General features: G+C 39.3%; 48 protein-coding genes (1 of these 48 running past the window's edge). 32 read left to right on the top strand and 16 right to left on the bottom strand.

The annotated features are described in order from the left end of the window. A protein-coding gene (locus ACFIJW_RS03665; protein ID WP_375633327.1) for a 5-(carboxyamino)imidazole ribonucleotide synthase crosses the window boundary here: on the bottom strand, window positions 1-1,118 show its 5' portion. The gene continues 58 nt to the left of window position 1, outside the view; 1,118 of the gene's 1,176 nt are visible here — the first part of the coding sequence; the start codon lies at window positions 1,116-1,118; its stop codon lies beyond the left edge, outside the window. 1 nt (window position 1,119) lies between these two features. Next, a complete protein-coding gene (gene purE / locus ACFIJW_RS03660) occupies window positions 1,120-1,617 on the bottom strand; it encodes a 5-(carboxyamino)imidazole ribonucleotide mutase (RefSeq protein ID WP_375610656.1) in 498 nt (165 codons plus the stop codon). A 799-nt stretch (window positions 1,618-2,416) separates the two neighbouring features. Between purE and ACFIJW_RS03655 the strand changes: the two genes are divergently transcribed. Further along, a complete protein-coding gene (locus ACFIJW_RS03655; RefSeq protein ID WP_273790835.1) occupies window positions 2,417-2,569 on the top strand; it encodes a DUF5993 family protein in 153 nt (50 codons plus the stop codon). Between the two features lie 10 nt (window positions 2,570-2,579). Further along, window positions 2,580-3,161, top strand: a complete 582-nt coding sequence (locus ACFIJW_RS03650; protein ID WP_375613594.1) for a disulfide bond formation protein B — start codon at window positions 2,580-2,582, stop codon at window positions 3,159-3,161. Window positions 3,162-3,915: 754 nt separating this feature from the next. Here ACFIJW_RS03650 and ACFIJW_RS03645 read toward each other — a convergent pair. Then, window positions 3,916-4,158, bottom strand: a complete 243-nt coding sequence (locus ACFIJW_RS03645; protein WP_375633326.1) for a hypothetical protein — start codon at window positions 4,156-4,158, stop codon at window positions 3,916-3,918. Between the two features lie 916 nt (window positions 4,159-5,074). After that, window positions 5,075-5,440, bottom strand: a complete 366-nt coding sequence (locus ACFIJW_RS03640; RefSeq protein WP_375633325.1) for a helix-turn-helix domain-containing protein — start codon at window positions 5,438-5,440, stop codon at window positions 5,075-5,077. A 1,587-nt stretch (window positions 5,441-7,027) separates the two neighbouring features. Between ACFIJW_RS03640 and infA the strand changes: the two genes are divergently transcribed. The 4 genes from infA to ACFIJW_RS03620 all read left to right on the top strand — a co-directional run bounded on the left by infA (window position 7,028) and on the right by ACFIJW_RS03620 (window position 10,060). Further along, window positions 7,028-7,246 carry a translation initiation factor IF-1 gene (gene infA / locus ACFIJW_RS03635; RefSeq protein WP_004857577.1) on the top strand — a complete coding sequence of 73 codons (219 nt, stop codon included), beginning with the start codon at window positions 7,028-7,030 and terminating at the stop codon, window positions 7,244-7,246. 245 nt (window positions 7,247-7,491) lie between these two features. After that, complete coding sequence (locus tag ACFIJW_RS03630) at window positions 7,492-8,205, top strand: Maf family nucleotide pyrophosphatase (protein WP_375633324.1); 714 nt, start codon at window positions 7,492-7,494, stop codon at window positions 8,203-8,205. Between the two features lie 21 nt (window positions 8,206-8,226). Then, window positions 8,227-8,511: a DNA gyrase inhibitor YacG gene (yacG, locus tag ACFIJW_RS03625; protein WP_375611670.1), complete on the top strand. Its 285-nt coding sequence runs from the start codon at window positions 8,227-8,229 to the stop codon at window positions 8,509-8,511. Window positions 8,512-8,851: 340 nt separating this feature from the next. Then, the gene (locus tag ACFIJW_RS03620; RefSeq protein ID WP_375633377.1) at window positions 8,852-10,060 is read left to right on the top strand and encodes an MFS transporter; all 1,209 of its coding nucleotides are present in this window, start codon (window positions 8,852-8,854) and stop codon (window positions 10,058-10,060) included. A 90-nt stretch (window positions 10,061-10,150) separates the two neighbouring features. Here the strand turns inward: ACFIJW_RS03620 and ACFIJW_RS03615 are convergent, their stop codons facing one another. From ACFIJW_RS03615 to ACFIJW_RS03605, 3 genes are all read right to left on the bottom strand, one after another. Beyond that, window positions 10,151-10,330 (bottom strand): hypothetical protein, encoded by a 180-nt coding sequence (locus tag ACFIJW_RS03615; protein WP_375633323.1) that lies wholly within the window; start codon window positions 10,328-10,330, stop codon window positions 10,151-10,153. Window positions 10,331-10,486: 156 nt separating this feature from the next. Further along, a complete protein-coding gene (locus ACFIJW_RS03610; protein WP_375629121.1) occupies window positions 10,487-10,858 on the bottom strand; it encodes a helix-turn-helix domain-containing protein in 372 nt (123 codons plus the stop codon). 491 nt (window positions 10,859-11,349) lie between these two features. Next, the gene (locus ACFIJW_RS03605) at window positions 11,350-11,721 is read right to left on the bottom strand and encodes a helix-turn-helix domain-containing protein (RefSeq protein ID WP_375633376.1); all 372 of its coding nucleotides are present in this window, start codon (window positions 11,719-11,721) and stop codon (window positions 11,350-11,352) included. 1,384 nt (window positions 11,722-13,105) lie between these two features. On the opposite strand from ACFIJW_RS03605, the gene ACFIJW_RS03600 reads away from it, so the two are divergent. Then, entirely contained in the window at window positions 13,106-13,267 is a 162-nt protein-coding gene (locus tag ACFIJW_RS03600; RefSeq protein ID WP_375633322.1) for a hypothetical protein, read from the top strand. 209 nt (window positions 13,268-13,476) lie between these two features. Here ACFIJW_RS03600 and ACFIJW_RS03595 read toward each other — a convergent pair whose 3' ends face one another. After that, entirely contained in the window at window positions 13,477-14,508 is a 1,032-nt protein-coding gene (locus tag ACFIJW_RS03595) for a DUF3472 domain-containing protein (RefSeq protein WP_375633321.1), read from the bottom strand. Window positions 14,509-14,966: 458 nt separating this feature from the next. On the opposite strand from ACFIJW_RS03595, the gene clpB reads away from it, so the two are divergent. Next, window positions 14,967-17,546 carry an ATP-dependent chaperone ClpB gene (gene clpB, locus ACFIJW_RS03590; RefSeq protein WP_375633320.1) on the top strand — a complete coding sequence of 860 codons (2,580 nt, stop codon included), beginning with the start codon at window positions 14,967-14,969 and terminating at the stop codon, window positions 17,544-17,546. A gap of 843 nt (window positions 17,547-18,389) precedes the next feature. After that, window positions 18,390-19,517, top strand: a complete 1,128-nt coding sequence (locus ACFIJW_RS03585) for a hypothetical protein (protein ID WP_375633319.1) — start codon at window positions 18,390-18,392, stop codon at window positions 19,515-19,517. A 360-nt stretch (window positions 19,518-19,877) separates the two neighbouring features. Here the strand turns inward: ACFIJW_RS03585 and ACFIJW_RS03580 are convergent, their stop codons facing one another. After that, complete coding sequence (locus tag ACFIJW_RS03580) at window positions 19,878-20,249, bottom strand: helix-turn-helix domain-containing protein (RefSeq protein ID WP_375633318.1); 372 nt, start codon at window positions 20,247-20,249, stop codon at window positions 19,878-19,880. Between the two features lie 1,198 nt (window positions 20,250-21,447). On the opposite strand from ACFIJW_RS03580, the gene ACFIJW_RS03575 reads away from it, so the two are divergent. Next, complete coding sequence (locus tag ACFIJW_RS03575) at window positions 21,448-22,683, top strand: MFS transporter (protein ID WP_375633317.1); 1,236 nt, start codon at window positions 21,448-21,450, stop codon at window positions 22,681-22,683. A 657-nt stretch (window positions 22,684-23,340) separates the two neighbouring features. Further along, complete coding sequence (locus ACFIJW_RS03570) at window positions 23,341-23,736, top strand: hypothetical protein (protein ID WP_375633316.1); 396 nt, start codon at window positions 23,341-23,343, stop codon at window positions 23,734-23,736. A 1,226-nt stretch (window positions 23,737-24,962) separates the two neighbouring features. Here the strand turns inward: ACFIJW_RS03570 and ACFIJW_RS03565 are convergent. Beyond that, entirely contained in the window at window positions 24,963-25,331 is a 369-nt protein-coding gene (locus ACFIJW_RS03565) for a helix-turn-helix domain-containing protein (protein ID WP_375633315.1), read from the bottom strand. 791 nt (window positions 25,332-26,122) lie between these two features. On the opposite strand from ACFIJW_RS03565, the gene ACFIJW_RS03560 reads away from it, so the two are divergent. The 15 genes from ACFIJW_RS03560 (at window position 26,123) to ACFIJW_RS03490 (ending at window position 42,277) form a co-directional block, all read left to right on the top strand. After that, on the top strand, window positions 26,123-26,467 hold the full coding sequence (locus ACFIJW_RS03560) for a hypothetical protein (protein WP_375633375.1): 345 nt from the start codon (window positions 26,123-26,125) through the stop codon (window positions 26,465-26,467). A 652-nt stretch (window positions 26,468-27,119) separates the two neighbouring features. Continuing rightward, a complete protein-coding gene (locus ACFIJW_RS03555; RefSeq protein ID WP_375631846.1) occupies window positions 27,120-28,481 on the top strand; it encodes a PBSX family phage terminase large subunit in 1,362 nt (453 codons plus the stop codon). Beyond that, window positions 28,481-30,313, top strand: a complete 1,833-nt coding sequence (locus tag ACFIJW_RS03550; protein ID WP_375633314.1) for a portal protein — start codon at window positions 28,481-28,483, stop codon at window positions 30,311-30,313. The genes ACFIJW_RS03555 and ACFIJW_RS03550 overlap by 1 nt, the downstream gene beginning before the upstream one ends. A gap of 281 nt (window positions 30,314-30,594) precedes the next feature. Beyond that, window positions 30,595-31,368, top strand: a complete 774-nt coding sequence (locus ACFIJW_RS03545; RefSeq protein WP_375633313.1) for a hypothetical protein — start codon at window positions 30,595-30,597, stop codon at window positions 31,366-31,368. Between the two features lie 241 nt (window positions 31,369-31,609). Beyond that, complete coding sequence (locus tag ACFIJW_RS03540; RefSeq protein WP_375633312.1) at window positions 31,610-32,728, top strand: N4-gp56 family major capsid protein; 1,119 nt, start codon at window positions 31,610-31,612, stop codon at window positions 32,726-32,728. 83 nt (window positions 32,729-32,811) lie between these two features. After that, the gene (locus tag ACFIJW_RS03535) at window positions 32,812-33,507 is read left to right on the top strand and encodes a hypothetical protein (protein ID WP_375633311.1); all 696 of its coding nucleotides are present in this window, start codon (window positions 32,812-32,814) and stop codon (window positions 33,505-33,507) included. Between the two features lie 32 nt (window positions 33,508-33,539). Continuing rightward, window positions 33,540-33,671 (top strand): hypothetical protein, encoded by a 132-nt coding sequence (locus tag ACFIJW_RS03530; protein WP_375633310.1) that lies wholly within the window; start codon window positions 33,540-33,542, stop codon window positions 33,669-33,671. Window positions 33,672-33,802: 131 nt separating this feature from the next. Continuing rightward, on the top strand, window positions 33,803-35,266 hold the full coding sequence (locus ACFIJW_RS03525) for a hypothetical protein (protein WP_375633309.1): 1,464 nt from the start codon (window positions 33,803-33,805) through the stop codon (window positions 35,264-35,266). Between the two features lie 314 nt (window positions 35,267-35,580). After that, on the top strand, window positions 35,581-36,063 hold the full coding sequence (locus ACFIJW_RS03520; RefSeq protein WP_375633308.1) for a hypothetical protein: 483 nt from the start codon (window positions 35,581-35,583) through the stop codon (window positions 36,061-36,063). Next, window positions 36,060-37,199 carry a tail fiber domain-containing protein gene (locus tag ACFIJW_RS03515; protein ID WP_375633307.1) on the top strand — a complete coding sequence of 380 codons (1,140 nt, stop codon included), beginning with the start codon at window positions 36,060-36,062 and terminating at the stop codon, window positions 37,197-37,199. Before ACFIJW_RS03520 ends, ACFIJW_RS03515 begins: the two co-directional genes overlap by 4 nt. Beyond that, window positions 37,196-38,200 (top strand): phage tail protein, encoded by a 1,005-nt coding sequence (locus ACFIJW_RS03510; RefSeq protein ID WP_375633306.1) that lies wholly within the window; start codon window positions 37,196-37,198, stop codon window positions 38,198-38,200. Before ACFIJW_RS03515 ends, ACFIJW_RS03510 begins: the two co-directional genes overlap by 4 nt. A 1,371-nt stretch (window positions 38,201-39,571) precedes the next feature. Continuing rightward, window positions 39,572-39,859: a hypothetical protein gene (locus ACFIJW_RS03505; RefSeq protein ID WP_375633305.1), complete on the top strand. Its 288-nt coding sequence runs from the start codon at window positions 39,572-39,574 to the stop codon at window positions 39,857-39,859. Between the two features lie 138 nt (window positions 39,860-39,997). Further along, the gene (locus tag ACFIJW_RS03500; RefSeq protein ID WP_375633304.1) at window positions 39,998-40,363 is read left to right on the top strand and encodes a hypothetical protein; all 366 of its coding nucleotides are present in this window, start codon (window positions 39,998-40,000) and stop codon (window positions 40,361-40,363) included. Window positions 40,364-41,062: 699 nt separating this feature from the next. Beyond that, the gene (locus ACFIJW_RS03495) at window positions 41,063-41,389 is read left to right on the top strand and encodes a hypothetical protein (protein ID WP_375633303.1); all 327 of its coding nucleotides are present in this window, start codon (window positions 41,063-41,065) and stop codon (window positions 41,387-41,389) included. Window positions 41,390-41,479: 90 nt separating this feature from the next. Then, window positions 41,480-42,277: a hypothetical protein gene (locus ACFIJW_RS03490; protein WP_375633302.1), complete on the top strand. Its 798-nt coding sequence runs from the start codon at window positions 41,480-41,482 to the stop codon at window positions 42,275-42,277. A 242-nt stretch (window positions 42,278-42,519) separates the two neighbouring features. Here the strand turns inward: ACFIJW_RS03490 and ACFIJW_RS03485 are convergent, their stop codons facing one another. Next, window positions 42,520-42,690: a hypothetical protein gene (locus tag ACFIJW_RS03485; protein WP_375633301.1), complete on the bottom strand. Its 171-nt coding sequence runs from the start codon at window positions 42,688-42,690 to the stop codon at window positions 42,520-42,522. A gap of 1,700 nt (window positions 42,691-44,390) precedes the next feature. Here ACFIJW_RS03485 and ACFIJW_RS03480 point away from each other — a divergent pair. The 3 genes from ACFIJW_RS03480 to ACFIJW_RS03470 all read left to right on the top strand — a co-directional run bounded on the left by ACFIJW_RS03480 (window position 44,391) and on the right by ACFIJW_RS03470 (window position 47,275). Then, entirely contained in the window at window positions 44,391-44,834 is a 444-nt protein-coding gene (locus tag ACFIJW_RS03480) for a hypothetical protein (protein ID WP_375633300.1), read from the top strand. 225 nt (window positions 44,835-45,059) lie between these two features. Further along, the gene (locus ACFIJW_RS03475) at window positions 45,060-45,245 is read left to right on the top strand and encodes a hypothetical protein (RefSeq protein ID WP_375633299.1); all 186 of its coding nucleotides are present in this window, start codon (window positions 45,060-45,062) and stop codon (window positions 45,243-45,245) included. Between the two features lie 1,256 nt (window positions 45,246-46,501). Then, window positions 46,502-47,275, top strand: a complete 774-nt coding sequence (locus tag ACFIJW_RS03470) for a DUF4167 domain-containing protein (RefSeq protein WP_375633298.1) — start codon at window positions 46,502-46,504, stop codon at window positions 47,273-47,275. 915 nt (window positions 47,276-48,190) lie between these two features. On the opposite strand, the gene ACFIJW_RS03465 is transcribed toward ACFIJW_RS03470, so the two are convergent. From ACFIJW_RS03465 to ACFIJW_RS03450, 4 genes are all read right to left on the bottom strand, one after another. Beyond that, window positions 48,191-48,640, bottom strand: a complete 450-nt coding sequence (locus ACFIJW_RS03465; protein WP_375633297.1) for a hypothetical protein — start codon at window positions 48,638-48,640, stop codon at window positions 48,191-48,193. Between the two features lie 44 nt (window positions 48,641-48,684). Beyond that, complete coding sequence (locus tag ACFIJW_RS03460) at window positions 48,685-49,050, bottom strand: hypothetical protein (RefSeq protein ID WP_375633374.1); 366 nt, start codon at window positions 49,048-49,050, stop codon at window positions 48,685-48,687. A gap of 973 nt (window positions 49,051-50,023) precedes the next feature. Next, window positions 50,024-51,037 (bottom strand): HWE histidine kinase domain-containing protein, encoded by a 1,014-nt coding sequence (locus ACFIJW_RS03455; RefSeq protein ID WP_375633296.1) that lies wholly within the window; start codon window positions 51,035-51,037, stop codon window positions 50,024-50,026. Between the two features lie 22 nt (window positions 51,038-51,059). Further along, on the bottom strand, window positions 51,060-51,854 hold the full coding sequence (locus ACFIJW_RS03450; RefSeq protein WP_375633295.1) for a response regulator: 795 nt from the start codon (window positions 51,852-51,854) through the stop codon (window positions 51,060-51,062). Window positions 51,855-52,022: 168 nt separating this feature from the next. On the opposite strand from ACFIJW_RS03450, the gene ACFIJW_RS03445 reads away from it, so the two are divergent. The 3 genes from ACFIJW_RS03445 (at window position 52,023) to ACFIJW_RS03435 (ending at window position 54,434) form a co-directional block, all read left to right on the top strand. Beyond that, complete coding sequence (locus ACFIJW_RS03445; protein WP_375610684.1) at window positions 52,023-52,226, top strand: NepR family anti-sigma factor; 204 nt, start codon at window positions 52,023-52,025, stop codon at window positions 52,224-52,226. A 7-nt stretch (window positions 52,227-52,233) separates the two neighbouring features. Continuing rightward, window positions 52,234-52,788: an RNA polymerase sigma factor gene (locus ACFIJW_RS03440; protein ID WP_375633294.1), complete on the top strand. Its 555-nt coding sequence runs from the start codon at window positions 52,234-52,236 to the stop codon at window positions 52,786-52,788. Window positions 52,789-53,012: 224 nt separating this feature from the next. After that, window positions 53,013-54,434: a sensor histidine kinase gene (locus ACFIJW_RS03435; RefSeq protein ID WP_375633293.1), complete on the top strand. Its 1,422-nt coding sequence runs from the start codon at window positions 53,013-53,015 to the stop codon at window positions 54,432-54,434. An 851-nt stretch (window positions 54,435-55,285) separates the two neighbouring features. On the opposite strand, the gene ACFIJW_RS03430 is transcribed toward ACFIJW_RS03435, so the two are convergent. After that, complete coding sequence (locus ACFIJW_RS03430) at window positions 55,286-57,274, bottom strand: M23 family metallopeptidase (RefSeq protein ID WP_375633292.1); 1,989 nt, start codon at window positions 57,272-57,274, stop codon at window positions 55,286-55,288. Between the last annotated feature and the right edge of the window lie 397 nt (window positions 57,275-57,671).

Raw genomic sequence — 57,671 nt, 5'->3', positions numbered from 1 at the left:
TGAGCAGTGCTTTTGCCATATAAATGGATCGAGGTGCGCTCTTGCTTCAGAAAATATTTTAACGTGCTAAAATTGTTACCAATAAGATTGGTCATTTGGCAATCGCTGTGGCGATAGGGACTGCCTAAGGGAAGTCCGCAAATAGCACGGATATGCTGTTCAAATTGTGAAGTTATGCATGCCTTTTGTGTCCAATGACCAGAATTATGGACACGCGGTGCTAATTCATTCACTAAAAGATGACCATTCGTTAAGACAAAAAGTTCAATACAAAGAACACCAACATAATCGAGGGCATCCATGACTGTTACACTGATTTCTTGAGCTGCTTTTTGCACGTCAAGTGGAATATGTGATGGAACAAAGGATTTATGAAGAATTCCGTTTTTATGTTGGTTTTCAGGGCAATCATAAAAAATATGTTCTCCTTGTTTTGTGCGGGCCGAGAGAACCGAAATTTCCGATAAAAAAGGAACTATTTCTTCCAAAATACAAGGCTGTTCTTGAAAAGTCCTTAAGGCTTCGTCAAGGGTTTGTTCATCTGGGTGATCAAGCTTGATCTGGTTTTTTCCGTCATAACCAAAACGACGCGTCTTTAAAAGACCACGTCCGCCTAAGGTATCAAGAGCGGAAAGAAGAGAAGAAGAATTGTCAACAGCGTGCCATAACGCGGTGCCAATCCCTTGATCACGCAAAAATTGCTTCTCAAAAAGTCGATCTTGCGTGATCTCTAATGCTTTGGAAGAAGGATAAACAGGCTTACTCTTTTCTACATATTGAACCGTTTGAAGCGAAAGATTTTCAAATTCATAGCTGACAACATCACACTGAGAAATAAAATGATCTAAAGCTGATATATCGTCATAGGAGGAAACAATATGGTTGTTTGCTGTTTGAGCGGCTGGGCAATCGGCTTCAGGGCAAAAAATAACGGTTCGAAATCCTAATTCTGCAGCCGCTATGGCGAGCATCCGTGCTAATTGTCCGCCCCCGATTAAACCAATGACGCTGCCTGGAGGTAACATGGTGAAGGGAGTGGTGTTGGACGAGGTGGTGTTGGAGGGGGTGGCGTTGGAGGGGGTGGCGTTGGCTGAGGAGGTGTTGAAAAACGGTGCCATTTTAAACCTCCGTTACAGGCGTTTGGGCGACATTGGCTGTTTGTTGTTGACGCCAATCTTCTAATCGTTGGGCGAGATCATGGTCATAAACGGCCATAACGGCTGCGGCTAAAAGTGCTGCATTAATTGCGCCTGCTTTGCCAATTGCTAATGTGCCGACGGGTATCCCTGCTGGCATTTGCACGATTGAAAGCAAAGAATCTTGACCAGAAAGAGAGTGAGAATGCACTGGAACGCCAAAAACAGGAAGAGGAGTAAGGGCTGCTAACATACCTGGAAGATGCGCTGCACCCCCCGCACCGGCAATTAAAACTTTAAACCCTGCTTCTTTTGCTTCTTTTGCAAATTGATAAAGGCGTTCAGGAGTTCGGTGTGCTGAGACAATATGCGAACTATGAGAAATACCAAGATTCGTCAAAATATCTGCACTATGGCACATCGTTTGCCAATCCGATTGGCTCCCCATTAAAATCGCCACATCACATGATTTTTTCATCATTCTCTATCCTTTTCAAAGGTTCAATGCGATTCTTTATCATTATTTTTTTAAAGTTTTATATTCTTTTTGCAAAGCCAATTGATGACAGAGAAACAGTTATTTTTCAAATAAGGTGGAAAGCTAAAAATTTAAAGGGGATCTCGAGAGATGAAAAACTAAAGTATTGAAGGCATGAAGCACTTTTTGTGAGGGGGAGGGTAATGTCACGGGGTGGCGTGGGACCCATGAGGCTGTTGAGCTTGCGGCATTGTCTTTTATTTAAGATAAGAGGGAAAAGTGCATTGGGGAAAAGCCATTGATTATAAGTTTTTTTTAAAATGTCTTATTTTTTATTTGCTAAAATAAACAAGATCACCATATGATATAAAATCTGTTGCAATTTGAAACATTGCTTATGAGAAAAAGAGATTTTTATGGCGAAAATGCGTTGCAAAGTGAGGATATTCTTTTGAGAAAAAAAGAGATGTATATCTCTCGATTTCAAAGCCTATTTATTTTGTTGTTCACGTAATTCTTTTGTGAGTGGGGGGATATAATCTTTATAATTGTCGATATATCTTTAACAATGGCTGATATAAGGGGAAGCGAATAATCAACGCTTTTGTGCTTTTAACGCTTTTGTTGAGATGTGCTTCTGAGCGATTATATCGTTTTTCACTTAAATATAATGGCAATATCAATCGCGAGTGACGAATTGTGAATAATAAATCCATGGTCTCTTTTTTGCCCAATTTTGTAATATGGTGAACGCTGAAATAAATAAGAGTTAAACAACGGATGTAAAGGAGATTTAAAAGCTATGTTTCTTCCATTTTTAATCGCTTTAGGTACTGCAGTAACGACTATGTGTGGCAAAAAAAATATAAGTTATGCTTTGTGGGCAATTTTATTTGTTGTCATTCTTCTCACTTTCAATCATCACGCAACTTCCACTTTAAATTTATCTTTTTGAGAGAATAGCCATGGAACATGTTGAACAAAAAAATCCTCACTTCGTCATCTTTATGAATACGCTAGGACTCTTTGGGTTATCTATTGTCTTGGTGGTGGCTTTTTATTATCAATTGGTAAAGTTTGAGTTACCTTGTCCCCTTTGTTTGCTGCAGCGCGTTGGATTGATGCTGGCAGGTTGTGGGTTCTTACTCAATATTCACCATAAGGTGAAAAATACCCATTATGGTATGGTTATTCTTGGTTGTATGGTAACCAGTGCTGTGGCAGCACGGCAAGTGTTTTTGCATATCACACCCGATGATTTAGGATATGGTTCAACGTTCTTTGGATTGCATTTTTATACTTGGGCTTTCATTATTTCTGTCCTTTGTATCTTTGCTGTCTCATTTGTCATGATTTTAGGCGAATTGGCACACAAGTTCAAAGAATTTTCTCCTTTTCCAGTCTTGAGTAAAGCAGCAAGTTTTTTATTTGTGTTTTTGATTGCGGCAAATTTGATTTCTACCATACTGGAATGTGGTGGTGGGCAATGTGCCGATGATCCTGTAAGGTATGAATTGTTATCAAATTGGTTCCCTTCACAGTCTTGAAATTTTTTAATAATCCCTCATCATAATTTTTATTGTTAAAGAAGCGGAAATATTTAAGAATCCGCTTCTTTTTTATTTATTGGGAAGACATTTCAGCAAGATTGTTCGATAATCTGATCTTTTATACCAACGCTGGCTTTTATGAGCGCTGGCGATTGATATTTTTTTTAGCGAAGACTTGTACTGTGAACCTTTTATGCTGTCTTTTGAGAGAGATGAAGGGATTGATTGGCTTGGAGGCGTTTGTAGAGAAGCCCCGAACTTTTGAGCCGCGTGGGTTAAAAAGCCTCGTTTTTTTAAAGGTGCATTAACGATAAAAATTTTTTGTTCTTGATTTTTCTTAACATTGTGTTAAATAAGTTTTTGTATTCATTTTGGTGCTTCTAAAGCTTTTTATTGCTTCTAGAGGGATTAATTTAAAATTTTGAAAGTTATGTGAATAATTTTCTGCAGAGGTTTGTTTATTAGAGGCAAACCTTTTTTTTTATCTAAGTTTTAGATGTTTTCTTTCAGTGTGAAGCCTTTTTTTAGAAAAAGGTAAGCGTCTTGATGATGACTCTCTTCTTTATTAATATATTGATTTATAATAATAAATAACCATTTTTTACCGTGAAGCGCGTTGCTGAATATAATAAAATTTCTCATCACCAGTTCTCTCATATTAAATCAATTAAAATTACTTGGCTTATACATCATAAGTGGTGGGTCGTGCATGTGGATCAAAACTGTACAAGAAAGGCATGCCTTTAATGAATTATCTCTTGAACCGAAGGCTGTCTGCAACATTGGGAGCTGGCAGAGTTTTTGTGATGATGCCGGCCTTGTTCTTCCATAAGCGTAAACGTGTTTTTCCATAAGCGTAAAGATAGGGGAGGGCTGAATGGATTTTATACACTTCATGGGGGCTTACCATTTCTTTACGGGCGGCGTTTTGCAAAATGGGTGTGATGAGCGTTGAGAGATCTTTCTTTAAAACAAGCGCGTGAATATGCAACACAAGTCTATTCCTTTTGGTGCGTTTTGTATTACGAAAAAAATTGATTTATAAGAAGGAGTTATCGTTGTGGATGTTGAACGAGAAAAACGAAAAGCTTCTCTCATTTCAAACTTTCTTATAGTCAATTAATTAAATGTGCTCTTCTACGTTACAAAAAAGCACTGGGTGTAAATAAAAATTCTTTTAAAAGTCGTAAAATGCTTCTTATGCACCCTTTTGATCGTTAGAATTTTTCGAAAAATTTTATGCTGCTCAATACAATAATAAGGCGGTTTATATCTATGATTTAAGTGAAAATAGGGGGATTTAGATGAAAAGGGAGGCGAGATTTTGATGACAGTTGTTGAAAACGTTATTGTATAATGCATTTTTTACAGATTTTCTGCTTTCTGTAAATATGCAAAAGCGGAAAAACGGAAATGTGTAAAAAAGGAAGCTGGGACTTTATGCGTGGTGTATGATTTTATCATGGCATGGAATGTGGAGAGAAGATTGGGGTGTGGGGATGAAGAGTTTTATGAAGGGGGGAAGCTTGGATGAAGAGGCGGGTGTGTTGACGAGAGAGGAGAGAGGGTGTGGGGAAAGTTGTTTTTGAAGTGGGATTGACCGGTGCTTTGCGTGTTCTTACTTTAGGGTGGTGAAGGGGCAAGAATATTTTAAAATAGGACGTATCTGTCGCGTTTGATGCAACATTATCCTTTGTGGTGTCGTGATCTGAAATCAGCAGGGGAATTGGCTAGAGTAAGAAGCTGTATTGTTGACAAACCTATGTTTACAAAGTGATGCGGGGGGAATTTGAAAGTTTCGTTTGGCTGCTTTCTGTAAATGTGGAGAAGCATCAAAACGTTGATCCGTAAAATAAAAACGTATGTCCGTAAAATGATGCGGAGAATTTATGCTTTGTGTGCACTTTTGCTTAATCAGAAATCAACCATAAGATTGCTTTTTGTTTTTTCGGCTGGAGCTCTCTAAAATTTTTCAAAAGGGAATGTTCTTTTTCGCTGTATGTTTCTTGATCATAGTGTGCGGCATGTGTTGAAAGATTTTCTTTTGTGGCAATATCTGCATAAAAAAAGCTTATGGGAACTTCCAGTTTTTGGGCGATTTTGAGTAAACACCCTGCGCTTACACGATTGAAGCCTTTTTCATATTTTTGGATTTGTTGAAAACTGACACCTAAATAGCTTCCTAATTCTTTTTGGGAAAGCCCCATGGCAATTCTTCTTTGACGAATTCTTTTGCCTATCAGAATATCGATAAAATTTGGATTTTTGGTTTGCACTTCAAGCCCCCCTCCGGTTGCGAGCGCCCTCGCATTGGTATTCCGGGAGTCAAAATACTGAGCTCTAGTCAGCTTTTTTGCTTTTAGTGCTTAAAGCACCTGGACATGGCAAAAACTCCCGGAATTCCGGGACACCCACAAGAGTGGGCTCATTTTACGCTAGAGCTTAGGGTTTTTGAATCCCTCTTGATCGCTGCGTAGACGATCAAAATATCTTTTAAGTGATAAAGTAATTTCAGGAGATTGGCAAATGAAAATAGTTTTTATTTATAAACTTTATTTTTTAATGAGAGGCTTTCCGCCTCTCAAACTCTCCGGAACGCTCACCAAAATCATGAGATCAGACCCGCTTTTAATGAGGGGACTAACAATCCTAGGTTCTTAAGGTCAAGGAGACCATTACATGGCGCCTAACGGCGTCCTTGACCCCCAGAACTTAACGGCTTGTTTTGTCCCTCTCACGCGGCTCCGAAATCATGATTAGAAGGGAAGCTTAAAAACGTATATTCGTGAAAAAGGAGTAGAGGATTTGTGCATTGTGTATGCTTTTGGCATGGCATGGAATGTGGTGAGATAAATGGGGGAAAGAGTTTTTGTGAATGGAGTGGTAAGCTGGGATGAAGCCTGCGGGAGATTGAAGGGAGAAGAGAGTGTTGTGGGGGTGGAATAGGAATGAACAGACTAGAGGGGGTAAGAGGCGGTGGTGCGAAGGGATGCGTGAAGGATGGTGTGAGGAGATAGCGCTTTGCTTTTATGGTACTTGATGAAGTGGTGTCATTTGAGGGGGGGCTGAAGTCCGTGGATGTGGGGTGATCTGAAGTGCTTGGGGGAGATTGGCTAGGCAAGAAGCTGGGGTAATACTATTGTTTATAGAGTGGTGCGGTGTGGAAGTTTCATGTGGCTTTATTCTGTAAATACGTAAAAGCGTGAAAACGGAAATGTGTAAAAAAGGAAAAGGCTTTATGTCGTTAGAGGCGTTGTGGTTAATGATACGCAATGTATAGGGATCGTGTTTTCGAAGGTAGGAAGAACAACATAAATGGAAAGAGTGGCTTAGAGGAAGCGTGTGAAGAGAGAGAAAATGGGGAAGGCTGTATGGGAAATGCGTAGAGTATGAAGTGTGGGGCAGTGAAGCATGTTGTGAATGGTGTGTGAAGAATGGAGAAGGTTTTTGAGAAAAGGAAGGGCTTCTGGCGTGGGGGGAGTGGTGTTTATCTGAAGGGCGCATGTTTAAGGTGTGGAAGGTGAGGAAAAGTTGGAGAGAGGATGATTGTTCGTAAGTTGTGGAGGGATTAGTCAGAGGTGTTGGGAAAATGCTTTAGGGGAAAAAATTAGCGTAATTTCTTGTCACACTGAAACCAAAATCATCATAAAAATTGAAGGAAATTAGCGGGTAAAATTGGTGAAAAAAAAGTTTTGATTCTTAAGGTGTGGGATGACGTTTTTTGAGAGCATGGAAGAGTAAACTTGAAAAACCTTTCCCTTTTTGTGGAATTTTTATTCACAAACTTAAGAAAATAGGATATGAACGCTGGAAATAACGCGCAGCTTAACAAAATATGTGCACTGTAAAGGAAATGTTTGTTTATGTCAAAAGAAGAAGTTTTAGAATTTTCTGGTATCGTTACTGAACTCTTACCTAACGCGATGTTTCGTGTGAAACTGGAAAATGATCATGAAATTATTGCTCATACCGCTGGTAGAATGCGGAAAAATCGTATACGGGTGTTGGCCGGTGATAAAATCATGGTGGAAATGACACCTTATGATTTGACAAAAGGGCGTATTACATATCGCTATAAGTAGCCTCGTGGGTGGCTTGCACTTTTTTCTAAAAGCTATCATATTATTTCTATTATTTTTTAACAGTTTTTTAGTTTGCTTTTCATGAGTGAAAAAAGGGGAGTGTTTGAAGAGCCTTGAAAAACTGTAAAATCGATGCGGAAAAAGGATAAGGAGATCAATAGCGCTTAAAAGGGAGGCTAAAGGGGCGCGCTTAAAAAGGGGGTGCTTAAGGGGGCGAGAGGGAAGTCGATTGTGAAGGGGTGGAAATGAGAAATATAAGAGAGTGGGGGGAAAAACGTTTGGCAGATACTCTTACAGAAGAAATTTATTTGGTGCTTGCCTCCGCTTCACCAAGGCGTTTAGCGCTCTTGGCACAAATAGGGATTGATCCCCAGCAGGTTTATGCAAGCGATATTGATGAAACGCCAAAATTAAAAGAACATCCTGCAAACCTTGCCAAACGTTTGGCAAAAGAAAAAGCGCTGAAAGCCCAAGAAATTTTGCGCTGGTACAGTCAGAATGGTCAAGACGAGTTGCAGAATGGTCAAGAAAAATTACCTGGACAGAAAATGATTATCTTGGCGGCTGATACCGTGGTGGCTGTTGGGCGGACCATTTTCCCCAAACCAGAAAGCGAGGATGAGGCTTATGAATGTTTACGATACCTTTCTGGGCGTTCGCATAAGGTCTATGGTGCCATTTGTGCGCTCAATGAACGTGGAAAAATAACCGTAAAATTGGTTGAAAGTCGTGTTCGCTTTAGACGCTTAACTTCTGCCATGATGAAGGCTTACCTTGCTTCAGGAGAATGGCAAGGGAAAGCGGGTGGCTACGCTATCCAAGGAAAAGCAGGGGCTTTTGTTGTCCATATCACGGGTTCTTATTCTAATGTTGTGGGATTGCCTTTGGCTGAAACAGCCGATCTCTTGACCGCTTATCACTATCCACTTTTCACTTATTGGGCTGAACAAACGCATTAGAAAAACTTTAAGGTAAGATCAATGCAAGGTGAAAAGCAACAAAAAGAGAAAAGCAAAAATGAAAAAAAAGCAACAGAAGAAAAGTTAATGAAGAAGCCAATGACAAAGGTGTGCCAAGAACAAAAAGAGCTAAATTTGCAAAAAGAGACCCGTCCTCCGCATCCTTGTCCTATTTGTGGTCAGATGTCACAAAAATCTTCTTATCCTTTTTGTTCCACACGGTGCCGAGCTATTGATCTTAATCGTTGGCTTTCAGGCTCTTATATTTTACCACCCCCACCACAAGTAAGTGATGAAGAAGAATAAAGAGTTCTCTTGAGAAAAGAACGCTAAAGCGTTTTTTGTGTGGGAACTGAAGGGGAGGCGCGCGGGATTATCGTAAATGTATTTAAGAGCTGGATTAACGGCTTGCTTATTATCGTCATTCGCAAAGACGCAGATTAAGTTCAATCAACGATGGAAGTTTTAATACATATCTAAGACTTATCTCCAGAGGTTTTGTTTACCATGGATAATTATAAATTGCTTTGTTGCATGAAGGTCGATGGTGCTTTGTTGCGTGAAAGTTGTTGATGCCTTTAGGGTGTGAGGAAAAATTGATCATCTAATCAGTATTGCTAACGAAAAAAGAGGGGTGCGTGTTTTGGTGCAAAGAGATGGGGTAATAAAAAATCGCTTGTTGGTGCTTTTGCTGGGTAATGGCGTGGTGTCATTTGGCGGTTGGATTGATTATATCGTGATTTTGACCGTATCTGTGTTCACGTGGAAAGCTGATCAATATGATGTCGCTTTTATTGGAGCGGCAACATTATTACCTGGTATCGTTCTGTCTAAGCCAATTGGAATGTTGGTAAGTCACCGTTCTATGATCCATTGGTTGCGGGCGTCACTGCTGTTACGGGCACTCTGTACTGTCGGTTTATTGATGGCGACGAGTCTGCAAGGATTTATTATACTGGCAGTTATTCGAGCGACATTCAACAGTCTAGCCATGCCTGCAATTTCCGTTCTTAGTGCAAATTCGGTGCCTGAAAACGGACGGACTCGTTACTATTCTGTGCTTAACATGATTAATAGCGCAGCAAAGATGATCGGACCTGCTTTGGGGAGTGCTCTGTCTGTACTTTTATCAGATACCTATACTTTATTGTTTTCTGGATTTTTGACATTGCTAGGCTTTATCGTGTTTTGTTGTCTTGGTGCACAACCTGTCTCGTCGCTCATGATAAAAACAGCGAATACCATAAAATCAAAGCAGAGGCTTTATGGGACAACTTGGTATGCCTATGTGGCGGTGATGTTTGTGTATTTTGCCATGATCTTTATGGTGAATAATCAGTTGCCGGTTATTCTTAGTGCAATGAAAATGAATAAACAGGCTCTTGGGATGCTGGTATCGGCTTCGGCAATCGGTAATTTTCTCTATGGATTTTGGAGTGTGAAACAATCAAAGCATAAACCCCTTACAGGCAAAATATCAGAGTTGTTAATGCCGGCAATGTCAACAATGATTGGTTTTGTCATGATCTCAGTGTGCTTTTTTTACTTTGATTTACTCCGTATTGAGACTTTGTTGCTCTGTTTTTTCCTTATTGGAATGGTTAGCGCTTACTTTTCCATATCTTCTAATGTTTATCTGGTAAGCAATTTCAATGAACAGATTGGGGTGGCTTCCGGATGGGTGCAGTCTATACAAAATTTAGCTATGTTGGTGGCGCCGTTTGTTGGAGCGTTTGTTTTAGGTCACACTTCGGCTGGAAAATTGTTCCTTCTTTCTGGATTGAGTGGATTATTCTGTTTATTGGCTATCAGGATATTGCTGAACCGTTCTTTGTTAATTGTTCGATCTCAATGATTGGCTCATCAATAAAACAAATGTTTTAAATCATTTTTTTGAGATTTAGAGGACGTGGAGATAATCCAACATAGAGCAGCTTTTTCAACGTTATAGATTCAATTTTTGATTTTTACTTAAACGCTCATATGTTTTTTTCGGGGCTTTGCCTTCTTGACACTGTTCCACCGTTTCGTAAATGCAATTGGGGGCATGGTTTTGAGCGACAATGTCATTTTTGTTTAACTCCGCTTTGCTACGAATAGTCAAACTTAAAAACTCAGCTGCCAATCCTTAATCAGCTTGACTTGAAGCAATAATGAAAACAGAAAACGAGGAGCTATAGTGTGAATTATCTTATATGCCGTAAAATATCATTCTTGGAGGTATGGTGATATCAGGTATGAGAAACTTTAGGCAGGGGTATGTTAATTGTTGCTCTTTTTCCTAATCAGAAATTAACCACAAGATTGCTTTTTGTTTTTTCGGCTGGAGGTCTCTAAAATTTTTTAAAAGGGTGTGTTCTTTTTCGCTATAGGTTTCTTGATCACGGTGTGGGGTATTTTCTTTTGTTGAGATATCTTCTTTTGTAGCAATGTCTGCATAAAAAAAGCTTATAGGAACTTCCAGTTTTTGGGCGATTTTGAGTAAACATCCTACGCTTACACGATTTAAGCCTTTTTCGTATTTTTGGATTTGTTGGAAACTGACACCTAAATAGCTTCCTAATTCTTTTTGGGAAAGCCCTATTGAAATGCGTCTGTGGCGGATTCTTTTGCCTATCAAAATGTCGATAAAATGTGGATTTTTAGTTGGCACTTCAAGCCCCCCTCCGGTTGCGAGCGCCCTCGCATTGGTATTCCGGGAGTCTGAAAACACTGACTTGACTCAGCTTTTTGCTTTTAGTGCTCATCGCACCTGGACATAGCAAAATCTCCCGGAATTCCGGGATACCTGCAAAGCGGGATAAATTCATGTGTCAAGTCTTCGGGTTTTCAGTTCCCTATTGGTCGTCGCGTATATGACCAAACTTACAGTATTTATTCATAAGGCAATTTCAGGAGATTGGCAAGAAAAATCAAAATATTTTTGGATCTCAAGAATTATCCTCTTATGCTGTGAAAAAATGCTTTTTGAGGTTGATATCAGGCATATCAATTTCCGTATCTAGGTATGGGCGCGTGTGTGTTGAATATTTTAGGGGTGGGCTTGTTTGTAGCGCCTTTTGAAGCACTCTCCTTTGAGGGGGCGTGATCTGAAGCTTATATTTTAGAGGGATTAACGAATAATGTTGATTGTTGTGCTTTTGCTTAATCAGAAATCAACCACAAGATTGCTTTTTGTTTTTTCGGCTGGAGGTCTCTAAAATTTTTTAAAAGGGTGTGTTCTTTTTCGCTATAGGTGTATTGGTCGTGGTGTAAGAGAGTTTCTTTTGTGGGAAGATCTTCTTTTGTAGCAATATCTGCATAAAAAAAGTTTACGGGAACTTCTAGTTTTTGAGCGATTTTGAGTAAATACCCTACGCTTACACGATTGAAGCCTTTTTCGTATTTTTGGATTTGTTGAAAACTGACACCTAAATAGCTTCCTAATTCTTTTTGGGAAAGGCTCATGGCAATTCTTCTTTGACGAATTCTTTTGCCTATCAAAATGTCGATAAAATGTGGATTTTTAGTTGGCACTTCAAGCCCCCCTCCGGTTGCGAGCGCCCTCGCATTGGTATTCCGGGAGTCAAAATACTGAGCTCTAGTCAGTTTTTTTGCTTTTAGTGCGGAAACGCACCTGGACATAGCAAAAACTCCCGGAATCCCGGGATACCCACAAAAGTGGGCTCATTTTACGCTAGAGCTTAGGGTTTTTGAATCCCTCTTGATCGCTGCGTAGACGACCAAAATTACACTTTAAGTGATAAAGTAATTTCAGAAGATTGGCAAGAAAAATGAAAATAATCTCAAAGACTATAAGATTGGGTACTTTTTAAAAAGTGCGAAATATGGATTATAAATCGCGCTTTTACCTATCAGAATGTCGATAAAATATGGATTTTTGGTTTGCACTTCAAGCCCCCCTCCGGTTGCGAGCGCCCTCGCATTGGTATTCCGGGAGTAACAAGTACTGAACCCTAGTCAGCTTTTTGCTTTTAGTGCTTAAAGCACTTGGACATAGCAAAAACTCCCGGAATCCCGGGATACCCACAAAAGTAGGCTCAATTGTACGCTAGGGTTTAGGGCTTGTCTTCCCTCTTGATCGCTGCGTAGACGACCAAAATTACACTTTAAGTGATAAAGTAATTTCAGGAGATTGGCAAGAAAAATGAAAAATTTTCTATTCTGTTATACCGTAAAACGGCGCTATTTGAAGGGGGAGTGAAGAGCTTGAATATTCATGATAGGGCTTTGATTTGTTGAGCCTGATGAAGTGCTGTCGTTTGAGGAGGGTAGTCTGAAGACTGTAAGGGGACTAGGCAAAAAGCTGGGTTCGTTTTCAGAACAGTGTTTACAGAGCGGTGCGGGGTGGTGATGTGGAAATTTTATTTGGCTGACTTCTGTAATAACGTAAAAGCGTTAAAACGTATATCCGTAAAATGATGCGGGGGATTTGTGCTTTGTGTATACTTTTATTTGGCGTGGAATGTGGTGAGATAAATGGGGGAATGCATTTGTGAGTGGAGAGGGGAAAGCTGGGATGAAAAGGGGTGTTAAGTGCGTTTTCTGGAGAAGAGTATGTGGAGAATATTTGGAGGAAGGGCTTATTTGTCTTGTCTGATAAAGCGCGTCTTTTGAGGGGTGGTGATAATTATATGAAGTGATCAGTAGTCCTTCCCTAGATAAGAAGCTGGATTGTTTACGGACCAGTGTTTATCGAGCGGTGTGGGGTGGTGAATCTTTCGTTGGCTGTTTTCTGTGAATGTGTAAAAGCGTAAAAATGTGAATCTGTAAAAGTGAAGAGGAGGATTTATGGATTTATGCATTGTGCGTGTTTTGGGGTCACGTTGGGTTTTTGCATGGATGGGGTGAGATAAATGGGGGGAGAACGAGAGCTTGTTAATCGAGGAGGGAAGCTGGAATGAAGAGTGCTGTAAGTCGTAAATGTGTGATGGGAGAGAAAAGGGGGGCGTGGAATGGAGAGAGTGCCTATGGACAAGGGGAGGGTGTGGATAAGAGGCGGGGGGGTAGTGCAAAGGGATGCGTGAAGGGATGGTGTGAGGGTGATAGAAGAGGGAGGTGAGGATTTTATTAAAGGGTGTTGTGGTTTTGAAAGGGGGTGAGAATGGAGAAAATGCCCTGGAAAGTCTGGTGACGAGGGAAGTTAAAGGGATGAGAGCAGGGCTCGAAAAAATAACTGGGAAAGGGAGCCGTGGTGGGGAAATGAAAAAAAACTTTCTCACCCCCAGTTGTTTTCAAAGGGGAGTGAGGGGCTTATCAAGAAGAAAAAAGCTAGTTTCTTTTCATAATCTTCCAAGTTTTTCCATCAGACATATACATAATCTTTTGACCTGTGGTTATCTTTTGTGTGCCGTGAGTGGTGTGAAGCGTAGAACTGAAAGCCGCTAGATGATCTATAAAGATTGATTTCCACTTAAATGAATCAGGAGATGGCAAAAAGATATTGGGTGCCCAAGAACGATTTTTTGAACGAATAACGACAAGCTCTTTTTGTTTCAAAACGTTAGAAATTGTTTCTGCAGACAGATCTTTCTCATTGGAAATTTGTATTTCTGGTTTAGTAGTAGGCGAGGCTAAACCTCCAAAGTCGCTTATACTTGTCATGCAAAAGTTGGATGTACATGATGTTTGGATGAGGTCAGAATCTCGACACTTTCCTTGATTAGAAGCTTTCAGACTCCCTTCGTGTAGCTTGTTTTGTTTTATGCCTTGAGGCTCAAAAAAAATCGAACTTTGCGGACTTAAATCATAACAAGAGGAAAGATGTCTCTTCCAACGAGAATGGTCTTCAACAAAACTTGAAGATTTACGGAGTTTGCCAAATGTATTTGGTACTTCTATGGTCCCAATATTCACTTTTTTACCCGTTATAAAATCGACTACTGTCGCTGTAACTAGATTTCCATTTTTTTCAACATATAATCGATATCTGCGTCCCATCTCCCATGGAAAGTTAATTTCACATCGTACTCCTGAACCTTCCTGAGTAAAATGCTTGCATGTATTACCCTTCCATCCCGTTGCATTCCAGATAGAAAAATGAATGGTACGGCCGCTCCTGTTGAAAAAACCAATTTGTCCACTTTTTCCATTTTGGAATTCAAATTTATTTCCCCAGAAATAGATGGAGTTAGGCCCACCATCGTAATTTACTTGCTGGGTGAACACAAATAGATCAAATGATGCATTTTTAAGCCATTCATGCTCTATTGTAATAACTTTGCCGGCAAAAATGGCATAGCTTGGTTTACTTATCAGAAGGAATAAAAGTATTAAAATAACCTTTTTTACAGTATGGTACATACTAAAATCCTCTATCTTAATAAAAATAGTGTAACTTTATAAGTATTAAAGCACATATTCAATGTTTTGTTAAGTAAAATTAGAGAAAATACTTTAATGTTTACTCTAAACTATATGCTGTAAAGACTACTTTGTTTAAAGTGTTTTTGCATGCTCCTTTTCTGCTGTTCAAATTTAAGTTTAATGGTGGAATTTAGGGGTGATGGTTTAAAAGGGGGAGTGATGATGGGGGGGTATGAGAAAAGTTGCGGTTTTTATTTAAAATGATAGCGTATTTTTTTTCTCCCTCTTGCTATGAGGCTTGTAGAAACCCATATTCTTTTTAGCACTATGGTTCTTCTTCTTGCTGCTTTTTTCGCGGTGTTTTTTAGAGGCTGGATAATCCTTTCTGGATGTTTCTTTTGTGGAATATTGGAGAGGTTAAAGTGTGGTGATGGCTTGAGATTTAAGGAAAAAAAATGAACTTGGAAAAATATAGCGAACGCGTGCAGGGTTTTTTACAATCAGCACAAAATAGCGCTCTTGCTTCTGATCATCAGCAGTTTTTGCCGGAGCATTTCCTGAAAGTGTTGTTAGACGATTCTCAAGGATTGGCTGCATCGCTTATCCAAAACGCTGGTGGTGATCTTACTCTTATTCAAAAGGCGCTAAAAGAAGCACTTGATGCTTTGCCTAAAGTGCAGGGAGGAAATGGACAGCTCTATCTTTCGCAGCCATTGGCAAAAGTTTTCGCGCTGGCTGAGGATATTGCGAAAAAAGCCGGTGATCAGTTTGTGACCGTGGAGCGCATGTTGCAAGCGCTGATCATGGAAAAGACCGCAAAAACAGCCGATATTTTAACAAGTGGAGGATTGACCCCGCAAGCGCTTAATCGGGCAATTAATGCGCTGCGGAAAGGAAAAACAGCAACAAGCCCCCATGCTGAAGGACAATATGATGCCTTGCAAAAATATGCCCGGGATCTCACAAAAGATGCCCGTGAAGGAAAACTCGACCCTGTGATTGGGCGGGAAGAGGAAATCCGCCGCACTATTCAGGTGCTTTCACGGCGGACCAAAAATAATCCCGTGTTGATTGGTGAGCCTGGGGTGGGGAAAACAGCTATTGTGGAAGGGTTGGCATTGCGCATTGTTAATGGCGATGTACCTGAAACTTTGCGGGATAAACAGCTTCATGCGCTGGATATGGGAGCGCTTATCGCTGGTGCAAAGTATCGTGGGGAATTCGAAGAGCGCCTTAAAGCGGTGCTGGCAGAGGTGCAAGCTGAAAATGGACAAATTATCCTCTTTATTGATGAATTGCACAATCTTGTTGGCGCTGGAAAATCTGATGGTCCTATGGATGCTTCTAACTTGTTAAAACCTGCTCTTGCACGCGGAGAACTCCATTGTGTGGGCGCTACTACGCTCGATGAATATCGAAAATATGTCGAAAAAGATGCTGCTCTTGCACGCCGCTTCCAACCTGTCTTTGTACCTGAACCCTCTTTGGAAGATACTATTTCTATTTTGCGCGGTATTAAGGAAAAATATGAACAACATCACAAAGTGCGCTTGGCTGATAGTGCTTTGATTGCGGCGGCGCGTTTGTCTAACCGCTATATTACGGATCGCTTCTTGCCGGATAAAGCTATTGATCTTATTGATGAAGCGGCGGCGCGGTTGCGCATGCAGGTCGATTCAAAGCCAGAAGAACTCGATGCTGTTGATCGGCGTATTTTACAGTTGAAGATCGAACGGGAAGCTTTGAAAACAGATGTCGAGCCAACAGCAAAAGAACGTTTGAAAAATGTGCAGGAGGAACTGAAAACATTGGAACAACAGTCCGCTGAGATGACAAGTGCTTGGCAGGCTGAGAAACAAAAATTAGGGCATGCTGCTGATTTGAAAAAACAACTCGAAGAAGCCCGTAATGCTTTGGCTATTGCACAGCGTGATGGACAATTCCAACGCGCTGGAGAGCTCGCTTATAGCGTTATCCCTGAACTCGAAAAACAATTGAGTATTGCGGAAAATGATGACCAACAAAATCATCTCGTTGAAGAGACGGTTACTGCTGAACATGTGGCGCGGATTGTTTCGCGCTGGACCGGTATTCCTGTTGATCGAATGCTGGAGGCAGAACGGGAGGCGCTGTTGCGGATGGAAGATGAAATTAGCAAACGTGTGATTGGGCAGGGAGAGGCTGTGCAAGCTGTTTCTCGTGCTGTACGTCGTGCGCGTGCAGGGTTGCAAGATCCCAATCGTCCCCTTGGCTCTTTCATGTTTTTGGGTCCTACTGGTGTGGGGAAAACCGAATTAACCAAAGCTCTTGCCGCTTTTCTTTTCCAAGACTCCAATGCCATGTTGCGCATCGATATGTCGGAATATATGGAAAAACATGCTGGGGCGCGGCTGATTGGGGCACCTCCTGGATATGTTGGATATGAAGAGGGTGGGGTGCTGACCGAGGCTGTACGTAGAAGACCTTACCAGGTCATTCTGTTTGACGAAATTGAAAAAGCACACCCTGATATTTTTAATCTCTTGTTGCAAGTGTTGGATGAGGGACGCTTGACCGATAGTCAAGGGCGTACCGTTGATTTTCGCAATACCTTGCTGATTATGACTTCTAATCTTGGTGCTGAGTTTTTAACTGTTTTGCCTGAAGGGCAAACAACCGATCAGGCAAAAAATGATGTTATGAATGTCGTTAAAGCGGCTTTCCGTCCTGAATTTTTAAACCGTATTGATGAGATTATTCTCTTTCAAAGGCTGCAACGTCACGATATGGAAGCGATCGTCGATATTCAGATAGAACATTTGCAAAATTTGCTCAATGAACGCAAAATAACTTTGCAAATCGAGCCAGAGGTGAGAAAATTTCTTGCCGATAAAGGCTATGATCCGCTCTATGGTGCGCGTCCGCTTAAACGGATTATCCAAAAAGAAATTCAAGATCCACTGGCGGAAAATATCTTATTTGGAAAAATTCACGATGAGACAACGGTGAAAATTACAAAACAAGGAGATCGGTTGGAATTTTTGCCTGAAGATTAAGTTTGGAAAAATTCATGGTATAAAGGGCGGTGATAATCCTATTATGCGATAAAACACCGCTCTTTGAACCGTGCTGATTTAGAAAAATTCACGATGAGACAAGCGGTATTTTATTGCAAAGCAAAGGGAGTGGCTGGTGTTTTTGCATGTTAAATCAGCGTTTTCGAATATCGTAGGATTCTTTTACTTCTGTTTGTCATGAAAACTATTTTCTTGCAATGTTATAAGTGAAGTCACAAGCGGGATTGCTTTATTGCTTTGTGCGTAAAAGCGTTAAAGAGAAATGCCGTTTATCCGCCGTAAAACATTGCTCTTTGAAGGGGGATGGGGGATTTTAGACGAAGATATTTTGACGATGGATTGGAGTTTTGCTGTTTAAGCAAAAGGTGGAGGATGCGTAAAATGCACTGCTCTCTCATTTTTTCGGTGACGTGCGTTTTTCTGCTTTAAAATTTTGCTAAAAGTTTTTTAAAACTGTTTGATTGATCACAACTCTATGTTGGTGGCTAATAGATGATGGAGCATGATTATCTGCACAATCAAGTTTGCTCCTTTGCAGTTTTTTTTAATCAAGATAAAGACTTGAAAAACAAGACCTCTAACTTGTTTTGGTTAAAATTTCCGCTATTCGTTGTTATAAAAGCAAGTTTAAGTGGAAGGTGTATATTAAAAATATCTATATCTTAATTGATTTTACTTTACTTATTTACCAATAAACTATAGTATGGTAAATATTAAGTAAAATAAAAAGATAATGAGCTTTTTTCAAGGATTTTAATAAAAACTGTATTGGAATTTATTGATAAAAAGGATCATTTGAAATTTAAGCGGGGGCATAATCTTATGAAATTAGCCACAAACAAGGAAATAATTAACAGCTGGTTTGCAGAGGATGTTAAGAGTTATAATCGGCATACTCCAGAAAGCTTAAAGGATTTCTACGAGGATAGGAAAGATTCGTTAATAAGTGATGATAAGCTTCAACAGGAAATTTTGGACTCTTTAATACAGCGTATATCGTTAACACCGGATGATTCCAATCCATTAAAGATGTTTCTTGAACAAGGCATTTCTTTTAGGGAGGAGCAAGGGGCGAGAGTTTTTGATACTATTAGAGGTGAGCATTCGATATCTGTTAAAAGTGGAGAAAGCGTTGATCCATTTAAAGTGAATGATCCAAAAATTGACGCATCATCTATACCGGACAAACGAGAAGATTACTATACATTTACGATGACGTGTGATCGAAGAGAGCGTGCTTTTAGAGAAGAGTATGGGCTGGACAATCTTTTAGAAGAGATCAGATCGTCTGTCCGAGAGCAGGATAATAGTGAGAGTTACAATTGGTTAGAAAAGCTTATTGATCGTGCATTAAACAGTGAAGTTGCACCGTTACAAGAAACACAAGAAATCTACATTCCAGACATTCGTGATTTTTGTTTAGATGAAAAATCATATGAGCTCGCTATAAAAATCATTCGAGGAGCAGTCAACTGTCTTGGGATTCACTCACGTTTGTACAATGCTTGTTATTTTCAAAAAGCTTGTTCTTTGCGTGATCTTATATTCATTTTTGGCATAGATGCTCAATTTGACATAAATGATCAAGTTCTTAACGAAGTCATGAATATGTCGACAGTTTGTGACGCTAAAAATAACCTTTTAAAAGTACTAGATTTTGGTGAGAAAAATAGCGATGTTATTGGTCTTGCTATGTCAAAAAAAGCGATATCTATCCATGACTTAAAAAGAAAAGGGTATAGCGATTTTGATCCAAGCAATTTGCGTACGAATATCTTGTTTCATATTTCGCAATCGTCATTATTTCGTCCGTTTGAAACAATGATTGTCTTTAAAGCAGGGACTGATGATCAGATTGAAAAAACAATAAAAAGGTACGAAAGCGCCAATGGCATGAAGTTAAAAGAAGAAGCAGAGAAAGAAGCTTTAAAAAGAGTAAAAGTGCTATAAAAAAATTGATTGAGGCATTCAAAAGTCATTGGAAAATTATAAGTGACAACAAAAATGCAGCTGATTATCCTATCTGCCATAAAACACCGCTCTTTGAAGGGGAGTGAAGAGCTGCAATATTTGAGGGCAGGGCTTGATTTTTTGAGACTGATGAAGTGCTGTTGTTTGAGGGGAAGCTGGTTTGAATTTGACTTAAAGGGAATATGAATGGAATAACGTTGATCGTTGCGCTTTTGCTTAATCAGAAATTAACCACAAGATTGCTTTTTGTTTTTTTGATTTGAGTTCTCTAAAGTTTTTTNGTTTGAATTTGACTTAAGGGGGATATGAATGGAATAATGTTGATTAGTGCGCTTTTGCTTAATCAGAAATTAGCCACAAGATTGCTTTTTGTTTTTTCGGCTGGAGTTCTCTAAAATTTTTCAAAAGGGTGTGTTCTTTTTCGCTATAGGTTTCTTGATTGTGGTGTAAGAGGGTTTCTTTTGTTGAAAGATCTTCTTTTGTGGCAATGTCTGCATAAAAAAAGTTCATAGGAACTTCTAGTTTTTGAGCGATTTCTAGTAAACATTTGGCACTTACACGGTTTAAGCCTTTTTCGTATTTTTGGATTTGTTGGAAACTGACACCTAAATGGCTTCCTAATTCTTTTTGGGAAAGCCCCATGGAAATGCGTCTGTGGCGAATTCTTTTGCCTATCAAAATATCGATAAAATGTGGATTTTTAGTTGGCACTTCAAGTCCCCCTCCGGCTGCGAGCGCCCTCGCATTGGTATTCCGGGAGGTTGAAAATACTGAACCTAAATCAGCTTTTTGCTTTTAGTGCTGAGAAGCACTTGGACATAGCAAAAACTCCCGGAATCCCGGGATACCCGCAAAGCGGGATAAATTTATGTTTAGGTTTCGGGTCTTCAACTCCCTATTGATCGTTGCGTGGACGATCAAAATCACACTTTAAGTGATAAAGTAATTTCAGAAGATTGGCAAGAAAAATCAAAAATTTTCTATTCTATTATGCCGTAAAACACTGCTCTTTTAGGGGGAGTGAAGAGCTAGAATATTTGAGGGCAGGGCTTGATTTGTTGAGCTTGATGAAGTGTTGTCGTTTGAGGGGCGGGTCTGAAGACTGTAAGGGTACTAGGCAAAAAGCTGGATTCGTTTATAGACTATTGTTTATAGAGCTGTGCGGGGTGGTGAACTTTTCGTTGGCTTTGTTCTGTAAAGATGTAAAAACGTAAAAATGTGAATCTGTAAAAGTGAAGTGGGGGGATTTGTGGATTATATATTGTGCGTGTTTTTGGTCACTTTGGGCTTTTGGGGGCGTGGAATGTGGTGCGAGAATTGGGGGGAAGTGTTTTCATAAATGGAGGGGGAAGCTGGAGGGAAGAGGGGTGTTAAGTTGTTAAGTGTGTGACGGGAGAAAAAAGGGGGAATGGAGGATGAAGAGAGTGCGCATGGATAGGAGGAGAGTGTGGGTAAGGCGGTGGTGCAAAGAGATGCGTGAAGGATGGCGGTTTTGGAGATAGGGCTTGATTTGTGTTGAGCCTGATGACGTGCTGTCGTTTGAGAAGTGGTTGGGTGTAAGCTTTATTTTGTGGGGAAAGTTGCTTTTTATTGTGGGATTGTAGACTAGTGCTGGTTGGGAATTTTCATTCTTTGAAACGTGGGGCGGAGGTCAATGTAATAATATGGAAGATTGTGATCTCATAATTTTTACATTCTTTCTTTTTTAAAGCAAATAAGCAAGAAAAATTAATATATTACTTGATATTAGAGTAAATGCTTATATCAAGAGGAGTATTTCTTTAAAAATTTTCACTTAATTTATTAAGCGATTTATTAGAATAAAAGACTCTTCTGAAGTTCATATCACCAATTGTAGCGAAGGAAGTGTAACTTTAAGTGTAGCAAAGTTTAAAATTGGATGGTTGATATGAATTTGTTTTTAAAAAAGAGTCCATTAGCTCTTTTTTGCTCTCTCTTTATTTCCAAAGTTGGTGATTATGCTTATGAAGTTGTTTTTATTTTACTGGTCTTAGAATTAACAGATAACACCTTTTTTACAGGTCTTGTGTATTTTTTTCGATTTATCCCTTTTCTCTTTTTTGGCCCTATAGGAGGTTGGTTAGCGGATAATTTTTCTTTGAAGAAAAATATGATCTTAAGTGAAGTTGTTAGATTATTAGCTTCATTGTTTGTTTTTATAACTTATATAACAGGTACGGCACATATCATTGTTCTTATTTTTGCAGCAATATGTACAACGATAGGAAGAAGTATTTTCCAACCAAGTTTTCAAGCTGCTATTCCCAGAATGTTTTCAATAAAAGATCTTACAAAGGCCAATAGCATTGCTCAAATTATCATGGAAACGGCAGCCGTCATTGGCCCTTTGGTTTGTTCCATACTGCTTTTTTTAGCAAATAAATCGGCAGTACTCATTTTTGATTTTTTTACCTATTTTATATCTATTATCGTGTTATTTAATCTCATGAATTTAAATTCAAGCGAGAATAAATCATTCAATTTTATAAAAATTTATCGAGAAACAGCTTCATATCTTAAATATATTTCTACAGAAAATAATAATTTATTTATTACGCTCGTTGGATCGTCGTTTGCTATTCTCTTTACGGGTGCTATTTTAAGATTTTTAATTCCAGCTTTTGTTCTTTTTGTGGGGGGAGAGGAGAGCCTTGTGAGTTATATTTTTTCTCTCATGGCTGTTGGAACTATTGTTGGTGGTTTGTTCTATAGTAAAATTATATTAAATATTACATCGTTGAAGCTCATGATATTTTGGCTTCTTTATGGGGTTATCCTGTTTGTTATGCCTTTAGCTGCTGGACTTTATTTAAAATTCCTTCTCGTGTTAGCATTTGTTCTGGGATTTATTGGTGCCTTTGTGGATATTGGTTTAGTCTCAGCTATTCAATTATATTCTCGTCGTGAAGATTTTGGTAAGAGTTTTGGAACCTTTTCAACTTTAGCGAACTCTGCCGAAGCAATGTCTGGCTTTATTGCTGGACTTTTGGCACTCGTGGGATTGTTAAGCTCTTTTTTAGCTATGTCCGCATTAATTATTTCCACGGGAATTATTGGCGTTGCAAAAATTAAGAAAAATAAAGAGTTAACACCTCTTAACACGATAGTCGATGACGACCATTGATATATTTGATATCTCCATGCCGTTTCTTTTTTCTAAAGACGGTTCGCTCATTATCTTATTCATGAGGTAAAAACACCGCTCTTTGAAGGGGGTGATCTGAAACGAATGAGTGGTCAGTGGTAGAAACTTGCTAGGCAAGCATTTGAATTCTTTACAGACCGTTGTTTATAGAGTGGTACGGGGCGGTGAACCTTTCCTTGGCTTCGTTCTGTAAATGTGGAGAAGCGTAAAAATGTGAATCTGTAAAAGTGCAGTGGGGGATTTGTGGTTTATATATTGTGCGTGTTTTTGGTCACTTTGGGCTTTTGGGGGCGTGGAATGTGGTGCGAGAATTGGGGGGAAGTGTCTTCGTGAATGGAGGGGAAATGAAGGGTGCTGTGCGTTGGTTTATGTAATGCAACACACCATGAAAGTAAGTATACATATACTATATGCTTTACATGTGTTTTTTCGTACTTTTAACATATATATTTTGTGTCTTAAACATAAGCTTTGAGTACTATGAGAGATGGTGGTCGTTTTTTAAACAAGCGAGAAAGTGATTAACTAATGCTTGATAGTAAAGCAGTATATTGTTAAGGCTATTCTTTGAAAGGAGGCTCTTATTTCTGGTGTAGGAGCTTTTCAGGAGAGAATGCAATTAATAGGGGAGTTAAGATGTCAAAATATTTATTTCCGTTACCGCTTGTATTGGTGGCTGGTTGTGCATCTATCAGTAATTATTCATCAAGTTATGTCAGTCCAAATATTACGAAAGATGATGTAAAATTAATTGCTAACGATTTTGTTCGTAATCTTAAAAAACCTTTACCGCCCGCTACAACAATACTTATTGTGAAAAAAAATAAAACAGAAGACAACTTTACTCCTCTATTTATTGATCTCTTGCGACGGAATGGATATAACGTGATCTATACAGATCAACCAAACAAACAGCAAAATGGTGTAATCTTGACTTATCAAATAACGCCAATAAAGACAGGTATCATGTCTATGGTTTCTTATGATGAGGTTGGAGTAACCCGTTATTATTTCCGTACTTATAATAGATGAAACCCCTTTGCCGGTTTGTCTCAAAGAAGTAGATAATGAAGAAATGTGTTTCAGGGGAAGTGTTGGGATTGAATTAATCAATAAAAATTTGCAGATATGAAATTGCATATTCAGACGATAGTTATTCGTCGTCTCGTTTACAATTTCAGTGTTGTAACGAAGAAAGATGTCGTTTTATCTGTTTGCAATTCTTCATGTTCTGTCTCAGTTATATAGCGCTTTTATCGTTTCTGTCTTATAGAAAATTACTTTCTGTTCTACGGCTCTATATGCCAATCTAATAGTCAGATCTAAACAATCAAATTCATATGAGCTCTTTACAGAAATCTGTTGTTTGAGATTGTTGTAAAGGTGTTTTGTTTTTATCAAATTATCGCGTGGTGGTTTGGGAGTTTCCTTTGGCTGCGTTCTGTAATGATGTAAAAGCGTAAAAATGTGAATCTGTAAAATGAAGCGGAGGATTTGTGCTTTGTGAGAGCTTTTATCATGGCATGGAATGTGGTGGGAAGGATTGGGGGAAGTGTCTTCGTGAATGGAGGAGAAAGTTGGGATGAAGAGTGTTGTTGAAGTGCGTTTTCTGGAGAAGAGTGTGTGGGGAATGGCTGTGAACAGATTGCAGAGTTGATGTGTAAAGAGATGTGAAGAGAAAAATCTCGTGGTGGGCGTTTATATTCTATGCGGAGCTTAACAATTATAGTTGCATCTATATTTGTATGGGGATATCCGTGAAATGGGTGTGAGAAGCATTGAGAAGTGTTTTTTTTAATAAGTGGGTGAATGAGCAATACAATGAAAGCCTATTTAGGGGGAAGCCCATTTAGAGGGGGAAGGCTATTTAGGAAAAATCCTATTTTAGCTCTTGTTGTTTTAGACATTGTGTTTTGTATGAGGGGAATTTTGCAGGGAAGGGTGTTTTGAGGGATGTGGCTTCCTTAAAGAAAAACACAAAAATATCAAAAGAAAAATATAAAAACTTGACAAGGTAAATGTAAAAAGGTATCATAATGATAAAATCGGAATTGTGCGTTTAAATCAGAAGAGTCTTTTGATAAGATTCTGTGAGAGGGGTGGGGATGTTTTTCCAAGGTTTTGGTGTTTTTATCCTATTTTGAAGTTTGTTATCCTATGATGTCGTAAACCGTTTTTTGAGATGTGGTGATATCAGGCGGGCAAGGCTTTAGGCAGAGGGGAATATTGGCAAAGGATGTCGATTGATGCGCTTTTGCCTAATCAGAAATTAACCACAAGATTGCTTTTTGTTTTTTCGCTTCGAGTTCTCTAAAGTTTTTCAAAAGTGCGTATTCTTTTTCGCTGTATGTGTCTTGATCGTGGTGTAAGGCATGTTCTTTTGTGGGAATATCTGCTGTTAAAAGGTCCGCATAAAAAAAGTTCATAGGAACCTCTAGTTTTTTAGCAATTTCGAGCAAACACCCCGCGCTTACACGATTAGATCCTTTTTCGTATTTCTGGATTTGTTGAAAACTGACACCTAAATAGCTTCCTAATTCCTTTTGAGAAAGTCCCATTGAAATTCTTCTATGACGGATCTTTTTACCTATTGAAATGTCGTTGAAATGTGAATTTTTAGTTTGCACTTCAAGCCCCCCTCCGGTTGCGAGCGCCCTCGCATTGGTATTCCGGGAGTAGTAAAGTACTGAGCTCTAGTCAGCATTTTTGCTTTTAGTGCTTATCACACCTGGACATAGCAAAAACTCCCGGAATCCCGGGACACCCACAAAGTGGGTTCATTCTTACGCTAGAGCTTAGGGCTTTACTATCCCTTATTGATCGTTGCGTGGACGATCAATATATCCTTTGAGTGATAAAGTAATTTCAAGGGATTGGCAAGAACAATTAAAAGATTTTCTAGTCTGTTATATTGTAAAATAGGGATGTTTGGGGGGGTGGTAATCTGATGTTAGTAGGGGAATTTACTGGGGAAGAGGTTGGATGATAGTTTAAAACCGGTGCGGGGTGGAAGCTTTATTCAGCAGAGGAAAATTTGCTTTTTGAAGTCGAATTGTAGATCAGAGCTTATCTGGCGTGTTTGATGAAACACCATTCTTTGAAGTGTGGGATAGCCATATGAAATAATCAGCAGGGAAATCTGATAGACGAGAAATCAGCTTGTTGCAGACCCGTGTTTACAGAGGGGCGTGGGGATGGCGGTTTTTGAGTTTCATTTGGCTTTTTTCTGTAATGATGTAAAAGCGTAAAAATGTGAATCTGTAAAATGAAGCGGAGGATTTGGGCTTTATGTGGGCTCTTATCTTTTTGGGTGTGTCCCATTTTTTTAATTTTTGAATGCTTGTCAAATTTTGTTGCTGATTTTTATGTCATTTTTTGTGTTTGAGGTTTTGGTTTCTCTTTAGTTGGAAGGAACATGATGATGGTAGATGAACATTGTCTTCCCTTACGTCGAAGAGGGCGGAAAAAAGGGACTTTAAATAAAACAACAAAGCGATTTAATGAAGCTCTTTTGACAGCGGCGGAGCAGGCTGGATATCACTATGGTGAAGATGGGCTGGTGTCTTATCTTCAGTATCATGCTCTCAATAATCCCGTACCGTTTTTTTCGCTTCTTGCAAAAGTGTTGCCTCTTCAGGAGGCTGGAGAAGGGCAGGTTAAAACAGTTTCGCGTATCGAGATTGTACCAGTGAATGCAAAAAATAGCGGACCGGAGAAGCATAATACCTCGATAACTGAGGCTTGTGATATTGAAAAATGTTAGGCTTGGGTGGGTGATATCTTGGAAGGGGGCTGCTTTGGTGATTGCCTATCTTGAAGGGATTGAAGCGGAGGCTATCGTGCTTGTGGGCGCTCGTGATACTGGGAAGGGGCTTTGGTGAATGATGCTGTAAGGGACCGTGTGCTGGAAGGAATTTGGTGCAGGGTATTTGTGTGGTGGATATGGAACAGTGTTTTGATGGGTGGGGGGCATGAAACTTGAGAGAAGTGTTATGCTTGCGGGATGCATGTGTTTTGGTGGGGGTATCTTGGGGGATAAAGTGTGAGGATTGGTGATGCTTGAGAGGCATGATCTTGGAGGATGTTGGGCTTTGGATATGCCTGAGAGCCATGTGCTGAGGCTATGATTTGGTTGGGGGGGATACCGTGCTTGTGGTTGGGGGATGACAGGCGCGGTGTTTGAAGGGGTGGGGCTTTTGTGCCTTAGGGGCTTGGGGCGCATAGGTGGGGTCAAGGGGACCTCATGCAAAAAAGTGAAATTCATTGAATATTAGGATGAAGAAAAGATAAAGCGCTGCTTTTGAGAAGGGCGTTTTTCGTTCAATTGCTCTTTTCGTTCAATTGCTCTGGGATCATTAAACTTGGGATAAGCAAAAGGGTGCAGCGCAATTATTGCTAAAGTATGAAAATTTATAATGACAACTGTTCAGAAAATTTCTCAAAAAATTGAGCAGAAAACGGCTCAAGTGGCTCTTATTCCAAAGCTTATTCCTGTCTTTACTGGAAATGCCGATGTGCGAGCCGCTTGGGGAGGACGCGGTTCTGGAAAAACACGTTCTTTTGCTTTGATGTCTGCTGTGGTGGGATATCGCCATGGAATGGCTGGAGAACGCGGTATTATTCTTTGTGCACGGCAATTTCAAAACTCTCTCAATGAAAGTTCTTTGGAGGAAATTAAACGCGCTATCGAATCTTATCCTTTTTTACAAGACTATTATGAAATCGGCGATAAATATATTAAGTCAAAAGATGGACGGATCGTCTATGTGTTTGCTGGGCTTGATCGCAATATCGCAAGTATTAAATCAATGGGGCGCGTTTTCCTTTGTTGGGTCGATGAAGCCGAGCCCGTGACCGAAACTGCTTGGCAAACCCTTATTCCAACTTTGCGCGAAGAAGGAAAAGATTGGAATGCAGAATTATGGGTGACATGGAACCCGTGCCATGAAAATGCAGCCGTGGAAAAGCGTTTCCGAAATGTCGATAATCCTCATATCAAAGGGGTGGAAATCAATTGGCGTGATAATCCGCAATTTCCTGAAAAACTTAATCGTGATCGAATGGACGATTTGCAGCAAAGACCAGAGCAGTATAACCATATTTGGGAAGGCGAATATCTCCAAGCTGTCCAAGGGGCTTATTATCAGAAATGTCTTCTCGAAGCCGAAATGGAAGGGCGGATTACCACTGTTCCACGTGATCCTTTGATGCAGGTGAGAATCTTTTGGGATATCGGGGGAACAGGAGCAAAGGCCGATGCTACCGCATTGTGGGTGGCGCAATTCGTTGGACGGGAAATCCGAGTGCTCGATTATTATGAAGCCCAAGGACAACCTCTCTCAGAGCATGTGGGCTGGGTCTTTCAAAGGGGATATGAAAAGGCTCTTATGGTCTTGCCTCATGATGGCGCAACAAAAGATCGTGTCTATAATGTGAGTTTTGAAAGTGCCCTTCAACAAGCCGGTTTTCAAACCAAAATAATTCCTAATCAAGGAACTGGCGCTGTGAAAATGCGTATCGAAGCCGTAAGGCGGTTGTTTCCTGCACTATGGTTTAATCGTGAAACAACATGTGCGGGCAGAAAAGCGCTTGCTTGGTATCATGAAAAGCGCGACGAACAGCGCAATATCGGACTAGGCGCTGAACATGATTGGGCAAGCCATGGGGCCGATGCCTTTGGACTGATGTGTGTGGCTTATGAACAGCCAAATGCTAAAGCGCGAAAAAAACCTTATCGCTCGTTTCACCATTCTCAAACTTCATGGATGGCTTTTTAATGAATATGTCTACAGATTCTTCTTTTAATCAAATCGAAACGCTTGAAAATCAAGCACTATTTAAAAAACTCGTGGGTTGGTATCAGGATGATATTGATCATGTCGAAAAATGGCGAAAAAATGCCCAGGAAGATTACGATTTTTATAATGGACGGCAATGGAATGAGCAAGACTTGGCTGTCTTGCACGAACAAAACAGACCGGTCATGACTTTTAACCGTATTGCGCCTTTAATTAATGCCGTGATTGGGGCTGAGCGCAATAATAAAAGGCAAGTGCAATTTATTCCACGACAAGAAGGGGCAGCTTTTGCGAACCAGATTCTGACAGGGGCGGCTGAGTGGTTTCGTGATGAAGCCGATGGGGAATACGAAGATTCTGATGCTTTTCAAGATGCAATTATTTGCGGAATGGGGTGGACAGATACACGCCTTGATTATGAAGAAGATCCACAAGGAAAACCAATTATTGCACGCTTAGACCCGATGAAAATGGTGTGGGATGCAAGTGCTGTCAAGCCTAATCTTATTGATGCACAACGCTTATGGTATATTGATGAAAAACCCCTTGCTGTGGCGCAGGAAATGTTTCCCAATGTTCATTGGAGCGATCTTAATGCTGATTGGGTTAAACATCAGAGTTTTTTACATTCAACCAGCGATGGGATGACACAAAGTTATCAGTCCGAGAGGGGGTATCAAGGAGAAGAGGGGAGCGGCTATCAACGTCCTAAAATGGTGACATTGGTAGAATGTCGCTGGTTTGAACGCGAGGTGGTTTATAAAGTTCTCGAGCCTCTAAGTGGAAAGTTTGTCGATTATTCAGAGCAGGATTTCCAAAATTTAAGCAAAACCTTTCCGCATGTCCAAGCAACAAGGTTGAACAGAAAAATTGTCAAACGGGCATTTTTAGGTAGAAAGCTGCTTGAAGCGCCTGATAAGCCCTTGGTTCCACCCAATCAATTGGGATGGGAGTGTATTACCGGTACTTTTGATAAGTTAAGCCGGCAATTTTACGGAATTGTTAAGCCAACAAAAGATCCGCAACGGTGGGCAAACAAATATTTTAGTCAAGTGATGCATTTGCTCAATAGCCAATCAAAAGGCGGAATTATGGCAGAACGCGATGCTTTTGATGATGATCGCCAAGCCCTCGAGAGTTGGGCTAGAGCCGATAGTATTACTTGGTTGAAAAGTGGTGCTGTGTCTGGGGGAAGAATTCAGCCTAAACCCGTGGCGCAATTTCCGCAAGGGTTTTTCCAATTGTTTAATGAAGCAAAGAGCGCTCTCGAACAGGTGACGGGGTTGTCTTCTGAATTTATTGGGACGCGAGCTGTCAATCAGCCTGGCATTCTTGAACAACAACGGCGACAATCGTCACTTAATCTTTTGGCTTCCTTTTTTGATGGGTTGCGTCGATATCGGCAACGACAGGGGAAAATTATTCTCTATCTTATTCAAAATTATCTGTCCGATGGGCGGTTGGTGCGTATTGCCGGTGATGAAAATGCCCAGTATGTGCCGCTGACACGCGAAATGGTGACAAGTTTGGAATATGATATTGTCGTGGATGATGCACCAACAAGTCTTAATGAAAAAGAGCGTACTTTTGCACTGATCATGCAATTGCTGCCTTTGATGCAAAATTTTGCAACGCCTGAGATTATGCTCGATCTCTTACGCTATTCGCCTTTACCGGCTTCACTTATTCATAAAATTGCGATAAAGGCGCAAAACTCTTTTCAAGAAGAGCAAAATGCCTCAGCGCAGATGGGGGATAATGTGGGGGCAGACCAGATAATGCAGATGTTGCAGACACTAAAGGCTCAATAATAGGACACTTTGTCATGCGTGACTTCTGATAAACGCCATATATCATAAATTGCTTATCGATTTTCGTAGTGCATGGGCTCCCTTTTCTCAAAAGAACTGTTTTGTAGGGCAGGACTGTTGGGAAAAGCAGGGTGGAGAAGGAGTTTTGCTGTCATGGTGGGGGAGCCATGGGGGAATGCTGGAGCTTAAGTGAAGGGTAAGCATTGAGGGGATAAATGCTTATGGGCTGTTTTATCTGAAAAATTTGATTTTATTGTTAAAAAAAAGAGAAGGCTAATGTCATGGATCAAGAACACTTAACGCCGGCAGAACAAAACCAATTAAAACAAGATTTTCTGGTCTCAACACAAGAGGGAGAAGATGGTGAAATTGGAAGAGAAGAAAAAACTCTTGAAGATAATTTTCAAGGGCAAATGCATCAACAACAGGACTCTTCGCAAAAGGCTGGAAAAGAGGTTCAAGGGGGAGAAGATGCTCCACCAGATCCACAAAAAGACTTTATGGGCTATATGCAATGGTTGGGAAAAACACTCCAAAAACAAGGGCTTGTACATGAAAAACAACAGCCTTCTCTTGCTTTGGAAGCAGAACAGTTGCATGCGTTTTTTCAGCAGTCTGTTGCCAGTGTTAAACAAAAGCATGATGATTTTGATCAAGCAGCTGATTTTATTTATGAAACGCGGGCTAAACAGTTGGCAGCTTGTGCTTCGCTCTATCCTGAGATGGCCGATCCCAAAAATATTGATGCGTTGATTGGTGATGAGTTGAAGCAGATCTTGCGCGATTGTGCGCAAAAAAATCAAAATCCGGCTGAAGTGATTTACTCTATTGCACAAAAAATTGGCTACACAAATTTTCCCAATAACATGGGTGAAAATTTACAGGAAAGACACAATTCTGCACGTACTCTTGCTGCTTATAACGGCTTGACGCCAAATGGGCCGATTTCTTTGGATATGCTTGATAAAATGTCAGAAGCAGAGTTTAGCGCTTGGGTTTCTGAACCTAAAAATAAAGCTGCTTTTAATCGTTTAATGGGTGGGAGAGAATTTTAAAAACAAGAATGTGGCAGGTGCTTTTTGCGGGAACGTGGAGCGGCTTTTGGCGCAGGAGAATGCGGGGGGATTTCTCAAACACGGATGTGGAGAGGAGAGCTCTTATAAGGGGGAGGCAGACGCTAACAGAAATTAGATAAAACTCACGAACAACCTATTCACCATTTGAAATGAAATGTGGTGTTTTAACAACCGGCGCTTTGCCGGGTTTTTTATGTCAATAAAACTTTTAGAGGACAAAATGACTGTAACTTATATCGGACTTAATGACCCAATGGCAGTGCGCACATGGTCTAAATTACTAAACCAAGAAGTCTCAAAAGCACTTCCAATTGCACCGTTGATTGGAAATGATTCAAACAGTATCGTACAATTAAAAGATGAAACTACGAAAGCAAGTGGGGATGCTATTAGCTTTAATTTGCGTGTGCAGTTGCTAGGCGATGGGGTGAGCGAAGGGCAGACATTGGAAGGCAATGAAGAAGTTTTACAGTTTCTCAATGATCGCTTGGCAATTAATGAACTCGTTCATGCTGTGCGTGTCAAAAATGAGGGAACGATTGATCAACAACGAATTCTTCATGATTTGCGCACCGAGGCAAAAAATGGTTTGGTTGATTGGTATGCAGATCGTCTGAGTATGATGTTCTTCATTCAAGTTTGCGGGTATACCGCAAAAACAATTAACTTTGAGGGACGTACGATTACTCTTAAACCTGTCCATTATGGGTTTAATGCGCCAACGGCACCAACCAATAAACGCGTGGTACGTCCTAATGATAAAGCAAAAGATGAGGACTTAAAAGAAGACGATGTTTTTGATCTCAGCTTGATTGATAAAGCAGTTGAACGGGCTAAATTGGCAAATCCTAAAATTAGACCTGTGCGGCTCGATGGGGAAAATGTCTATGTGCTTTATCTCCATCCAACCCAAGTGACACAATTGCGAACCAATACAGATGCGGGGCAATGGCTCGACATTACCAAGGCAATCTATAGTGGAAGTCGTATCAAAAATCCGCTCTATGATGGATCGTTGGGCATGTATAATGGTGTGGTTTTGCGCGAAGCTGAACATATTACCGAAGGGGTTGAATCTGGGACGGTAAATAAAGCTGTGCCAAATGTGCGTCGTGCTGTTCTGCTTGGTGCGCAGAGTGCTGTGATTGCTTTTGGTAAAGATCGAGGAGCAACACGCTATAAATTGGTGGAAGAACTCTTCGACTATGAAAGAGAATTCGGGGTCGCGGCAAAAACCATTATTGGTATGAAAAAAACTTGCTTTACCTTGCCAGGAAGTACGCAAGGGGCTCAGGATTTTGGCACTATTGTCATCCCAACTTATGGAGCACCCGCTTAAAGCGAATTTTTGCTCTCTTCCCCCAACAAGAGGGATCTGTTGGGGGAAAAATTTAAAATGCTTCCAGAAACAAGGACAGGCTTATGACCACTTTATCCACTGATCCCCAAAATCTAAACCTTACACATTCAGATCATTCTAAAACTTTTGCTTATATGGTCGCGCTTATTCAAGATGAAATTGACGATACAACAGCGGAATATTCCCTGCAAATTCAAGATTCAATTTTTACGGCTTTGCGTTTGTGTGAACGCGAACCCTTTTTCTTTAATGAAAAAAGAGAAAGGACGTTTAAAACACAAAGTGGTAAAACATGGTATGGGCAAGAAGAGGGGGTTTTTATTGAATCAGAAAAGAGTTTGGAGGGCGTCTTTTTAGTAACAAAGGATGCAACACCAACAAAGTTGTTCTTTAAGCCCTTGGAAGTGTTGCATCAACAATATGGTATGCATCCTGCGCTAGGAACGCCATTCTTTTATACGTACCTTGATCAAAAAATAGGACTCTTTCCAACACCAGAACATGTGGAAACTGTACAGCTTTCTTATGCTCCTGTTCATTTTGCTGATGAACAGTTGAGAGAAGACGATAATCCTTGGTTGATTTATGCTTTTGATCTTATTAAAGCACGGGCAAAATATGAACTTTATAAAAATATTCTTAAAGATCCTGAATATGCCGCCGTTTCTTTCAGAGATTTTCAAGAACAGCTTCAAGCTTTGCGCATTGAAACATCGCGCCGAAAAGGTTTTTCAAAGATTCGCCCAATGCGTTTTTAAAAGACTTTTTTCCAAATCGTTTATGGCTGGCGTTGAAGGTTGGTTTGGCACTGGTGGCTGGTTTGTCGCTTATGGTTGGATGCGCGTTGGGTGTTGATGGTGAAGGGCTGGTGGATGGCGTTGGGGTGGCTATTATTTATGGTATCGTTTTTTCGGTGTGTTAAACAACTTTAGGTTGTTTGTTTTGTTGAATTTTATGCCTTTAGAGTTTTAAGGGCTTTTGTGGTTTTTATTATCAATAAGCCTTGGTGTTTTGAATGGCACTGGGCTCTTCAAAGATTTTATGGGGGTCTTGATGGCTTTTTTCCCAATCGCTGATTATCGACCCGATGTGGCGGATATCAATGGAATTTTTACCGATGAACTTGTTAATGTGCTCCCGGCGGATGGCTCCTATATCCCTATGCCAAGTTTTGAACCTTTATCAGAGCCTTGTCCGGAGCCAATCTTAGGCACTCTTGCGGTTAAAACAAAAAATGGGGTTTCTATTATTGTCGGGACAAGAGATAAAATCTACTTACTTGATAATACAACAATGAACTGGAAAGATATTAGCCAAAAAGGAAAATCTTATCTGGCTAATGTTGATGCTCCGTGGTCTTTTGCTTTGTTTGGTGATTTTATCATTGCGGTGAATGCCAATGATAAACCACAAGTGATTGATATTAACCATGATAAAACATTTAGAAATTTAGGAGGAAATCCACCACAGGCAGGGATTGTTCGAATCTGGGGAGATTTCGTTTGTTTGATGAAATTAACCGAGCATCCAAGAAGGGTTCATTGGTCTGGATTAAATGATGCTGAATTTTGGACCGTGGGGAAAAAAAGTTGTGATTATCAAGATTTTCCTGATGGCGGATTCGTCCAAGGGGCAACGGAGACAACAAATCCAATTATCTTTATGCGTTCTGCAATCTATGCCGGTTCTTTTATCCCTGGCTCTAAGATTATTTTTAGTTTCCAAAAAATCCACGATAAACGAGGCGCAAAAAATGCTGAATCAATTGTTTGTAGAGGCGATTTAGCATTCTTTGCCGATGAGGGCGGGTTTTATCAAATAACAAATGAGGGACAGATTATACCCATTGGGTTCGAAAAAGTCGATCGAACGATGACCGCAAAATCAAGGAAGGATAATCTGTACACTCTATCTGCTGCTATCGATGGGGTGTATAATCGTGTTTATTGGATGGTTGATTCTGATGAGAATCTTCATAAACGTATCTTGCTCATTTATGATTGGGGGTTGCAAAAATGGACAAAAGCTCTCGTCGATATCAAAATGGTATTGCCTATTTTCTTAGCCGGAACAACCCTGGAAGGTCTTGATTTTGTGACTAAGAATATTGACGATTTATCCTTTTCTCTTGATAGTAAAGCTTGGAAAAATGAATCGCCTATTCTGGGGGCATTTGATCAACAGGGAAGACTGGGTTCGTTTTCTGGGTGTCCTATGGCTTGTGTTGTGACATCACAAGAAATGGGGCAGACAAATGGCATGATAACACGGGTGAAAAATATTATGCCTCAAGTCAATAGTGGAAAGTTTTATTTGTCTGTGGGAATGCGCTTTCGACAATCTCTTGAAGAGGAAACTGTTTGGTTACCAGAAAAACAGCCTTCTTATAATACTGGACAAATTCATTGTCGCGCAAGGGCACGGTTTTATCGCTTTAAATTGCGTATTCCTGAAGGGGTGAATTGGACTCATGTCACTGGATTTGATGTGGAATTGACGCGGGCCGGCATGCGATAGGCATGCCCTTTTGTAATACCATGCGATAGGCTCAAACCTCTATTATTAAAGAACAAATGCCCCATAGGCTTCCCAAACCTTTATAAACAAAGGCACAATGCGATAAGCTGTGTCTTTATAATATGAAGAACAAGGTGGTGCGTTATGTTTCATGCTTTTCTGCGATAAAGGAAAATAGGCTGCACCATGGTTTATTTTTATAAAGAAAAAAGTTCCCTCTTTGTTGTGACAAAAGGATAATGGGGCTTTTTTTCTTTTATTGTGCGGGGGCATGGAATGCGTGAAATGCGTAGGGGGATGTTATTTGAGGGGAGATGAGTGACAAAGCTAAAAGAGCTAAAATTATGATACAAGAGAGTCAAGATTTATATTCTGCTTATCTGACAGAGCAGTGGCCATGGGAAAAAATAGCTCCCTATCAAGAGGCTCTCAATGCTGCATTGAAAAAATATGTTCAGCGCTTTCCGGATGATGTTTGTCTGGAAAAAATTGCTGAAGAAATCGCTACAGGACAAGTACAATTGTGGCTGGTCTTAAAAAATAAAATCCAATTTAGTGCTTTTGCAATAACCAAAGTTGAAATAACCCATACGGGGAAAAAATGCGTCATTCTCTCTGATCTTGCTGGAGAGGGAGGGCTGAAATTGGTCAAGTTGATTGATGAAGTCGAAAAATGGGCGCGAACAATTAATGCTGAAGAAATGCACATGTTTGGAAGAACTGGATGGGCGAAAAAGCTCGCTCATCACGGATATTCTCGTAATCTTATTCAATATAGAAAGGTTCTGAACCCATGAGTAGAAAAACCACACCTCAAGTGCAGACAACAACACAAACAAATGCTCCACCTGCTTGGGCGGCTGATATTCTTAAACAAGCCAGTGCTGATGCACTTGGACTTTATAATAAGGGAATTGGCGGAAACGTTTATCAGGGAGACAGAGTCGCTGGTCTTAGCAATATGACAAAAAATGCGCTGACCGGTTTACAACAAGCAGCAGGGCTCTATAACAATCCAACGGTAACGCAATGGTTGAGTGCACCAACCAACAGCGCTACAAATCTTTCCGGTATGGCTAAGGGAAGCTGGATTGGAAGCAATAGTAAATTTAATACTGCATTGCAAAATGCTCTGAATAAAACGTCCGATGCAATTAATCAATCGATGTCGGGAGCAGGACGTTATGGCTCTGGGGCTCATACTGGTGTGCTGGCCGATGAGTTAGGCGCCTTGGCAACAAATGCTGCAGCACAGCAATATAATCAAGATATTAACAATATGATGAATGCAAACCAGATGATTGATCGCTCTCAGAATGATCAAGTTAATGCGGCAAATAGCTATTATCAAGGACAGAGTAACGTGCAAAGCAATGCTTTGAAAGGGGGTATGATTCAAGATATAAACCGCCAAAATGTCTTAGATGCTGAACGCCAAAAATGGTCAGAAAAAGATAATCAAGATTGGAACCGATTGCAAAGTTTGTTACAGGTAGGAACACAGGCTGCTGGAAATTACGGAACGACTTCAGGAAAATCCACGACAATGCCTTCTGTGACAAAAGATCCATTGCGTGATGCGCAGCAAGTACTTGGATTGGTCGGAGGAATTTTAGGGCTTTGTGATGTGAGAACAAAAGAAAATATTATCCCTGTGGGGCAGAAAAAGGGATATCCACTTTATACCTTTAATTATAAGGGAAATCCACAACGTTATCAGGGCGTTATGGCGCAAGATGTGTTGCGTGTGAACCCTGAAGCTGTTTATGTCAATGCGAAAACAAAGTTATTGCATGTTGATTATGACAAAATAGGACTGAAAATGGAAAAAATGAAAATGGAGAAAATATCGGCATCTAAAAATAAAATTGCGGCTTTCTTTTCTTCATTTTTTGCTCGTTTTCCCTTTTTGAAAAAAGAGTATCTTCTATGAGTTCGATTTATGATTGGTCAATTGTTGCATCAGAAAATGCTTATGTCGACGAGAATATAAACTGGGCAGAAGGGCAACCACCAAGCACAGTCAATGATAGTGCTCGCGCTATGATGCAACGCATCAAAGAATATTTGTTGGATAATGGAGGCGGGATTGAAACACAGTTTACTGTCGATGTGGAAAACGAGAGAACGTCACTTCGTTTGGCAACAAAGTCTTTTTTTGAGACTTATATGGATGGCATTGTTGTGCGCTTTAAAGCACAAGGCGTCAACAGAGGAATAACAAATATTTCTTTGAATCAATTACTTCCACGACCAACTTATATGGCAACGCCAGAGGGTATCATGCCTTTAAAGGGCGGAGAAATTCAAAAGGGGGGGCTTTATGAAGTCGTCTATACGCGTGATATTGCCGGAAAAAATGCTGATGGCTGGTTTTTAACCAATCCTACTATAAAACTTCCTGAAATCCCTCCCTTTCCTCCTTTGCCTGAAACTTTTTCTTCTGGATTTATTGGGACTTTTGCTACAGAAAAAATACCCTCTGGATGGTTACTCTGTGATGGTAAAGAATATTCGCGAAGGAACTATGCCAATCTCTTTGCTGTTTTGGGAGAAACATGGGGAAAAGGAGATGGGAGAACAACATTCAATGTTCCCGATTTGCGTGGAATGTTTTTACGGGGGCTCGATAGTGGAAAAGCAATTGATAAAGGACGTCGCTTGGGAAGTCGACAAGAAGAGTCTTTTAAATCTCATACCCATGAAGGAAAAACAGATTCAACAGGTAACCACCAGCATAGTTATCCAATGATTGACGAGGTAGTTTGGGATATGAATCACGGTGAATATTATAGACATCTGGCTCAAGTCTACAATAAAGATCGGTTAACGAAGGCTGCGGGAGAGCATGAACATAAGGTCTTGTTGCAAAAAACAGGGGGGGATGAAACACGCCCCGTCAATATGGCGGTGGTTTATGCTGTCAAAGCCTGAGAATGAAAGCTTTGAGAGAAAGATAAAAATACTTACAAAATATTTGTTATGAAAAAAAGTCTTATTGAATATAAAGTCTTATAGAATATATTGTGTAGAAAGTTTTGAGGCGCTTTAGAAAAAAACTCAACTCTCTTTATTTTTTTATTTTTTGTGCTGCCTTTGTTGGATGTCTAAAGGTAAGTTTGCCTATTGTTCGTTAGAGGATCAAGACAGTGATTATTGAAGGTAGGGGGAGAACAAAAACCCTTTCTTTATTCATAGAGTTTTTGCTGAGGAATAAAGACTTTATCCAAAATGCTTCTCTCTTGTGGTATCGTGATACATTATTAAAACGTTGGGTTTAAAGCGTTGGGTTTAAAGCGCTGCTGTGCGATGACAAAAAGCCCATGGGTAAAATTTATTCTATTATGTTATGCCGTCAAACACCGTCATAAAAACACTATTATTGAAGCTGGTGATATAAGGAAAATAAGACATACAATACTTGATCCATTTAAGTATTGAAGAGACATCTATTCAGTGGAGGGCTTGCTTGGTTAAGCCTTATGCAAGTGAATCATATAAGTGAGCAGCAGACGGAATCCCTTCAGAGTAGTTGGATTGTTTTATAAACCGATGTGGGGCTAAAATCTTTGTCTTTTGAGGTGGCGGGAAGAGGTCAACGGATATGTTTATTTAAAGCGAGAAAAGGCAAAATGGTACTCTCCCTCTTTTGGGTAGAGCGTGTATGCAAAAAGCGTTCTTTTTTTCAAAATGGGCGCTGGGTTTGCGAAGTCTTTTGGCGATGCGTTTAACACATGGTGAGTAATTGACTCTCTTAGATGCATTTTGTACTTGTCAGGAAACTTCTTGAAACAGAATGAGAGTGATACGAGAAAATCTGTAAGACAATGGTTTATCCTGTTGTGTCGTAAAATACTATTGTTTGAGATGCGGTTAAAATTTTATGCATGGGGTGTTTTTCATCTGTACGTATTCCTAAAGCAGTGTTGTTTGTAGAGTAACTCTGGACAGGGGATGCATGACAAGGATGCATTTGAAGGTAAGCCAAGTTAAATCTGTTAGATACGAAGCCAGATTGTTGACAAACCATTGTTTATTGATTGGTATTATTTAAAGATCGGTGTGGTTTTGTCCTTTGGGGAAAGCTAACACAGCATGCAAGGTGGTCAAACATTTTTCTTTGGTTTCAGGTGATAAAGTCAACATTTTAGGTGGAAAACAGGGTATAATCTAAAAAAATGTCTTGTAAAAATTTTCGATGAGGAAATTTTTTCAAGAGGTTTTCTGAGAAATGCAAGAGCCGTACAACGGAAAAAGATATTCAAATGCTTAATACGCGTTTAGCTTATCAAAAAGGGGGATATAATGGCACTTTTTCCATTTTCTATTGCTGATATTGATGATCCTGAATGTATTCGTGTGGTTCTTTATGCTAGCGGAAGAATGGGACATGCTCCTTTGAATGCTCTGTTGAAGCAAACACGTCAAGATCTCCAATGTTTTGATAAAATACAGACTCAAAATATTCTCCAACTTACACAGCGTTTGGATATTTTAGAACAACAATTGAAAACGATTATCAGAGATCTTGAAGATGTGAAACACAAACAAGACGCTGAAGAAGCGGATAAAAGTAAAACGATGGGTGATTAACCATCTCGATTTGTGTCTCTATGGGATTTAGCTCCTTTAAAGCAGTGAGATAGATAGTTGTGAACAGGATAGTTATTTGCCTGTCCATAGAGCATTTATTTTTTTGATCAACCAAAAATGAAAAAGAGGTATTCTATAATGAAAAAATTGATTTTAATATTTTTAGCTTTGTGTCTTACTGGACCAGCTTCTGCACGTTCGTGGACTATTTCAGATGATTGTTCAGATATCGGTGGAACAATGGTTCGCTCACAAATCATCAATAATATTTCTGTAATTCCATATAAAAATTTGCAAGGGGTAAATATTCTCTCTGTTTTAGAAACGAGGCCTACAGAAGAGCCAGAAATGTCAAAAATTGTAGGAAGAACATTTCATATTCAAAGTCCTGAGATTGTTGAGCTGGCCTATAGAGCTTACAGTACATCGCAATTCGTTGATATTTGTTACAGAAGTAACTATTCAATCAATGTTATTCGAGGGCTGAGAGTGCGTGATAATTAAGCGTATTATCTGTATTCGTTGTGACTTAAATAGGCGATGCTTGGAAAATGGTCAATCTTCTACACTAAGGCTATTTTAACCCTAGCAGTTTTCTGATTTACAGTTTTTACTCAGAGTATAATCGTTCATGTTTTACAGAATTCATGAGTTATCGGTATTGAGGATCTATTTTAAGATATTCAACTACAGTTGATTCTATTTTAAACTGAGTGATTTTGTATCAATCGTCGTTTGAGCTTAGATGGCAATTTCATTCTAGCGTTTGGTGTTAGACAGATTTAAGCTTAGTGAGGCTGTAAATACGTGTCTTAATTGTCTTTGTTGACAGTATGCCGCTTGCGATAGGCAATAAATCATAGACACATTTTGAATCCGTAGAATGCACGTACATTAACAATGGCAGACATTGTCAGTGGTAGATATCGCCAATGGTAGAGCTTGTGCATGCGGTGTTTTGTTGTGTGCATGAGTCATCATTCACGCGGCATCAATAAGGGAAGGCTTTGCTGTAGAGCCTGTAAAATAAATCGTGCAACAGCGGGGATAGAGGTAAGAATAGACTGAGATGAGGCAGTCTTATCACGGGCTAAAGCTGGTTAAAATTCTCGTCTTTAAGGAGGCGAGGAGGTTAAAAATATCCATTAGATTGCATGGGGATGCATTTCATGTCCGTTGCAATAAATTTAAAAGAGGTAAATTATGAAAAGCTTTTTGAAAAAAATATCCATCGTTTTGGTGATAATAGCATTAACAACAGGTGTTTCTCATGCTGGAGTTTATGAACAAAACGGTTATCTTAATTCGGTTCAAGTCGTTAGCGCAGGAGCACAATGTCTCCTAGAGCTCAGATACGGTATCAGCCCTACTTCAGACATTCAAAAAGGTGTTTGGGGCTGTGATAACATTGTTGGAAAAAGTATTTTGGATTTGGCAAAAACCGCAGTCATTTTGAACAGAAAAGTAATGGTTATTTTTGAAGCGGGTAATGTGCCAGCAAAAAGGGTTTTAGCCATCACTTTAAAATAAGATCAATAGGGGTTTTTCTCCCTTTTTATATCTGTAACGCTTCAAGACGTTACAGGTATAAAATATGGAGTGTATATCAAAGGTATAAAAATGTTTCAAAGAGCATTCTCAGTATTTTTAGTGACAGTTTTATTTTTTTTCTTTTCAGATGTAAATCTGTCATATGCTATTGATCCTCCCCATATGGTTTTCCGTATAGATGATCGCTCTCCATCTGTTATATTCTTTGGAGGAGGTTTTGCCCCTTGGGGGGATGATCAGGATATCATACATCATGTAACTGGGCACTCTCTTGCTCAACAGACTTCAGCATTTGTGTCTACAACTGCAAATATGAATGCAGTTTACAGAATGGCGCGGCAACAGATTGCTAATAATCCTGATGAAACGTACTGGCTATATGAAATTATTCCAGATATAAATTTTTATTATGTTCCTAACTCACTCTTTGATACAGCCATGTCTGCTGACAACGTTGTTCAACATGAACAAGTTATGGATCTTTATTATGCATATTTATGGCAGGATGAATGGGCTTCGCTGGGGGCAATCAATACAAATCATATATACTCTGCAAGAAGTATTATGCGGCAAGCGAATGGTGATATTGTCATTGGTCCTAGAACCTTTAATTCTCTTTTTGTTGCCGCTCCATCACAAGTAAATTCGGGGACACTTCCTTCACAAGATTACACTTTTTTATCAGCTTATTATTCTGATAGCGAGGATGCGTTATCTCCAATGTCACTGGCATTTCTTGTAGAATCCTGTAACAGCTCTTCATCCAGTGGTCATATGGAGCGTTCTGGGGATTCTTCCTGCAGCACATACAAACATTCTGTTGATGATATTATGTATAAAATGAATCTATGGTATGAAGCTCTTTAAAGAATTACAGCTATATCTTGCTATTTAATCAAAAACAAAAAAGTAGGAAGATAGTGCATTTCTGTTTTATTTGATTGGTTCTGATGCGTATAGTGCGTAGGGCAGAGAAAATTTTTCGGTATTATGAAGTGTGATAGGGGTGCTATAAAGCATAGGTGTGACATCATCAAAAATGGAAGCGTTGATTTAACAGTATTTGTTTACCTCGATTAGAAAATCCGTTTTTTTCTTTGTTTGGAGTTTTACATCAATAATTTCTTATCTTGTTGTCGTGCTGCTTTTTGAGAGTGCGGTGATAGAAGGCATGTAAGTTTTATATATTGAAGTGTTTGTGTGTGGTGAATATGGGGAGTGTTTTTTTCGTCATGTGATGAACTCTTCGGGCGGTGGGGATTTTGTCCATAAAGCGTCATAAAATATCGCTTTTTGTTCTATGGTGATAGAGATCCCATGAGGGGAAAAGACAAAGGGGAAAGTCAAGTGGATTTTGCGAGCCAATCATGTAAACTGGAACGAATTCCATGCGGATATAAATCAGGTTCTGTTTGTTGCATATAGCGCTATTTGTTGCATAACTTGTGATAGCCAATTCTCTAAATAAAGGGATTTGACCTGTAGCAGAAAAAAGGAATCATTACGAGACAGTAAGTGTGCTTGTTTCAGAATGTCTAATGCTTTTGCATAACAAAGGAACGCGAAACTCTGTCACGCCTTCCTTTCATATTTTCGAGTTCAGGGGTGTCCATATATTTTCTTCAACTTGATTTTTATGCATTGGACACAAGGGAATTGGATGCAAGGGAGTTGAAGGCTAGGGAGTTGAAGGCTAGGGAGTTGAAGGCTAGGGAGTTGGATGCAAGAGATTGAGATATAAGAGATTTGGATACAAGAGATTGGGATGAACATTTTTGGGATAAGCAAAGCTAATATGTTACACTCGTTGTTTTACAGCGCGTTTGATAAAAAGCTAGGACATCTTTCCAATCCATTATGTGTGTAACTTTAAGGCGTTGTTTTCTTAAGAGAGTGCAGAGCTTTTTTTGTTGCTTGTCAATCAACATCAAATTTCAAAGCTGTAGCATGTTTGAGAGAAAGAAGAATGATAGCCTTACGGATTCAGAAGGGCAAAACTCTCTGAGCGATTCCAGCTTTTGTAAGCTAGACTTTATATATGCCAGATGAGGGCTGTATTTGAGTGATTTCTGAAATAGGAAGACAACCTTATTGAGAAAAAATATAAAGGCATATCAATCACTCTTCGGACTATCATCTTTTTCCTTTATAATTTTCAAAACTATCTATAGCAATATTATTTAAATAATGAAGATAATGCCTTATGCTTTTATGTATCGTGTGTCTTCTTGGGATCATGCCTCTCACATAAAAACAGAATGCCTCAAATATTAAAATATTATTTGTCTCCGAATATACATTTATTGCATATTCATGGACTTGTTTTTAAAGAGATATCCCACTCCCAAGTCCCTTTTACAAGAACACTCGTCAATGGTATAGGGGTAAAGCCCCTATGAAATGTATAAAACTTATAAGGTATCTCCCTCATCTTTATGCTTCATAAAAGTGCAGGTTGGTACTCTCATATATTTTTCCAGTTTCCAATGTTACGAAAGCCTTGGTTCGTGAGACGATTCATAAGAGGCATATGCCTTTTTTGTACAGTTTTTAATCCACATGCCAGTTCCGCTTGTAACTTGTAAGCGACATGGTTTTGGTTGATTTAACATAAACAGGTTTGGAATGAGAGAATCCTATGGTGTTCGGGTTTCTCATTCAACGTGCAAAACAATAAATACTCTTTGTAAATCAATGTGATGTGTTTTAACAAAGACGAATTGTTTATAGATCCGCATGGATGAAGAATCTTCGTCTTTAAAAGTGGTGAGAGAAAATCATCAGCCCTATTTTTTCATAAAGGGCATGAGAAAAGTGTTTCATAAGAATTTTATACGATAAGAATTATACGGTAAAAAAGAGAGTCTTTTGACATAAGAGTCTTGATCGTTTGCGGCTATAACCTGTATTGTGTACACAGATACTTCTATCATTTTTTGCTGTAAAAGCTTCTCTTGGGATATTAAAGGGTATAATCTTTATGGAAAAAAGAATCCGAGCAAGACAAAAGGCTTATTTCAAAAGATTATATCGCAAGATTGCTTTTGTTTGCATAATACTTTTTTGTATAGTGTTTTTGTGTTTTGTTGTTGCAAAGGTGGTTAGTTATTTTTCTTCTCATAAAAAAGTAACACAACAAGCACCCGTTGAATTGGTTATTCCTGTTTTTGATCTACGCGTATATTGCAAGGAAATTGCTGCTTCCGTTATGCCCGATATGAAAAGAGAGGTTTATCAGCATTGTCTTAATTTGGAAAGTGAGGCCTATTTTGCTATTCGTGAAATGTGGGATAAGCTTTCTGATAGTGCTAAAAAACAATGTTTGACGAGGGTCCGTCCTGGGGATGGAAATTATTTTCTCTTACGAGACTGTTTTCTGAATGAAAGAGAAAATAAAACAGGCAAAAGGCGCAATTACTTTTAAGTTTTTATACGGAAAGTTAAAAAGATGCGAATTTTGATGAAAAGATAAAAACCCCTTAAATTACGATCTGCCTCGAGACCAATAGAAATTTTATTTATCTTTTTATATCGCACTTCTTATTTAAGGTGTGGCGACATAAGGCATGGATGCTTCCTTGAAATGTTTAAGGAGGCGTGGTGGAGTTTTAGGAGGATTTGTTGCGCTTTTTTAAGGGAAATAACGAGTGTGGGAAATCCATTTCGTAATGGTTCTGGTGAATGGTATAATGGTAAAGCCCTCATGAAATGTATAAAATTTATAAAGCAAGTTCATCTTTATGGTTTAAAAAAGAGTAAGCCGGTACTATCTCACACTTTGCTTGCTCCCAATGGTGCCTCTCGACAGCCCTTTAGCCTTAGAGACGGTTCATAAGAGGCACTTTTTTATCGTTTTTACTCCACGCAGGTTTTCCCACATGTAACATGCAAGAAAAAGAGATTGATTCAACAGCAAACAGATTGAGGATGAAAAATCCTACGGTATTAATTTTCTTACTCAACACAAAAAATATGAATTATCATTACAAATCAATTTAGTGTATGAATTTTATAAGTATTTTCATTGTTAACAGACCAGTGTGATTTGAGAACCTTCATTCTTTGAGGGTGTAAGTCAATAGACATGACAAAAATGAGTAAAAAAACATTCCTTTTATAAACATTTACGGCTTCTTCATGCGTAAAGCGCTGTGCTGGGTTTAAAAATGTGCTTGTTTTATAATTCTAGTTTTCTTTATCAGAAAAGATAAGTAAGGAAATACGTTAGGCCATTCTTATTGATAGGCTTTGAGGAGGGTATTTTTTTGAGAAGAAGCTGATTTTTAAAAAAGTGTGACATATTGGTCGTTTTTTTCATAATTTGATATTTTTTTGTATTTAAATATTTTGTTTTTAAGCTCAATTTGTTATAAATAAAAACTGTGATTAACTTAAAAACTCTATGGGTTAAAATAAAAATTGATAGTATCATTGACTTGTTTGGGAAAGAAGATTGATCTCTTGGTGATTATAGGGCTTGAATAATACTTCGTGTTAATCTATCTATAAAAGTTAAGAGGTTTTGTGAGGCGATCGTGGATTATCGCTCGCAAGGGGTTGCTTTAGCGATGAAGAGAGGCTATATTTATAAAATAAAGAGGTTCGCGCAGTGACTCGTTGGGATGGAAGTGCTTGTGAGTTAAATGCACGAGGGGGTAGAGGATATCGGCGTTTTTAGGAGCGGTGGTTTTAGAGCAAAAAAGGAAGCTTATACTATTCTCTGGCAGGAATTTTTTCTTTGTCAGGTGTGTTATATGTGTGTTTTTCCTTTTTGTTTTCCACAAGATAATTATTTTTTTAGTGAAATATGGTTTATTTTAAAAAAAACACTTGGCATTTTACGTGAACATCATTAGGTTTCTGCTGTTTGACAGAGAAAAAGGGAATTTTTGATTTACGATTTCCCTGCTGTTTTGTGATTTTCAAGAAAATATATGCTTTTATCAATATCAGTAGGGTTCGTTTGAGTGAAATAAACGCGGATAGCTTGATAATCGTATGTTAAACATGATCAGCATTATCAAAAGATAATGCAATGAGGAAGCGTCAATTAAGACACACATAAGACAAACACTCCAAAAAGGGATAAAGATGAGGCCACAACAAAATAGACGGGTACGCGGTCGCAATAATAACAATAATGGTAATAACAATAATAATCGTCGCGGTCCTAATCCGTTGTCTCGCAATTATGAAAGTAGCGGTCCGGATGTTAAAATTCGCGGGAATGCTCAGCAAATTGCCGATAAATACATAAGCCTTGCGCGTGATGCACAAGGTGCAGGCGATCGTGTTATGTCGGAAAATTATTTACAACATGCCGAGCACTATTTGCGTATTATTTTAGCAGCAACTGGGCAAATGTCTCAATCGGTTCGGCGTGATGAAAATCGTGGTGATGAAAACGAAAATCGTGATGAAAACAATGGGCAAGAATGCGGTGAAATAAATCTTGATGGTGAAAAAAAGGATGCTGTCGAGGGTGATACAGATGTATTACAAATGTCGTCGCAAAAAAATGGCAATAGCCAATATGATAAAGCGCAAAATGGGGATGCGCGTGAAAACGCTTTAGAGGCTCTATTGGATGAAAAAACAGATCAAGAGCACTGCCTCTCTGAGAAAAATGTTGAACCTGTCAAAAAAATACGTCGTTCTCCTCGTCGACGTACTGTACGGACTCAAGATGAATCATCTCTTGAGCTTTCACTTACAACAGCAGAAAACTCTAGCAATGGAGATGCATCAACAGCAACAAAAACAGCAACAAAAGAGGATTCTTCTTTGCCTGGATTAGGTGAGGGGATACAGAGAAAACCACGCCGTCGCCGAGTGGTCAATCTTGAGGCAGAGGAAAATGTTTAAACCTGAAGGGTGCTGTGTAAGCCCGCTTGTGTGGTGATGTTATTGGCATCATGATAATAAATTATAATATGCTCAAGAAGCTTCTTGCGCTTTCCTTGAGTTTTCATGGGGCTGTATCAGAAACTTAACGAAGGCTGTTGACAGAAAAGATTGCCTCTTTGCTGAGATTTAAGTAAGGGGATATAGAGAAAACCACATCCGTGTATTTTAAGAGGCAGTTCTTTTATGAAGAACGCAATGTCGTTGTTTTATTTAATTCACACTTATATTTAATATTGTTCAATGTATTTATGCCCATTTCGCGTTGGTATTCATGAATTCTATTATGTGAAATTCATCGGCTATCTTTGCTTAATAAAAGATGTAAGCTGGGCGTTATTGCTTTAATTTTCAATGTTGCAACAGTTCTTCTTTTGATACCGGATCATTCATAAGAGGTATTTTATTCATCGATTTCCTTGCTAGGATATGTGAGGAAATGATTTTGATGAGCTTCATCATAAATAGATTTGAGATGAGAGAATCTTACAGTATTTGAGATTCTCGTTTGACATGCAAAATAAATCATCAATATAAATTAATATGTTGAATTTTTACACTCAAGAAGAGCTATTTCTTGCACGTTTATTAGCTTTTCCCAAGTGATGTCAGTTTTCTTAAAAATGGGAATGCGTTGACAGAAAGGTTGCTTCTTTTCCAAGATTTAAGTGAGGGGATACAGTAAAAAACGCGCCGTCGCCCGTGTGGATAAATTTGTATAAGAAAGGAATAAAAATGGCTCTTATGAACTCTCTCTCTAGCGCCAAGGATTGTCAGCAACACCCACGCGCTGGCAAAGCGTGTGATAATGCCGGCTTGCAGAAAATGTTTAAACCTTCAAGGATGCTATGTCAGCGCTTATTGATGTTAGTTTGCTTAATGAGGCATTATCTTCGCTCTCTCTTTTGTTGTTTCAATAGAAAGAATGGAGACAAGTGCACCGGTGCGATAATTGTAAATCATAAATTTTGTTTGTCCATCAGGGGTTAAAACTTTCAGTACAATATTGTGTTCTGAGAGGCTTTGCGACAAAATCTGTGTTTTTTCCGGTAGAGAGAGCGTATGATGGATAACGTGTGGGTTTTTGCTGAGAGAGGAAGATAGCTCTGTTTGTTTTGGCGCTGATCCGGTTGTTATCACTTTATAAACAATTAAAAACAGTACGGTTAGAATAAGGAAAAGCGTTATTAAAACGGAAATAATCATTAAACCCATAAGTTTTTTTCTTACTCGTTCTACAGCAGGGTCTAAAGGGAGATCTTGAGGCAGAGAATTTTGCTCTGTGTGATGGTCTTTTGAAGGTTGCATTCGCTTATTATCCATCATGTCTTTCATTGATTATTTTTTTGAGATCTGATGGGTTTATGCTTTTAAAGTTTTTTGTGCAAGAGGTTTGTGGAAGAAGAATGCAAAAGAGGAAGCGATGTTGGTAAAATATCTTCTTTCTGGACTGTAGACAGCTTGTCCTTTACGTTTTGGCTTTTAAGCAGGAAATTTCCATGGTTTGTTACAGACCAGATCAAGTTTACTTCTTGTTGATGTAAATTGGGGTGTACGTTTATACATTGAGCAAAAATTTGTTGTCCATAAAGTGCAAACTTTTTTGTGGACGGGACCATGGACTGTTCACAAGCTTGAGCCGTGGGATAGATTTTAACCATTGTATTGTTCGAATAGCAACTATTAAAATCATCTGTACATGAAACTAATAAGAGGATAAAAACAAGGGGATTCATCAATTATTTTCCAAATGACAGGTTGACAGCGCGGACTCCAATTTGTCAGCTTAGGGGCTTCTTCACTATTAAACGGTTTTAGAGTTTTTTAGTTCCCCTTTGAGATTTTATTCTATAGTGAATTAATCAATGTCATTGGCTTGCACGTCATAAAAGGCTGTGTGTGGGCTTTATGTTGGTGAGTAATATTTGAAAAAAGACTGAAATGCCTCTTATGGAGGCTCTCAAAGGTCAATGGCTGTTGTAACATGAGAGACAAATAGTATGATGATGCTCAGCTACTACTTTTATGAAGTGAAAAGAGGTATGAAGGTAAAGAAGGATGTGGGGTAACAAGGGGCGGTTTTGATGGTTCACTTTACGGGGGCTATTATATCTTATTTACAGATACTGTTTTGAAATGAGCGTGGATACACTAGGAAATATTAAAAAGTGCGTGAATGGAGGGACACAAGTGTATTCTGTTTTAGGATGTCCTATTGTACCTGAAGAGGATATCTCCATTAAAGAATGCGATAAATAAAAGCATAAAATGTGTAATTTCATCAGTTAATTGTTGTTGTCGTGGATGCTTTAGTCCCGTAAAGCTGGAGAGTGATGATGGATGTTAGCTTTACTCCTTGAAATTTCATATTCTGCCAAAATAAAATTATATACGCATTGCAAAAATTACACAAAAGAGATGGGTAATAGGCTCGCTTTTATTTTGCATATAAAAGCTGAAACGGTTTGCTCTATATCGTTTTGGTTTCTGTTTTAAAATATGCCGGTTATATGAGGGATGGAAGTTGATTGAAAGCGGGAATGGATTTTATGTGGCCTTCAGTTCTCATCGTTAAGGTTTTGGGGAACTATTGGGGGACAATAGAGGTTGGTTTAAAGAGGTTGGAAAATATCTTTGTGCTTAATAAACAGATGAGACATTTTGCTAAAAAAGGGGAAACTTCTCTTGTTCATTGTTTAAAATGCTCTTTTAAGAAAAAATATCAAAATAAGTATCAGGAACAGAGAGGCAATAGACAATTCCTTCTTGTGTCAATTTGAGGGAAGCTGAACCATTCACGGAAATGGGAACGATTTTTTCGAGAACGGCACTACCAAAACAGGCTTTTTTATTGTTTGTGGGAGGGATGCCGGATTCAAAATTTTCATGCCAAGTGATGATAAGTTGTGTTTTGCCATTCAGTTTTGTTTTGATTTCACAGCGTACACAGATGCTCCCTTTTTCTTGGGAAAGAGCTCCAAAAGAAAGAGAATTGACAATCAGTTCATGAAAAGCCAAACCAATATGCAAAGCGGCATTGGGAAAAAGATAAGGATCTACGCCTTCAAGTGAAAAACGTTCTGTTTCTTTCATAAAATAGCCTAAAGCCTGCGTTTGGACCAATTCGCGAAATTGAGCACCACGCCAATCAGAATCAGTGATCAGATCTTGAGAATGAGAAAGAGAATGAAGACGACCTTGAAATTTGCGTAAGAAAACCTGAAGAGATTCAGTATAGCGGGCGGTTTGGCTGGCAATACTTTGAATGATCGCTAGAAGATTTTTAGAACGGTGACTGACCTCGCGAAGAAGGATTTTAAGCACTTGTTCACGGCGGCGTAAACCGGAAATATTAACACCGGTGGTGATAATCCCAATAATGTCTCCGTTATCATTACGATGGCAATCAATAGAAAATTTGTACCAAATCTCTTGTTTATTTGTATCTTCAAAACGTGCTTCAACAGTTTGCATTTTGCCACTGGCTAAAACTTGCAGTTTGATGGTTTCCATATTGTCTGCAAGGTCAAGCGAAAAAAAGTCGCTGTCACGACACCCAACCCGCCATTTATGGTGCAAATGGTGTGGCAAGTTTTCAGCCCATAAATAAACCAGATTTGTTGCCTGATAGAGAACACAAATATCAGCACCACGAATCGCTTGCATGAGCGCACTCATATGAGATCTATCCATGGGAGGCTTTGAAAGAGGCGTAACGATCATAATTTTAAGATGTTACTCTGTTCTAAGCCGCTTTAGAAGCATTCTCTTGAAAAAATAAAGCTTGGGAAATAAGCGCTTTCACCATATCAGGATTAAAAGGTTTGGTCACTAAAAAAGTTGGTTCTGGACGCTCGCCGGTCAGTAGCCTTTCGGGAAAAGCCGTGATGAAAATCACCGGTATACGGTCATTTTTCAAAATCTCATTGACTGCGTCAATACCTGAACTGTTATCGGCTAATTGAATATCAGCCAAAATCAACCGTGGTTTTTTCTTATGATACATAATGACAGCTTCATCACGCGTGCGCGCTATTCCTACAACATGATGACCTAAGCTTTCTACCATTTGCTCAATATCAAGCGCAATAAGAGGTTCATCTTCAATAATCATTACTTCAGTGGCAATTTGTTGAGAAATATCAATGGATGCTTGGTTGAGCAGCTTACGGAATTCTTTCGTATCCAGATTCATGATTTCGCTGGCTTCTTGTTCATGAAATCCTTCAACGGCAATGAGCAAAAATGCTTGGCGTGCACGGGGCGTGAGATAGGATAATTTGGCACTGGTTTTTTGTTCAAGACCAAATTGGGGCAGGGGGTCAGGGATGTTTGGTGTGGTTTGGTCAAAAAGATGGCAAAAAAGCCAATAGGTACCAATTCGGTCAGTGGATGCTTTGGGAAAAATGGAGATGTCGGCAATGAGTGCTTCCAACATCGCTGAAACATAAGCATCGCCAGAGGATTGGCTACCGGTGACAGAGCGGGCAAAACGCCGAAGATAGGGAAGATGCGGGGCAATGCGCGTTGATAATGACATAATTTATAACTCCTTTGACCTTTCAAGCATTTTGTTGGTTGAAATTCTCAACAGATAAAAAAGTTCCTTGATTTGTATGGAACTTTTTACCGACAGCTATATTTACAACCATAAGGCGAAAAATTCTTCGCGGTGCTATTAGTAATATATGGATTAGGGGGATGAAAAATGAACGACCGTGATGAAAAAAATCTCACCACACAATTTAGAGTTGGAGATGATCTTCTCGGGGTCAATAGCGAAATAGCACGGAAGTTACGTCAATTTTACATGGAAATTCAAGAAGAAGCACTGCCACGGTGTTTGCTTGAGCTTTTAGAGAAGTTGGAGCGCGCAGAGCAATTTGGCTTAAACAATGTGGAAAAGGTTTGAATCCTTTATGTCAAAGTGCGCGAAAAACTTTAAAAAAGAACTCCTTTCTGTGTTGCCGGCTTTACGAGCTTTTGCTGTTTCTTTAAGTGGCAAGCACGATAAAGCCGAAGATTTGGTCCAAGATACTGTTATGAAGGCATGGGCTAAGCAAGATAGTTTTGAGATGGGAACCAATCTTAAAGCTTGGCTTTTTACCATTTTGCGCAATGAATTTTACAGTCAAATGCGTAAAAAGGGAAGAGAAGTTCAAGATACCGATGGCGTGTTTACTCAAAATGTCGCTGTTCATCCTGCTCAATATGGATCACTTGATTTGCAAGATTTCAAAAAAGCCTTAAATTTGCTTTCTGCCGATCAAAGAGAAGCCATTATTCTCATTGGCGCATCGGGATTTTCTTATGAAGATGCTGCGGCTATTTGTGGTTGTGCTGTTGGAACCATTAAAAGCCGTGTGAGCAGGGCGCGTAATCGATTACAAGAACTTCTTAAAGTAGATGGTGAGTCTGATTATGGTCCTGATTCTTATTCAGCTGGAAGTACATTGTGTTCATTTAACGGCTAAAAAAGCATAATAATTATGATCGATAGCCTTGTTTTTTTTATTCCCGTTATAGCTATTACAGTAAAGTCAGTATCTGAGGAAATTCAGAGTGTTTGGCGTGTATCCTTAGGAACACAAGAAAAGCCTGTATAAACTTTCCCACGGGCTTTAGGTTTTATGTTCCATAAGGTTGCCTTCCTTTGTGCTGAAAAATGACGACTTTCAAGTTCGCCAATGGACATTCTATGACAACAAAAACAAATTTGATGCCTCAAATGCCTTCTTCTGATGCAACGATATCACGCTGGCGGTGGGGTGCGATTGTTGTTTCTCTTGTTATGGCTCTTTTGGCATCGGTTTTTATTATGTTGCTTTCAAATGCCGTTGATCGAGAAGTCGCACAGTTGAATACAAGTTCAGAATTGCGCGAACAGGCTGATTTGGTCCTTATTAGCTTGATTGATATGGCTGTTGCTGACCGCAGCTATGCAAAAACGCGCAAGGCGGAAGATAAAATACGTTTTGAAAATGCAGAGCGGGAGTTGGGGAATATTCTCGACTATATCGCACTTATTGTTTATGCGCATCCGCAGTGGTATAAATGGTTTACGGCTTTTAAAGAAGAGGTTGAAGCACGAAAAGCCTTTATGAATGCCCATATGCGTGCTCTTGATGCGATTCCTGAACAACCTTCTCATGCGGACTCTTTCGAAGTATCAAAGATTCCTGTAGCACGTTTAGCTCAATTGATGACAAGCTTTATTAATGGGGATGATGTGGTGCGACAAAAACAGCGTGAGGGTATCGCATTGATGCGGGCGGCTTTGACATTGGCGGCTATTGTTTCCGTTGTGAGTACTTTTATTTCTGCCTATTTTGTTATTAATCGTTTTCATCGTGATGTGCGCTCTTTAAAATTGTATCAATTGCTGCTTCATAGCGAAAATATCGCTCTGGAAGCCCGCGTGAAAGAACGAACACAAGAATTAGAAAGAGCACGCAATCACGCTGAAAAAGAACGCCAACGGGTTGAAATATTATTGCAGGATGCAAGCCATCGCATTGGCAATTCTCTTGGGACGGTGTCTTCTTTGCTGGGGCTCCAGTTAAACCGGAGCAAAAATGAAGAGGTACGTTCTGTTTTAGGAGCTGCGCGTGATCGTATTCAGACAATTTCTACAGCACATCGTCGTTTGCGCTTAAGTGATGATATGGAAACGACTTTTTTGGCAGAGTTTCTCAGTTCTGTTGTGCATGATGTCGAATTGGCAGTCCCTTTTGAATTGCGTGAAAACATCGCCATTCACACAAACTTTAAAGATTGTCGCCTGTCTTCAAGAGATGCGACAACACTTGGAATTATCCTTGGTGAACTGCTGACAAATTCCTTAAAACATGCCTTTCCTGATCAACGGTCGGGTCATATTTATATTTCTTTTGGTCCCCAGAAAGATGGACAATTGATGCTCATTGTAGAAGATGATGGCGTGGGAATGAAAAGCCAAACTTTAGAACAAAAAACAGGACTTGGTCGTGTGGTCGTGGAACAGCTCTGTATGCAATTTGGTGAGAAACCTCTGTTTGAAACTTCTGCTTTAGGAGGCACAAAGATTATCATTCCTTTGCCAAAACTTAGCATGAATAGTTCAAAAAAAAGCTCTGACTGATTTTTTTAAGAGATAAATTCTTTACTCTCTGCTTGTTCGTTTTAATAAAAATGAGAAAAAATATAACTTAGATGACGCGAACACAGCACCATTCATATCAGATTGTCAATTGTCTTCAAGAGAAGCAACATTGCTTCTTTATCTTTTGGTCTCTTTGTTTTTTGCTTTGCTGACTCCGATTATCGGCTTTCAAAATTCTCCTGTTGTTGTATGCTTTATAGCTTTGAAGTACTTGAGTTAAAATTTAAATTTATTTTGAATAAAAGCTCCTTTAAACCGATAATACTTATATTAGTAAGCTCTATTTCTTTGTGAAGAGATTGTTTTTTCAAATTTTGTTATTTTTTGTAAGGCATGTAAAACTTTAAATATGTGGTGTTTTTGTAAAAGTGTGTAACGAATATTCTTAAGGATAACTTGCTCATAAAGTTTATGAAACACTGTCCTTTAGGGCTATGAACAGCATAAGCATTCAACAGGTGAAATCTCTTCAACAAAAAGTCGGGTTGTTTATAGAATGATATGGATTTTAGAATCTTCGTTCTTTAGAAAAACTCACCTTTGATTTGAGATTTTATTGCATGGCAAATAAGGACGGGCTATCGTTTTGATAAAATAAACAATAAAGAGTTAGCCTTTTTTGGTTTCATATTTTACACTTTTCTATTGTGCGTAAACCTGAAAAGGGGAGGGCGTTTTATTTTTAATCATTGTTATGCGACCTTGGGTGGTGGCATATTTCGGCAAATTCTTTATAGATATTTAAAGTGCGGAAATCTCTTTAAGAAAAATAAGCGCTAAAGCATATTTTTAGATGTTTTGAGTCGTAAAAATGCAGATGCTTTTATGCTTTAAGTTTCTTCGGAGGGTGTTATCGGGCTGTTGATCAAGGCATCAATATTGTTTTTTTCTTGTAGGAATGTTTGTAGGTCTTGATTTGTTAAGGCTTTGCTATCCGGTATACGGATGCGCATGGGATCAACTTTGACGCCATTGACAATGATTTCAAAATGACAATGGGGACCGGTTGCCATTCCTGTTGTTCCAACATACCCAATGATTTGTCCTTGTCGTACTTTCACGCCTGGTTTGATGTCTGGTGCATAACGGCTTTGGTGTGAATAACTGCTGACATATCCATTGGCATGTTGAATTTCCGTGTGATTTCCATAGCCACCTGTTACACCTACTCTTGTGACAATACCATCTCCTACAGCAATAATGGGTGATCCTTTAGGAGCAACCCAATCAACTCCCGTATGCATGCGAACATAGCCTAAAATAGGATGTTTGCGTGGACCAAAGGGGGAGCCAAAAATCCCATTTGGTGTGGGTTTGCGCAGCAAGAAAGGCTTTGAACTCCTCCCTTCAGAATCATAATAATCAACGCTTCCATCTTTTAATTGATAACGGTAATATTTATAAGTTGTATTTCCAAAAGTTGCGCTAATATAACGAATTTCTGGATCAGTGTTTTGGGATGCTTCCTTTGCTTTCAAGTTCTTTTTGCCATTTTGGTTTTCTTTATCGCTTTGTGGTACAGCATAAAATATTTCGATCTGATCATTGGGTGTTATCAGACTTTTCATGTCAATATTGGTGGCTAGCAGACGAATAAGACGATGAGAGAGAGATTGTGATATATTATGGCTTAGCAAAGCACTATAGAGTGCATCATAAGCCGTTGGTAATTGCGCACTATTGATATAAGAATGCGGAATACCATTTTGAAAAGCCGTTTTAAGTGCTTTAGACATTTTAGGCTCTGTGCTTTCAATGAATTGGCCTTTATCATTCAGGGCAATGGTGAGAATATGATGCATCCCTTGATAGATACTTGCGCGTACGAGATGATCTTCTTCACCAGCTTGTGTCACGATACCAATGCGTAAAAGGCTTCCCTCTTTAAGGGAATCGGAAAGGCTTATTTTTTCTAGCGTTTTTACAACCTGGTCAATTTGCTTTTTTGTATAACTGGTTTTTTTGAAAGCATCGGCTATCGTTTGTTTTTTACGAATAGGAATAATATCTTCAACATAGTTTTTCGTCAGATCGATACGGTGACTTTGAGGAGAAACGGTTACATTTTCTTGAACGATTCGAACTTCAGGGGATTCTGTGCCTTGGGAAGGGGAGGATACATCTTCTAATTTTAAAGGATCAATCAATGTGAGAACTGAAAGAAGTTCGGAGCTCTTTTCTAAAGTAAATCCAGCTTTTTGCACTTCTTGTTGTGCCTCTTCATCTGTCAATGTGTCGCTGTCATCAAAATCGAATTGATTTACCTTAAAATCATAGCTGCGTAAGGTGAGTTTTGTTTCAACCTTTGCACCGTAAATCTGCCCAGAATCTTCTTGTGGTGTGATATTTTGATTTTTAGAATCACTGGCAAGAATGCTTAAAGAATCAAATTTTGGATAACTATATTTCTGGGGGCGATTTTCGGCTAAAGCCATACGAATCCATTCAAAATGTTGTGTTTGAATGACTTTTTCATCGCCTTTTTTTTGTAGAATCGATAGTTCAAATTGACGTTTTCTGTCAAAGCTTTGCCTTGCATGGGTGGGAGAAATACGATCACCTTTATAGCCATTGGCCTCAGGGTCTTGTGATTCTGATAGGTTTTCTTGCGTAAACCATTGTGGCGGTGTTACCAATCGCTGTTGTTCATCAAGAGCCGTAAAAAGTGCAATCCCCATAAGAATGCAGGAAGTGATTCCTGTCAGAATGGTTCCCGTAAGCCAACGAGCAGAAACCTGTCGGCGCGCAGGCCGCAAGCGCTTGACGACAAGAGCAGGGTCTTGTCCAGGATCGTTTTTTTGTTGTTCGTTATCCCACATAGATTTATAAGAGTACTTTTCAATATTAAATAAAGAAAGCTAGATAGATAGCTTAGCATGCTTCTACAGGAATTTGATTCTTTTTACAAATTACAGATCATGCGATTCTCTTTATACAGCAATGTCTTTATAAATCGTATCTGCGCAGAAAATTTTCTCTATTAAAGTAGTATAAAACAAGCGTTATTGTGATTAACTCATTCCTAGGCAACTTCCTATTTTTATGCATTGCAATGGGGTGCTATATTTTACTTTAAAGGCGCCATGCTCTCTTTGAACTCCTTGCTGTTTTCATGTTTTATTTTTATGAAGGCAGATTTTTCCTATAATTGCTTGTTGCCAATAATGTCTTGAAATAGGATTTTTTGTTCAATATTTTATTGGTATTGTTTTGGGC

The sequence above is a fragment of the Bartonella sp. MM97QHHN genome (assembly GCF_042194285.1).
Lineage (GTDB): Bacteria > Pseudomonadota > Alphaproteobacteria > Rhizobiales > Rhizobiaceae > Bartonella.
Note: the sequence above shows the minus strand (reverse complement) of the source record. Positions and strands in the feature narration are given on the sequence as shown.

What these genes read in the sequence shown, in the direction of transcription:
- ACFIJW_RS03520 (WP_375633308.1), top strand. Translation starts at nt 35,581, where the DNA reads ATGAGTGACAAAGCTAAAAGAGCTAAAATTATGATACAAGAGAGTCAA.
- yacG (WP_375611670.1), top strand. Translation starts at nt 8,227, where the DNA reads ATGCAAGGTGAAAAGCAACAAAAAGAGAAAAGCAAAAATGAAAAAAAA.
- ACFIJW_RS03575 (WP_375633317.1), top strand. Translation starts at nt 21,448, where the DNA reads ATGAATTTGTTTTTAAAAAAGAGTCCATTAGCTCTTTTTTGCTCTCTC.
- ACFIJW_RS03455 (WP_375633296.1), bottom strand. Translation starts at nt 51,037, where the DNA reads ATGATCGTTACGCCTCTTTCAAAGCCTCCCATGGATAGATCTCATATG.
- ACFIJW_RS03460 (WP_375633374.1), bottom strand. Translation starts at nt 49,050, where the DNA reads ATGAATCCCCTTGTTTTTATCCTCTTATTAGTTTCATGTACAGATGAT.
- ACFIJW_RS03450 (WP_375633295.1), bottom strand. Translation starts at nt 51,854, where the DNA reads ATGTCATTATCAACGCGCATTGCCCCGCATCTTCCCTATCTTCGGCGT.
- ACFIJW_RS03490 (WP_375633302.1), top strand. Translation starts at nt 41,480, where the DNA reads ATGTTTCAAAGAGCATTCTCAGTATTTTTAGTGACAGTTTTATTTTTT.
- ACFIJW_RS03560 (WP_375633375.1), top strand. Translation starts at nt 26,123, where the DNA reads ATGATGGTAGATGAACATTGTCTTCCCTTACGTCGAAGAGGGCGGAAA.
- ACFIJW_RS03545 (WP_375633313.1), top strand. Translation starts at nt 30,595, where the DNA reads ATGGATCAAGAACACTTAACGCCGGCAGAACAAAACCAATTAAAACAA.
- ACFIJW_RS03525 (WP_375633309.1), top strand. Translation starts at nt 33,803, where the DNA reads ATGGCTTTTTTCCCAATCGCTGATTATCGACCCGATGTGGCGGATATC.
- ACFIJW_RS03505 (WP_375633305.1), top strand. Translation starts at nt 39,572, where the DNA reads ATGGCACTTTTTCCATTTTCTATTGCTGATATTGATGATCCTGAATGT.
- ACFIJW_RS03485 (WP_375633301.1), bottom strand. Translation starts at nt 42,690, where the DNA reads ATGACGCTTTATGGACAAAATCCCCACCGCCCGAAGAGTTCATCACAT.
- ACFIJW_RS03515 (WP_375633307.1), top strand. Translation starts at nt 36,060, where the DNA reads ATGAGTAGAAAAACCACACCTCAAGTGCAGACAACAACACAAACAAAT.
- purE (WP_375610656.1), bottom strand. Translation starts at nt 1,617, where the DNA reads ATGATGAAAAAATCATGTGATGTGGCGATTTTAATGGGGAGCCAATCG.
- ACFIJW_RS03600 (WP_375633322.1), top strand. Translation starts at nt 13,106, where the DNA reads ATGAAGAGTGCTGTAAGTCGTAAATGTGTGATGGGAGAGAAAAGGGGG.
- ACFIJW_RS03550 (WP_375633314.1), top strand. Translation starts at nt 28,481, where the DNA reads ATGAATATGTCTACAGATTCTTCTTTTAATCAAATCGAAACGCTTGAA.
- ACFIJW_RS03540 (WP_375633312.1), top strand. Translation starts at nt 31,610, where the DNA reads ATGACTGTAACTTATATCGGACTTAATGACCCAATGGCAGTGCGCACA.
- ACFIJW_RS03480 (WP_375633300.1), top strand. Translation starts at nt 44,391, where the DNA reads ATGGAAAAAAGAATCCGAGCAAGACAAAAGGCTTATTTCAAAAGATTA.
- ACFIJW_RS03570 (WP_375633316.1), top strand. Translation starts at nt 23,341, where the DNA reads ATGTCAAAATATTTATTTCCGTTACCGCTTGTATTGGTGGCTGGTTGT.
- ACFIJW_RS03555 (WP_375631846.1), top strand. Translation starts at nt 27,120, where the DNA reads ATGACAACTGTTCAGAAAATTTCTCAAAAAATTGAGCAGAAAACGGCT.
- ACFIJW_RS03585 (WP_375633319.1), top strand. Translation starts at nt 18,390, where the DNA reads ATGAAATTAGCCACAAACAAGGAAATAATTAACAGCTGGTTTGCAGAG.
- ACFIJW_RS03650 (WP_375613594.1), top strand. Translation starts at nt 2,580, where the DNA reads ATGGAACATGTTGAACAAAAAAATCCTCACTTCGTCATCTTTATGAAT.
- ACFIJW_RS03630 (WP_375633324.1), top strand. Translation starts at nt 7,492, where the DNA reads ATGAGAAATATAAGAGAGTGGGGGGAAAAACGTTTGGCAGATACTCTT.
- infA (WP_004857577.1), top strand. Translation starts at nt 7,028, where the DNA reads ATGTCAAAAGAAGAAGTTTTAGAATTTTCTGGTATCGTTACTGAACTC.
- ACFIJW_RS03655 (WP_273790835.1), top strand. Translation starts at nt 2,417, where the DNA reads ATGTTTCTTCCATTTTTAATCGCTTTAGGTACTGCAGTAACGACTATG.
- ACFIJW_RS03430 (WP_375633292.1), bottom strand. Translation starts at nt 57,274, where the DNA reads ATGTGGGATAACGAACAACAAAAAAACGATCCTGGACAAGACCCTGCT.
- ACFIJW_RS03510 (WP_375633306.1), top strand. Translation starts at nt 37,196, where the DNA reads ATGAGTTCGATTTATGATTGGTCAATTGTTGCATCAGAAAATGCTTAT.
- ACFIJW_RS03445 (WP_375610684.1), top strand. Translation starts at nt 52,023, where the DNA reads ATGAACGACCGTGATGAAAAAAATCTCACCACACAATTTAGAGTTGGA.
- ACFIJW_RS03595 (WP_375633321.1), bottom strand. Translation starts at nt 14,508, where the DNA reads ATGTACCATACTGTAAAAAAGGTTATTTTAATACTTTTATTCCTTCTG.
- ACFIJW_RS03470 (WP_375633298.1), top strand. Translation starts at nt 46,502, where the DNA reads ATGAGGCCACAACAAAATAGACGGGTACGCGGTCGCAATAATAACAAT.
- ACFIJW_RS03500 (WP_375633304.1), top strand. Translation starts at nt 39,998, where the DNA reads ATGAAAAAATTGATTTTAATATTTTTAGCTTTGTGTCTTACTGGACCA.
- ACFIJW_RS03440 (WP_375633294.1), top strand. Translation starts at nt 52,234, where the DNA reads ATGTCAAAGTGCGCGAAAAACTTTAAAAAAGAACTCCTTTCTGTGTTG.
- clpB (WP_375633320.1), top strand. Translation starts at nt 14,967, where the DNA reads ATGAACTTGGAAAAATATAGCGAACGCGTGCAGGGTTTTTTACAATCA.
- ACFIJW_RS03535 (WP_375633311.1), top strand. Translation starts at nt 32,812, where the DNA reads ATGACCACTTTATCCACTGATCCCCAAAATCTAAACCTTACACATTCA.
- ACFIJW_RS03495 (WP_375633303.1), top strand. Translation starts at nt 41,063, where the DNA reads ATGAAAAGCTTTTTGAAAAAAATATCCATCGTTTTGGTGATAATAGCA.
- ACFIJW_RS03465 (WP_375633297.1), bottom strand. Translation starts at nt 48,640, where the DNA reads ATGATGGATAATAAGCGAATGCAACCTTCAAAAGACCATCACACAGAG.
- ACFIJW_RS03435 (WP_375633293.1), top strand. Translation starts at nt 53,013, where the DNA reads ATGACAACAAAAACAAATTTGATGCCTCAAATGCCTTCTTCTGATGCA.